The organism is Alkalihalobacterium sp. APHAB7 (genome assembly GCF_048323755.1).
Classification (GTDB): Bacteria; Bacillota; Bacilli; order Bacillales; family Bacillaceae_F; genus Alkalihalobacterium.
The window spans coordinates 1-56,581 of the sequence record NZ_JBLWFS010000007.1 but is presented as its reverse complement, the minus strand read 5'-3'; the positions used below and the strand labels follow the sequence as shown (position 1 = coordinate 56,581).

Here is a 56,581-nt window from a genome sequence, read left to right as displayed (position 1 = left end):
CATCGTCTGCAGCAGCGACAGCAACTATTTTTTTTGGGAAATCTGCAACCCTTGAAAGCATGTTTTGTAATAACATAACCTCTTTCCCTTCTTTCTCTCTTTCTCAATTTTTATTATTGCAAGATCCGTGCCAAAAGCGTTTAACGTGAAAGCGCTTTATTTTACAGTATTTCGAAAAAAGAAGTGCGCAATAATTTTCATAGTATGAAAATTATTGCATGAAATTTTTTTCAATTTTGTATTTCTCCATTTTATAATATAAATTCCTTACAGATAAACCAAGTGTTTTGGCCGCAGCCGTCTTGTTCCAGTCACAACTCTCTAATGTAGTCATTATGATTTCTTTTTCAAAGCTATCTACTTGTTCTGATAAAGTAGCATTCATTAACACACGAGAAGTCGTTTTTGACTGAACTGTACCTTTTTCAATCGTTGGCAAGTGCTGAAAATGCTTCGTTTCAATAACATGTTCATTTAATGTCATATAGATCATAGCTCGTCCTAGTACATTTTCAAGTTCTCTTACGTTACCCGGCCAATCATATTTTTTAATAAGTTTATGCGCTTCAACTGAGATGTTATATATAGCTCTTCCATAATCTTGATTTAGCTTATGTATTAAATGGATACAAAGTTTCGAAAGATCTTCTTTACGTTCTCTAAGTGGTGGTATAAAAATCGGCATTTTATTTAATCTATAATATAAATCCTCTCTAAAAGTATGGTCATTCATACCTTTTTCTAAATTAACATTTGTTGCAGCAATTACTCGTACATCAATTTGAATGGGTTTTGTCCCACCAACTCTTACAATTTCTTTTTCCTGTAATACTCTTAAAAGTTTGGCTTGCATGTTTCCTGACAACTCTCCGATTTCATCTAGAAAGATACTGCCTTTATTCGCCTCTTCAAAAAGACCTCGTTTACCACCGCGCTTAGCTCCGGAAAATGCACCTTCTTCATAGCCGAACAATTCACTTTCTAATAAACTTTCAGAAATAGCAGCGCAATTTACACGAATAAACTTATTATATTTTCGTTCACTTTCATTATGGATAGCGTGCGCGAATAATTCTTTACCCGTCCCTGACTCTCCACGCAATAAAATCGTTGCCGGTGTTGTTGCAGCCAATTTCGCCTGCTCAATAGCTATTTTCATTTCATCCGAATCACCAATAATATCGTCAAACGTGTACTTTGCTTCTAATGTTCGAATAATTTGCCTTGCACGCTGTAACTGATCCGTTAATGTTTTAATTTCAGAAGTATCGTGAATAACTCCAACACTTCCCTTTAAGACCCCATCCACAATGACCGGTGCTACATTAACTAAAACATCTTTTCGTTTTGGACCAACCCGCATTTGCACGCCTCTAACTGCCTTTCTCGTTTTAAGGACATGCATATGCATACTTTCACCTTCATAAATGTCAGCAGTTGCGGGCTTTCCAATAACATCTTCAGGCAGCAGTCCTGTTAATCTCGTATAAGCCGGGTTTATCATAATTCCTAAACCCTGCTCATCAACAACTGATATCGCGTCATCTGAAGAGTGAATGATCGCCTCTAGCATCGTTTGAATACTTTTTAAACTCGTAACTTCCTCAGCCATTTGAACAATCTCTGTAATATCTCTAAAAACAGCTAGCGCACCAATCATTTCATTTCCACAAATTAACGGTACGCGTGTCGTTAAGATCTTACGGCCATTATCTAACAACTGCTCTTGATTGGTTTCTTCCTTTTGTATGTGAAGAATTCGCGGTAGTTGACTAGTTGGCATAACCTTTTCAATCTTTCGTCCAATCGCTGAGTTGGCATCTATATCAGCCATTTTTCCCGCAGCATCATTAAATAATGTCACTTCACTATCCATATTAATAGCGATCATACCGTCATGAGTTGAATTTAAAATCGTTTCTTGAACCGTTCCGTGCTCTTTCATATAGGCTATTAACGATTCTTTTTCATCAATTAATTGAAAAATAAAGTTTGCAATGGTTCCTGAGATGACTGTCGTATCCTTGTGACATACTTCCTTTATTTCTTCAATCAGATTTTTATAACCTGTAGCTTCTATTACAATATCTATTTTTGAATTTATTAAGTCTTTCCAATTTATATGTGTTTGGATATTATTTTCTTTTGCAATTACCATACCTGGTGCTTTTGGATCAATATCAGAAACTCCGACCACTTCCATTTTCTTTGTTTCCATAAGGAGCTTCAATAAAGCCGTACCGCCTCTCCCCGCACCAATAATAACAACCGTCTTCATGTTACTTCCTCCTTTAAGGAACTTACCCCATACACAACTATTACTGAAACTTAGAAAACTTGCAACTGATTACTTGGACAACGTGGTATAATCAATTAAAATAATGATTGTAGTATCTTTTTATAAGGCTCTTTTCTAAAAGAATGTTGCTTTTAGCTATTGGACCGTAACCAAGCGAAAGCTTGGTTCTTCACGCTTTAGCGTGAAGCTTTTGAATATAAATCAGCCAGATGGATAAATAAATTTATCCATTAGGGCTGATTTATATTCAAAAAACGGTCCAATAGCAACAAAGTTTACGCAAACAGCCTTTTATAAAAGTGCAGCACTTTTATAATCCATATAATTTTAGAAACACCTCAAAAAGTAATAATGAAAGGATAATTTTCTATGCAACGATTTATTGCATTAATGATTTTAGTAATACCGGCAATTATCGCAGGTTATGGGATAAAGCTGATGCGGGATACCGTATTCCAAATTCTCCATACTCCATTTTTCTCACTATGGTTTCAATTTATTGCAGGTCTAATCCTCTGTATACTAGGGATTGCTTTTATTGGTGGGTTCATCTTTCACCGTGATCGTAAAAACAACAAAGTTTCTCCTCGTTTTCAAAAGAAACCAAAAAGAAGCTGAATTAAGCATATTCCCTCTTTATATCACGATATATAGTGACAACCGTTTACGTTGTTCTGCTATATATCGTTTTTTTAGGAATTCAATCTACTTAAATCAACCTCATCTATTTTATTGATAAACCCCATTGATCCACTCTTTTCATTATTGGGTGCTTTTCAATCCACTTTGAAAAAGAAATCCGCTCAGCAATAACGGTTAATAAAATTAATAAGATAATGACAATATATTGCTGTAAGATTGGAGCATATAATACAGTGACGATGGCTAAAATCCCACCTATTAGTGTCGCTCCATTGTCACCTAACATCGCAACGGCATGTCCATCTAAAACATAGAAAAGAAAAAAGAATGATAACAAAAATAAGTAATAGGCAAACGGAACATTCACTACAACATACGGTAAAAATATTGCAACATGAAGTAGCGATACTTTCCATACTCGAAGTGGTCTTGTATCAAATAAGTTCATGACATGCGGTGTTAAAATTAAAATGAGCGAGTATCGGATCCATTGCTCTACTGTTGCAGGTACCATTAAACTAATCCATATATATGCTAACATGAACGTGCCCGTTAGTTTCAGTAAAGCCGTACTGAAAGTTCCCTCTTGAATAAATTTCCGAATATGTCCTTTTAAACCTTTTGTTCTCTTATCTCCCATAACATCATCCACCAACCCAATCAACCATAACCCACATAAGTAAATCATACTAACACCACTAAATACATAGATTTCCCAAGGTGAAAAGATTGCAAAAGTCAAGTAGCTATATAGTACAAAAAAACCAATGCTATAGGGAATAGAACGTTTTAAAAAGTTTGTTGAAGTCCAGTTCATACGTGTAAAGAAAAGCATACTGGCAATAGCTACTAAAGGTAATGTAAAAGATAAAATAATCACTTTAACCACCTCTCAATGCTGCTTCAATATCTAACCACTGCTTTCCACGATGAAAAAAACCACGCAAGTTTTTTCCAGTATGTCTATGGGTTATATTGGTGTCCACTTCAACCAACTGGGCTCCTGCTTTAATCAAGTCGATTGTCATGCCCAATTCAATTCCAAATCCGTGATAATTTTTATCAAGCAATGTGGGCAACCATTTACGATGAAATGCACGTTGACCTGATAAAGGTGCAGTTATCCACTTACCAGTCTTTTTATAAATGACATTTTGAGCTTTTCGTTTAACAAGACCAAAACCTCTTTTCTTGGGTGGTGGAAGAGTACCTATTACTACATCAATAAACGGATACGTTAATGGTGTTAATAATTTTATACCTTCACTTGCTGTTGAACCGATATCAGCATCCAGACTAACAATATAAAGTCCATTTGCTTTTTCCCAACCAGCTTTTAGGGCTTGGCCTTTTCCAAGATTGGAATTAAAGTGGACCGTAACATCACTAAAGTTTTCGCAAATCTCGCCAGTTGCATCGCTACTGCCATCATTTACAGTAATAATCTCTTGGACCCATGGTTGTTCTTTTAACGTTTTTAGTGTATGTTCTATTCTTTCCTGTTCATTAAACGCAGGAATTACAACACTAGCTTGAATGTTCATGTGTATAAATTTCTCCTTTAAGTCGTAGTAACGTCAAGTAAAAATTCTGCACATCCATCTCATGCATAGGAATGGCTTCTAATGCCATATGGGGTCCTTCAAAATCATTATAAAGTTCATTTCCTAAAGTAATAAGTATGCCATTCCCTTCTAGTATCGGTTCTACTCCTTTTTCAATCAGTTTGACCTCAGCCCCAATTTCTTCAAGCAAAAAGGCTAAACTGCTATACGTTTCCTGTTCTGAGGCGATATAAAGTGGTATTGATCCTATTTCTTCTGCAACAAAAGATAACCATCCATCTCTTTCCGCTTTTAATAAACTATTCTCAGTTTGAAGTTGATTAAAATATAATAATTGTTGCTCATTTAACCAATCTTTATCGACAACGACACCAACAAAAACACCTAATAAAAAAGTAAGCATTAAAATGAAATTAGTCCGTGATCTCATTCGCTATTTTCACCCTCCTACTTTTATCCAATTCCACAAAATCATGAAGAGCAATTGAATTTTAGAACTAGAGCTCAAAATTAATATTGCCATAATACTACCCGCAACAGGATACATCGGCAGTGAAAATTTCTCTCTGTTTAACTGCAAACGGTGGATCCCTCTTAAATCAACAATCCGATGACCAGCTTGCATTCGAGTCAAAAGGGTCGCACCCATTCCATTTCTTCCTTTTTCTAAAAAATCATTCATCGAATTATGCCCGCCAACTAAATAAATGACTTTCGCGTTTGCCCAATAAGAGAAAATCACAGCAACGTCCTCACTCGTTCCTACAAATGGCAGCTTTTCACACGGTAAGCCTAACTTACAGACACGCTCATACCCTGGTGAATTTCCATTAAGATAACAATGGGCAATAAGCTTTGCACCTGACTGTAATAACCTTTCACTTACTGAATCCATGTCCCCAATAATATAATTTGGAAACACACCTAATTCAGCTAAGCCGTCTGCAGCCCCGTCGACTGCTACTATTGGTAGCTTCTTTCGCTTTATTTTTGGCATTAGCGTCAGAAAATCTTTCTTATATTTTGACCCTCTAACAACGATGACTACTTCTTTTCCATCTAGATCGTTAAATAGTTGTACCTTTTGATATTCACTTAAAAAATCTCCCAACTCTCTGTTCGCATAGGAAAGGGAATTATCTACAAATCCCTTATATGTATCAGTCGAATGAAAAAAGGCTACTTTTTTTAGATCGTTCACCCATTTAATTGTATATCGATATAATTTCGCCACGTTAAACCACTTATTTTCTTCATATAAAAAAAGCTCGTTATTTATTATTCTTGCTTTTGATAAATGTAAGGAGAAATTACGATCTACTATTTCAACAATGTCATACACAGGTATTTGAGCTTCTAACAATTCTAATACACCATTATGGTCGTACTTGCCTGTCATTGAACGCTTTACATTTATAACTGCCTTAACTTTTTTATCAATTAACGCATCTGCGGCCGTACTGTCAATATCTTCATGGTGCAGTACAACGATGCTTTTTGGCGGAATAACCTTCACTAAGTCTTTTGTAATTTGTCCTTCATAACATACTCCACGCATGAAACGATTCATACTAAATACCCCTCGTGTCTTTTTTGATAGTATGTTCCAATACGGCATATTTCAACCATATAGATAATCGGTATAAGGTAAAAGGGACAAGGAAAAAATAACAGAAATGCTGGAGGTGAAAAGATGTTTCAATTTTTACATGAACATAATGACCGGGAAGTTTATCAAGCGGAGTATTGTGATGAACGCTTTTTAATTACGTATAATTTGGAAACAGAAGAAATCGAACACATCACCCCTATGGTCGGAACTGATGTCATTGTCCGTTTATTTAAAAACTATATACACGAACAAAAATAAAGAGGCTAACTCTACAGTCAGCCTCTTTTATCTATTTTCGATCCTTTCAACTTACCTTATGTTCAATTCTTAATTTATCAGCAACCATTGCGATAAATTCACTATTCGTTGGTTTTGCTTTTGAGTGGCTCACTGTGTAACCAAATAGTGACGAAATGGAATCGATGTTCCCACGGCTCCATGCGACTTCAATCGCATGGCGAATCGCACGTTCTACACGACTTGCTGTCGTATTAAATTTCTTTGCAATGTCTGGATATAACACCTTTGTAATTGAGCCTAATAGTTCAATATCGTTATACACCATAGTAATCGCTTCTCTCAAATACATATACCCTTTAATATGAGCCGGAACTCCAATCTCATGGATAATATTTGTTATGCTCGCATCTAAATTAAATTCTTTTGTTGGAGACTTATATTGTGTTTGCTGTTGATAAGAAACTGTATTTTGAATAAATGTTTGCTTTTGGCCACTAATTTCGCGAATGTTTGAAATAAGTGTATCCATATCAAACGGTTTAAGGATGTAATAAGAGGCCCCTAAATCCACTGCCTTCTTTGTAACATCTTCTTGACCAAAAGCAGTCAACATAATGATGTTTGTTTTTTTCTTAAGCCCCAATTGATTCATCTTCTCTAATACCGCTAAGCCATCTAAATGAGGCATAATAATATCAAGAATAAGTACATCAGGCTGTTTTTCTTCTACAATCTTTAAACACTCCTGACCATTGTAAGCCACCCCTACAACTTCCATATCATCTTGAGCAGAAATATACTCATTTAATAAACCAACCAACTCTCGGTTATCATCAGCTATACATACCTTCACCTTTTGCACACGACGTCCTCCTCAACTTCTATAGTAATAAAATAAATGTCAAAGTATATGTTCCAAACAACAATTTCGACACCGTTATTAAAACTCCTTTAAAATTTCTAAATTTCTCTAAAAAAATATTGTTTTTTATGAAACAAATGCGTTATAATATAAAATTCGATCTTTTTCGATATTAAAAATGTAATATATTACACTTTTGTCGAAAATTCTTTATTTGTTGTTGTTTTTGCAATACATTTCAATTATATGTCTACATTGACTTATTATTAATCGTATCATAAATAAATTGTAAGATATAGACGGTTTTTGTTAAAGCTCCAAAAAGAAAAGTGAAAAGTGAAAGATATTTTTTAATCATCAAGCAATCTTGTCCTTTTTGGTGAGTGTTTCAGGAGGTAATGGACCTCGAGACCGATGAAATGTAAAGCTAAGCACACTTCTTAGCATAAAAAAAGACGAGCTTAGCTCGCCTTCGCACTGTCATCTTTCTTTTCATAAATATCAATACCAGCTTCTTGTAGCATCCATTCAATATGACACCCATAGCCAGATGTTGGATCATTAACAAATACATGTGTCACAGCTCCGACTACTTTTCCATCTTGTATGATCGGGCTACCGCTCATCCCTTGTACAATTCCGCCTGTAGCTTCGATTAAGTCTTTGTCAGTAACTTTTAGAACTAGCCCTTTTGTAGCAGGGTACTTTTGAGGGGTCGAACTAATAATTTCTATATCGTACTCTTGGACTTTTTCCCCTTCAACGACGGTTAAAATTTTCGCTGGTCCTTCTTTAACCTGCGAAGATAATGTAATTGGCATTTCTTTGTCGATCAAATCGTTCTTTACTTCTTCTGGTGAATTTAATTCACCAAAGATTCCAAATGAACTATTTTTAGTTATACTACCTAATACATGTCGTTGGTCGGAAAAACTTGCTAATTTTTCCCCTGGATCACCGTTGCTCCCTTTTTCTATCGAAGTAACCGAAGATCGTATGATTTGCCCATCATGGACAACAATTGGTTTTTTCGTATCAACATCAGAAATAACATGACCTAACGCACCGTATTTCTTTGACTTTGGATCATAGAAAGTTAATGTTCCTACTCCAGCAGCGGAATCTCGAATATATAGTCCTAATCGATACGAACTTTCTCCCTTAGCCTTTAATGGTAACAATTTTTTTTGCAACGTTTTCTTATCACGTTTAACTTGAATGTCCAGTTTCTCATCTTTTTCACCGGCTTCTTGAACAAACGCTGCCACTTGGCTCATTCTCGTTATCTTTTCACCATTAATTTCTGTAATCATGTCACCTACTTCAATTCCAGCAATCTCACCGGGTGATTCCTCTCCATCATCTGTTTGAATTAAATGATGTCCTACGACTAAAACTCCATCTGTGTTTAATTTAACTCCTATTGATTGGCCTCCAGGTATAACTTTAATTTCCGGCAAAACTTTGACATCTACTTTCTTTACAGGCAAAGACCCTGACTGAACTGTCACCTCACCATCCCCTTGCCCTTGGGCTATTACAGTTATAGCAGCCTGTTCTTCATCATGGTTAATCGTATTAAACCTGAGATGATCCTGGTCTGTCTGAGCTGTGAGGTTTCCTAATTCAGGTGCTGATTTAACTAATTGTTGTTCCACTCCTTCAAATACTACTACTTGAGAAGGAATGTTAATCCACTCATGTACAGGCTTATAAAAGCCAATACCGATGACAAAAACAAGGAGAATTGTTCCTATAATTTTTCTAATTTGTTCTGAATACAACTAATTCACTCTCCTCGCTCCTTACACACACCTCCATGTTTGCTGTATTACTAATGTTGCCTTGTTTTAAGTCATTTATAACCGCTGATCTAAATAAAAAGCCAGCCTTATTTGGCTGACTTTTCATGTATTGGTTTTTATTTGCTCTGCTAATAGTAGTAATTCATTAGCGTGTTCCTTCGTAAGTTCAGTCACTTCAACGCCCGAAATCATCCTTGCAATTTCATCAACCTTTTCTTCATTTGAAAGTTGCCTAACATTGGTTTTCGTTCTTTCCTCGATTTGCTGTTTGCATATATATAAATGTTGGTCTGCCATTGCTGCAACTTGTGGAAGATGAGTAATACACAATACTTGAGATTTTGTTGCGATTTGATGTATCTTCTCTGCGATAGCTTGTGCTACCCTGCCACTCACTCCAGTATCTACTTCATCAAAGATTAATGAAGTAACTCCTTGCCCTGAAGAAAAAATGGTTTTCATAGCTAACATTATTCTCGAAATTTCCCCGCCAGAGGCTACTTTTGACAACGGTTTTAATGGTTCACCTGGATTAGGTGATAAATAAAATTCAGCAGTATCCACGCCTTCTTCTGTAAATCGACCATTTGGTAATTTATTCATTTCAACTGAAAATTTTGTTTTTTCCATGTAGAGAGCTTGTAATTGTTCATGAACAGCATCACTTAATTGCATTGCCGTTTTTTTTCTAATTGCTGATAATGCATTTGCTTCAACTTCAAGATCTAATCGAAGCGCATCTAATTCAATTTGCAAACTTTGAATTCGATCTTCCTTATTCACGAGAGTATCGAGTTCATCTTCAACTTTTGCAGCATATTCTAAAATTTCATTAACAGATGTACCATATTTCTTTTTTAAAAAGCTAATTTCATTCAACCGAGTTTCAATCATTTCAAGACGTTTTGGATCAAATTCTAAATTCTCAAATTGATGGCTTAATGTAAAAGATGCTTCTTCAAGTAAGTAATAACAGTTAGAAACTGTTTCGACAAGCGATTGTAATTCAGGATCTATTCCTGCTGCTTCTTCCACATGACTTAAAGCATTATGTATCCAATCCAGCCCCTTCCCTTCACCGTAAAGGCTGTTGTAGCTATCATGAAGAGCTTTATAAAGCTTCTCGTTATTAGCTAACTTTAGTTTTTCTACTAATAAACCTTCATCTTCTTGCGGTCTTAAATCTGCTTTTTCAATTTCTTTTAATTGATACTGAATTAGGTCTAAGCGATGAGCTAATTCCTGTTCATTTTTATTCATTTGTTCTAATTGATTTTTGACGTTGCTAAACTTTTTAAATAGCGATTGATATTCACTTTTCGTTGGTTTTAAAGAACTCTTGGCAAAACTATCTAAAAAAGAAATATGACGCTCTTGTTGAAGTAAAGCTTGATGTTCATGCTGGCCATGAATATCAACTAACGTTTGTCCAATTTCTCGAATGATCCCTAAGGTCACCAACTTACCGTTTAATCGACATATACTCTTTCCGTGCGTCGTTAAATCCCGGCGAACAACGATCATTCCCTCTTCAACATCAATACCTAGTGACTTTGCTTTCTCAATTACAGGATGATCCTGTTCAATAGAAAATAATCCTTCAATTTCTGCACGATTGGCACCATACCGTATAAATTCAGTTGAACCTCTGCCACCGACTAACAAGCCGATAGCATCGATAATAATCGATTTTCCTGCACCTGTTTCACCTGTTAGTACAGTTAAACCTTTATTCAACGAAACTGTTAACTCGTCAATAATGGCAAAGTTTTTGATGGACAGTTCTACTAGCATAACATTCACCCTCTATAGCATTTCTAAAAAACGTTCAGTAATACTCGGACTATCCTCTTTATGTTTACAGATGATTAATATTGTATCATCTCCACAAATCGTGCCCATAATTTCATTCCAATCCAAATTATCAATCAGTGCACCGATCGAATTAGCATTCCCTGGTAATGTTTTCATAACGATCATATTTTCAGAACGATCTATACTTACAAAGCTATCCATTAGTGCTCTTTTTAACTTTTGCAATGGATTAAAACGTTGATCTGCCGGTAAGCTATATTTATACCTACCATCGATCATCGGTACTTTTACTAAATGTAACTCCTTAATGTCACGTGATACGGTTGCTTGTGTTACATTGTAACCTGAAGTTTTCAGTTGTTCGACTAAATCGTCTTGTGTTTCTATTTCTTGATTAGTGATAATTTCTCTTATTTTAATATGTCGCTGTCCTTTATTCATTTCATCCACCTACTCATTCATTTAATCAATATTCACTAATTGTATATTCATTATTTTACATGTATCTTCAATGAATTCAAGGTATTTACAAATATTTATAATAATTAATGTATAAATAATAAAGCCCCAAGTTTATTCGCTATTGCATAAAAAATCACAACTTACCCTAAAGTGCTGTTAAAAAAGTGAATTAACATTTCACACGATGAGACCAAAATCAAAGGATATCAATATAATTTAACACAGCTTACCCTAAAAAAAACAGAGGGGCTTATTGCCTCCTCTGTTTAATCTTTCTTCAATTGTTCATGTGCTTGACTTACAACTTCTTCTACAGTAAACGAAGGAGGAACGATATCTTCTTTGGTATTCCATCGTAGATGTAACAAGAATTCAATATTACCCTCGCCACCTTTTATTGGCGAGTAGTCAATACCTGCAATTTCATAACCTTCGTTTCTAGAAAAATCTGTAATGTCTTGTACAACTTTAATATGAGTTTTTGCCTCACGAACGATCCCCTTTTTACCTACTTCTTCTCTCCCTGCTTCAAATTGTGGTTTTATTAAAGCGATCACATGACTGTTTTCTAACAGCAATGTTTTTAAAACAGGAAGAATAAGTTTTAAAGAAATAAAAGAGACATCAATTGTTGCAAAGTTAGGAAGACCATGGATTAGATCTTCTGCCTTGACATAGCGGAAATTCGTTCGCTCCATAACACAGACTCGTTCATCTGTTCTTAACTTCCAAGCTAATTGGTTATACCCTACATCTAAGGCATACACTTTTTTTGCGCCATTTTGGAGAGCACAGTCGGTAAACCCTCCCGTCGAAGCCCCTATATCTAAGACGACAGCACCCTCTAACTGAAGATCGAACACCTTCATCGCTTTTTCAAGCTTTAAACCTCCACGGCTAACATAAGGTAATACATCTCCTTTAACGGTTAAAGGTGCATCTATACTGATTTTCATTCCAGGCTTGTCAATACGTTCACTTTCTACATAGACTAAACCCGCCATAACTGCCCGTTTAGCTTTTTCCCTTGTTTCAATTAAACCTTTATCTACTAATAAAACATCAATACGCTCTTTTTTGCTCATCTTTACGCCCGTTGTCTTTTTCGAGGGACCATTGCCGTAATTTTTTCTGCAACTTTCCCCGAGGTTAAACCAATTTCCTCAAGTAGTTGAGAGACACTACCATGTTCAATAAACTGATCTGGTATGCCCATTCGCTCGACAACAACATTGTGGAAATCATGGTCGTGGAAAAATTCTAGTACTGCACTTCCAAAGCTTCCTTGTACAGACGTTTCCTCTAATGTAAGGATCGGAATGTTAGCTTCCGCAAGTTCAGTTAACATCCGCTCATCTAGCGGTTTGACTGAACGAGCATTTACTATTTTAACTGATACTCCTTGTAAGGCAAGTTGACGAGCTGCTTCTTCAGCTACTGGGATCATTGTACCAAATGTCAGTATACAGGCATCATTACCGTCTTCAAGCACTTCCCACGTTCCAATTGGTATTTGCTTCAATTGTTCATCCATTTTAATTCCGTAACCATTTCCTCGAGGATAGCGGACAGCAATCGGACCATCGTCATATTGCACTGCCGTATAAATCATATGTTGAAGTTCATTTTCATCTTTTGGCATCAATATTACCATATTTGGGAGATGACGAAGGTAGGCTATATCAAATACACCTTGGTGTGTTTCGCCATCTGCACCTACAAGTCCAGCTCGGTCAATTGCAAACACAACATTTAAGTTTTGACGACAAATATCATGTACGACTTGATCATACCCTCTTTGTAAAAATGTTGAATAAACTGCAAATACAGGCTTTATTCCTTGTGTAGCTAATCCGCCAGCCATTGTTGTTGCATGCTGCTCAGCTATCCCGACATCAATCATTCGATCAGGAAATTCTGTTGCGAACTTATCCAACTTTGTTCCACCAGGCATCGCTGCTGTAATAGCTACTAATCGTTTATCTTCTCTAGCAATTTTTTTAAGTGTATCACTAAATACACCACTATAGCTTGGTGGTCCAGGTTTTTTCACTACTTCTCCAGACTCGATCTTATATGGCCCTAAGCCATGCCACGTTCCTTCTGCATCGTTTTCTGCAGGGCCGTAGCCTTTTCCTTTTTTCGTTAGAACATGAATGAGTACAGGTCCTTTTGTCTTCTTGGCATACTTCATATTTTCAAGTAAGTCATCAAAATCATGACCATCAACTGGTCCTAAATAAGTAAATCCTAATTCTTCAAAGAAGATACCTGAAACGAGTAAATATTTTAAGCTGTCTTTGACTCTTTCAGCTGTTGTAGCCAATTTCCCACCGAAAGCAGGGATTTTTCGAATTAGCATCTCTAATTCTTCTTTAGCTTTATGATACTTCCCAGCTGTTCTTAACCGGCCTAAAACATTGTGAAGGGCACCTACGTTCGGCGCAATAGACATTTCATTGTCATTTAGGATCACAATAATATCTTTTTGTTCATGACCAATATGGTTTAATGCTTCTAAAGCCATTCCCCCGGTTAACGCTCCATCACCAATAACAGCAACGACTGTTTCATCCGTTCCTTTTAAGTCACGTGCTGTTGCCATTCCCATCGCAGCCGATAAAGAAGTCGAACTGTGTCCAGTTTCCCACACATCGTGTTCACTTTCACTTCTTTTTGGAAAACCACATAAACCTTTGTATTGACGTAAGGTGTCAAACTGGTCAGCTCTGCCAGTAAGAATTTTATGGACGTAAGCTTGGTGTCCTACATCCCAGATAATTTTATCTTTCGGACTTTCTAAACAGTAATGTAGAACCATTGTAAGCTCAACAACACCCAAGTTAGGACCTAAGTGACCACCTGTAACCGATAACTTTTCTATTAGAAAGTGACGAATTTCAGATGCTAATTCTTCTAATTCTGATTTGGATAGTTGCTTTAACATACTAGGGTCTTTTATATTTTCAAGTTCCATTAAGAACCCTCACTTTCAATTATTCTTATCTCTTTTTTTTACTTTTTCCGTTCTTACCATTATTAACAAAAAGTGTTATTTTTAATTTTACCTCTAAAATATATAATATTCTACCGACTTGATAGATAATAGGAGTAGAATATTGGATAGCCATCGTTTTTCCTATAGACTTTCCCCCAACAGTTAATGCGGCCACTACACTTGTAAATAAAACAGAAATAAAGAATTGGTATAGCGTTTCCTCACCGTGTCCAAGCTGTAAAGCAAGCTGAAGTACTACATATGCTGAAGCAGTTCCACTCACAATTCCTGCTATATCACCAATTACATCATTACAAAAATTTGCAAAGCGATCTGCGTTTCTTGTTATTTTTACAGCATGTTTTGCTCCTGTTAGTTTCCTTGCAGCCATCGCATGGAAAGGAGCTTCATCAGCAGCGGTCGCGGCTACACCAATTGTATCAAAAAAGACACCTATTAATACAATAAAAAACACTATAAGCATACCTATGCTCCAAGTTACGCCACTTAAGAGAAACGTCGATATAACTGAAAAAATAGCCGCTAACACAAGTGTGATAACGGCAATTCCTAAACTCCAATTTATGGATTTAATAAATGAGTGTTTCATTTATATTATTTGTCACCTATCTTTTTAAATTAAAAGAGACACAGTCCAACATTACACATCACTTATAATATATATGTATAATGCTGAGTGGTCATTTAAAGAGTAAACGCTGTGGCTTAGGTCCAGTAGGATTTCCCAGATACGTACCGAAGCGTCGCCGCTCTGGCGGTTTCCCTTTAAACCTATCTTAGCGCCGTCACCAAACGCTAGACTGGATTACCACTTAGTCCACACTTCAATCCTCTTTAAATGTCTTGCGAACAGTCTAGGAGTTTTCCTCAACAGCTCCTTGCTACTCTTTTATCCTCTTTTGCAGAGCAGATTTCATATGGCAAAGAGTAAACGTTGTTGGCCGACAACCTTTACGCCCACTTCCATAATCCCCTCTAACTCCACTCAAGGCAGGCTACGCTGCTGGCAGAACTACCCAAGTTTGCCTTAGCAGGTTCATACCTAATGTTACCACCGTTTGTATGCACTGCATACAGCAGTAAAATAAGGCCTCCACGGTGTGAGGGTCAACGCCCACATGCCTTTGTGGATCGCCCTCACACCTTAACACCCAGCGCCGACCCAAAGCTGGGCGCCTCAAGCCGACACAAGGAGCTTCATCGATGTGCCCTTTAGCGGATTTTTAGCCCCGCCTTCAAGAATAGAGAGCCGACTAGAATACTGCACCACTCTCTTTGTAGAGTTATTATATCACTAGATAGAAAATCGCTCAATGAAAATGTCTGTCAGCCGTAAAACATGTTTCCATCCCTAACAGTTTAGTGATCTCTTTCCACAATATAGTCGGTAAGCTCCATTAACAATGAGTTTTCAAGCTTTACATTATATAAATATTCTTTTGCGCGATTTGTATGCTCGAATAATTTTTCTTTTGCACCGTCCATCGTTAATAGTGATGGATAAGTACTTTTTTCGCTATCGAAATCACTACCTATAGGCTTACCAATCATAGCTGCGTCCCCCTCAATATCAAGAATATCATCCTTGATTTGAAAAACGAGACCAAGTTCTTTTCCAAATAAGCGTAATTGGTCAATCTCTTCCTCATTTGCTTGAGCTAAAATAGCCCCAGCTAAAACGGCGTACGTTAAAAGGTCGCCTGTTTTATGATGGTGGATGTACTCTAATTCCTCTAAGGTAAGATTTTTCCCTTCACCTTCCATATCAGCAACTTGTCCCCCGACCATTCCCTCAGGACCTGCTGCTTTTGCAAGTTCTTGGATTAGCTTTACCTTCATTCCATCAGTTACATTTGAGCTGTTCATTTCACTAATTAATTGAAATGAATAAGTAAGCAGCGCATCTCCTGCAAGAATAGCCATTGCTTCACCAAAGACTTTATGGTTCGTTGGTTTTCCTCTTCGTAAATCATCATCATCCATTGCCGGTAAGTCATCATGTATTAAAGAATATGTATGCAACATTTCTATGGCGCACGCGATACTAGTTCCAATTTTTTCATCACGATTAAAAGCATGAAGAGTGGCTAATAATAACACTGGACGAACTCGTTTTCCACCAGCAGAGAGCGAGTAAAGCATCGCTTCTTTCAGAGTGGATGGAGCTTCTAAGTGACTAATACACTTTGGTAATTGTTGTTCAATCTCTATTTTGCTTTTTTGTAAAAATTGTTTTAGATCAATCACTCTGCTTGATCCTCCTGAAACGATACTTCTTCTATTTGACCATCTTCAGTTAAAATTTGTTCTAATTGCTTTTCAACTACTGTCAGCTTATCGTGACAAAGCTTCGATAAGTTCATACCTTGTTGAAACATTGAAATCGCTTCTTCTAATGGTACGTCACCTTGCTCAAGCTTTTCAACGACACTTTCAAGCTCATTTATTGCATCTTCAAAAGATAATTCCTCTCGGTTTTGCTCGCTCATCACTCATCCACCTTTAATAAAGTTTCCTTTTTCGTATCTACAACTTGACAATTCACAGTTCCATCCATGACTCTGATCTGAACTGCGTCATCTAGACTCACATCAGTTATTGATTTTACTAACTCGTTACGATCGTTAAAAGCTAAACTATACCCACGTTCCATCATTCGCAACGGACTTAGTACTTCTAGTGTCTGTACTCGATTTTGAAATTGGTTTTGTTTTTCCTTTAGCAGCCATTTCATATTCCTTAAAAGTTGGTCTCTTAAAAATAATGACTGTTGCTTAGCTTCCAACAGCTTTGCATTGGGATGATTTCTCATTATGTCTTTCGTTAACTGATTTATCTGTTCTGACCGCTTATCTATAAGTCGGCGCATTTCACGTTCAAGACGATCATACAAACGGTCAAGCTCTTGCTCTTTTTGATGAACTAATTGCTGTGGGTAGCGAAAGGCATAGGATTTTTGTAAACGGTTTAACCTCTGCTTTTCTCGCTCGACCTTCTCCATTAAAGCTCGTCGTAATCTAAGCTTTTGCAAATCAATAGCTTTAACTAATTCTTTTAGTTCTGGAACGGCTAATTCTGCTGCTGCTGTTGGTGTTGCAGCTCGAATATCTGCAACAAAGTCAGCAATTGTAAAGTCCGTTTCATGACCTACTGCAGATATAATAGGAACTGTCGATTCATAAATAGCACGCGCTACTGCTTCTTCATTAAAAGCCCAGAGTTCCTCAATAGACCCTCCACCGCGACCGATAATTAACACATCAAACATATTGACTGCATTTGCTTGTCTGATAGCTTTTACAATCGAAGGTGCGGCGCCTTCACCCTGCACCAATACGGGTAATAACGTAATAGTAGCAATTGGAAATCTTCTTTTTATTGTTGTAATAATATCCCGAATCGCTGCCCCTGTTGGTGAAGTGGCAATCGCAATTCTCATAGAATAGTTTGGAAGAGGCTTTTTCAAATGCGGAGAAAAAAGGCCCTCAATTTCTAACTTTTCCTTTAATTGTTCATAGGCCATATACAGACTTCCGACACCATCTGGTTGCATTTCTCTAGCATACATTTGGTACTGTCCATATGATTCATATACAGTGATTTCACCACGAATAAGCACTTTCATACCATCTTCTGGTTTAAACTTTAGAAATCGATTATTCCCTGCAAACATGACCGCTTGCATTCGTGCTTGTTCATCCTTAATGGTAAAGTACATATGCCCGCGGTTATGATGCTTAAAGTTAGAAAGTTCACCTCTAATCCAAACATTTTGCAGAACATCGTCAGCTTCGAATTGCCTTTTTATGTATCGAGTCACTTCCGTTACAGATAATATATTTTCCCTAGACATAAGAACGGCTCCTTATCTTAACCTCGCTTTGCCGAAATAATCGTGTTATACAATAGCATCGTAATTGTCATCGGTCCAACTCCACCAGGAACAGGTGTTAAGTACGATGCAACTTCTTTTACATCATCAAAAACAACATCCCCGCACAATTTCCCTGTTTCAAGGCGATTGACACCGACATCAATAACTGCTGCTCCTTCTTTTACATAACTTGCATCAACAAAGTTTGCTTTCCCTACAGCAACGATTAATATATCTGCTTGTTTTGTTATATCCTTCATATTTTCTGTACGTGAATGACAGTATGTAACAGTTGCATTCTCATTTAATAATAGTTGTCCAACTGGCTTTCCAACAATATTACTTCTCCCAATCACGACTACATGTTTACCCTCTAATTTAATACCTTTAGACTTCAGCATTTCAACAATGCCAAATGGAGTACAAGGAAGGAACGTTTCTTCCCCAATCATCATTTTTCCAATACTGATCGGATGGAAGCCATCGACATCTTTTTCTGGACTGATTTTTTCAATTACTGCTCTTTCTGAAATATGCTTTGGTAATGGAAGTTGAACAAGAATTCCGTGTACTTCCTTATCATTATTTAAACTATCAATTAAATTTAACAGTTCTTCTTCAGAAATATCTTCTGATTTCTTAATAAGTAATGAACGGATGCCCACTTCCTCACATGCCTTTACTTTTCCGGATACATAAGACTTAGAAGCGGGGTGATCTCCGATTAAAATCACAGCTAAACCTGGGACAATCCCCTCTTTACTAAGTTGTTCTACTTCTACTTTCATTTCTTGTCTTTTGCTAGCTGCTAACTCTTTCCCACTAATAATCGTTGCTGACATTTTCTACACTCCTATCCCATTGGAACTGTTTTAGTACATCCTTTAGTTTTCTTCTTTATCTTTATTTATCACTTGAACTACATTAGATAAGACTCCATTAACAAAGCGACCGGACTCTTCCCCACCAAAAGCCTTTGCAAGTTCAATTGCTTCATTGAACGTAACATTCATCGGAATGTCATCAATGTATTTCATTTCGTGCACAGCCATACGAAGGACGGCACGGTCGACATTCCCAACTCTATCTAACGACCAATTCGAGAGATTTTTTGATAACATACCATCAATCTCTTCTTGATGTGACAAAGTTCCTGAAACGATTTTTTCTAAAAATGGAGTTATCTCCTCACCATCTTCAAGTGAGTTTGACAATGCTTCTTTCCATTCCACTGCTGTTAAGTCAATTTGAAAAAGAGCTTGAACGGCTCTTAAACGTGCTAGACGTCTATTCATACGTGTTTTCTCCTTCTGTTGCCTAATTATATGTATGATAATAGCATATTCTACTAGCTGATAACAGAGATTGCCGATATTTATTGAACATACGACTTTTTTGTAGAATTCTCTGGTTGCAACTATCGTACAATTATCAATTAGAAAACAGCCAAAGGCACAATCCTTTGGCTGTTTGTTTGCAAATAGTATTCCCATCGTCAAACCAGTTAATAACTATTTTACTTTAAAATTTATTCTTCAATAATTTCTTGTGGCTCTGTTTGAGCCTCAAATTGAACACCGACAACATGAACATTTACGGCTTCAAGGTCAATACCTGTCATCGTCTGTAACGCTTGTTTCACATTGGATTGAATTTTCTTAGCTACATCAGGAATAGACACGCCGTATATAATAATTACAGAAACATCCACAACTATTCCATCTTCTTTTAACTCAACTTTTACACCTTTTCCGTGATTCTTTCTACCTAATCGCTCGGCAACTCCTGTTGCAAAATTTCCCCTCATTGTTGCAACACCATCTACTTCTGATGATGCTATTCCTGCAATTACTTCAATTACTTCTGGAGAAATTTCTACTTTACCTAGCTCATTTTTTTGTTCCTCTAGGTCTATGATATGATTTTCTGCCATCGTATCGCACCTCCATCATTCAGCCTTATATTCATTTTACCATATTACGGTTGGGTTAAATCATATTGTTCTAAAAATTTCGTGTTAAATTCACCTGAAATAAACTTTTCATGACTAAGCAATTTTAAGTGAAACGGAATCGTAGTATCAATGCCTTCGATTTCAAACTCTGCCAACGCTCGTTTCATCCTTGCAAGCGCCTCTTCCCGAGTTGCGCCGTAAGTTATTACCTTCGCAATCATCGAGTCATAAAACGGAGATATCGTATACCCTGGGTATGCCGCTGAATCAATGCGCACACCTAGACCACCAGGAGGTAAATATTTTGTGATTTTTCCAGGTGAAGGCATGAAATTTTTACTTGGATTTTCAGCATTGATCCGACATTCAATCGACCAACCATTAAGCATAACATCTTCCTGTGTTACTGAAAGCTCCTTCCCAGAAGCTACAAGAAGTTGTTCTTTGATCAAATCAATTCCAGTAACCATCTCTGTTACTGGATGCTCAACTTGGATCCTCGTATTCATTTCCATAAAGTAAAATTGCCGCTCACGGTAATCATAGATGAATTCAACTGTCCCTGCACCTGAGTAATTAACTGCCTTTGCTGCTGCGACAGCTGCTTCACCCATTTTATCTCTCATTTCTTGGTCAAGCGCTGGTGAAGGAGTTTCTTCTAATAGTTTTTGCAATCTTCTTTGTATACTACAATCTCTTTCACCTAAATGAATAACATTACCATAGTTATCTGCAAGTACTTGAATTTCAACGTGGCGGAAGTCTTCTATGTATTTTTCCAAGTATACACCCGGGTTACCAAATGCCGTACTTGCTTCTTGTTGGGTAATTTGAACACCTTTTTTTAACTCTGCTTCATTGCGGGCGACACGAATTCCTTTTCCGCCACCGCCAGCCGTTGCTTTAATAATGACAGGGTATCCAATCTCACTAGCTACTTTTAAACCTGCTTCAACATCTTCAATAATCCCTTTAGAACCAGGAACAATTGGTACATTGGCCTGCGCCATTGTTTCTCTTGCCACATCTTTAGTTCCCATTCTATTAATGGCATCTGGACTTGGTCCAACGAATGTTACATTACATGCTGAACAAATTTCTGCAAAGTCAGCATTCTCAGCTAGAAATCCATATCCAGGGTGGATCGCATCCACCTCAGTTAATGTAGCTACACTCATAATGTTTGTGAAGTTTAAATAGCTTTTAGCCGAAGGAGTCGGACCGATACAAAACGCTTGGTCTGCCAGCCTAACATGAAGTGCGTCTTTATCAGCTTCTGAATAAACTGCAACAGTTTCAATACCTAACTCTTTACACGCTCGAATAATTCGAACGGCTATTTCTCCTCGGTTAGCAATTAGAACCTTTTTTATCATCATAAACTCTCCCTACTCTGGTTGAACAACGAATAATGGTTGTCCATATTCTACTAATTCCCCATTTTGAACGAGTATTTCTACAATTTTACCGTTAACTTCGGCTTCAAGTTCATTCATTAGCTTCATTGCTTCTAAGATACAAACAATCGTACTTTCATTGACATGGTCACCTGGTTTCACATAAGATTCTGCATCCGGCGCTGGTGCTGCATAAAATGTTCCTACCATTGGAGATTTAATAGTGACATGTTCATCATTCACCTTCATCTCAGTTTGGCCTGACTTTTCCGCCTCTACTGATGTTTTGGCTGCAACTGCTTTTGGCTCTTGTGCTGTGATGATTGGTTGAACGTTTTCTTGAACGGCTGGAGTTCCAACGATTGTTGATGAACTTAATGGTGAGTTCGTGTTTCTTTTAATCGTTATTTTCGTTCCATCTTGTTCGATTTTTAGTTCATCAATCGTCGACTTATCAATTACTCTTATCAATTCTTTTATATCTTGAACTTTTAACATCATTTTTTGTCCCTTCATGTTCCAGCTAATATATTTATTCCGTCATTTCTTTTTCTTCTGTTTCTTTAACTACTGCATCGTTCTTGTATTGACGAAAAATAGGAAACTCAGATAAGTTATCTGGAATTTTACCGTTCTCTAATAAAATTAGTTTGACAATGTTTTTATTTCTAGCCATATGAAACTTTTCGCCATATTCATTTTCTTTCGTGTATCGTTTGATGCTATCATAGTCATCTTCTTGAATAGATACTGTATATGTATTTCCGCCTTCTGTTTCAAAATCCTGCACAAATCCAACTTCAAATTCAACAATTTGAATGTTATCATTTTTCAAGTTACGAGTTTGTTCAAATACTGCTTTTGCACCTTCTGTTAAGTCATTCCATTCCACTATAATCACCTCATAAAATCATACTTACAATCTTTAGTACTCCGATATTGACGTATTATACCATTTCATCGTTTCCTACGCATTATAGTATAGCATGTTCCAAAAGAATAAAGATATAAACATCAAACATCAAGGTTGTTTTCGTAAACTTTGTTGCTTTTGGACCGTTTTCGCTTCACGCCTAGCGTGAAGAGCCAACATCAAAAAGAGACTAATATGATATTAGCCTCTTTACATACTTGTTCAAAAGGAGGACATCCTCTAACTTTTTCTTATTTTGATGGCTGATGCCCAACAACAACTAATCTTTCGCCTAATTGTTCGTTTGCCATTAGAAGAATTTCATTCGCTTGCTCTTTTGATAATTCATCTGCTCTTACAATGATTTTCACTTGCTCTTCTTCAGTTAATACTAATACATCTTTATATCCTTTTGAACGAATTAAGGTTTCTAATAAATTCTCTTTTTGTTCTAACGCTAGTAAGTTATTTTGTTTTTCTAATGCTTCCACTTTTACTTGTGCGGGTACATCTGCTTCTGCAATGATATTTGTATACTCTTGAAGCATTTTGCTGCGTGATACTTCACGATCTAAACGGATTTCCGTAAAGAACTCGTCACTATTAATCGCTGAAATCATTCCGTCTTCAACTTCCCCTTCGCCTTCTTCGTTACCTTCAGTCATCATTTCTTCCATTTCATCTTCTTCAATATTTACAGAAACTTGCCCAGCATCTTCTTCACCCATCATTTCTTCAATACCTTCCATATCTTCGTCCATATAAGCTAAATCCGTTGTGTTTTGTGGTTGAGATGTCATGTAGTACACTGATAAAACTACGATTAAACTAAGCATTGTTAATAACCATACTGTTTGTTTTTTTAATACCATTTTTTATTCCTCCTTTAATTTCTTAGGCATTACTGAGACTCGGTGAGCTGGAACATCAAGGACACGACTGACAGCTTCAACAACCCTTGCTTTCACTTGCATATTGTCAGCTCCTGCTGCTACAACAAGGACCCCACGGATTTCAGGCTTTTGCTTTTTTACTAAAAGCGGTTCCTCACTGTCTCCTTTACGGACGATGACGACCTGTTCGTCTCTCGTTAAGTCATCTACTTGTCTTGTTCCCCCTTCACGGTCGGTCTCATCGGTTTTCTGATGTTTTGTATGAATGTTTCGTTCATACACTCTTTTTTCGGTTTCTGCTAAATTGATCATAATGGAAACATCAGAAACCCCTATCATTTGTTCTAAAACTTCTTTTAATTGATTTTCATAGCGGATTTCATAGTCTTCCATCGTCATAGGACCGGAAGAGCTACTCCGTCCTAAAGCTGGCTCTGCTTCTTGATTCTCTTCTTGGTTAAACACTGGTTCACTTGGTGGAGCACTCTGATCATCACCAATGAAATTACCTAATATCATTAGTCCAACACCTACACAAAGAACCATAATCACGTATTGGATCGTATTTTTTTTCTTTGGACTGCCAGCTTTTTGATCAAACAGCTTTTTTAGCCATTGCTTATCCCCTTTATCACCTTTTTCCATATCATTGCTCCCCTCCTTCCCAGGCTAAAGAAATTTTATCTTTAGGAATTTGCCACTCATCTGCTAAAAATGTTTGAATGGGAACTGCATCTACTCTTGTCTCTTCTTCAGCAGGTAGTTCTTTCCGTGTGTCGATATTTACAACAGAAACTGCTTGAACGAGTTCACCTTCATTTTCCTCTTCTGCCACTCTTTTAAGATGCACTGTTACTTTTACAATGGCATCTTCATCTGTAGTATCAAAGGCAAATTCATCGAGGGTAATTTGAACACTATCAACTTCTACATCAAACTTTGCCACCAACTCCTCTTCTACTTGTCTCTTCATTGGGACAGCCATCTGTTCTGATATATATGCACGTTGTCCTCTTTCTATTTCTATTTTCTTTCTTTCTATTGAATTTTCTAAAGATTTTTCTGAAATGTGTTTATCATTTGAAAAATTTGGTAGAATATCGTTGATATCTTTAGAAAAGATGGAAAGCAAAGGATTTAGAATAATAACTAGTAACAGTAGACCAACAACCATCTTGACATAACGTTGCATACTGGAATTGGGTAATAGGAGCTCCAAGATCGTAGCTAGTAAAATAAATATAATAATATTGGTTAGCCATTCTGTTAAAAAGCTCATTTTTCACACTCCCTACCGCATCATTAATGAAACATTTCCTGCTGCAATGATAATCGTTAGAGCTAGGAAGAACATTAAGCATACTGTTGCTAGCGCTGCAAATATGAAAATAACCGACTTACCAATAATAGATAAACAATCAATAATTGGACCACCACCAAGCGGTTGAAGGACTGCAGCTGCAACTGTATAAATAATGGCAAGCGACAATACTTTGATCGCTGGAAATGCGCATAGCATGAGAAGTATCGCTAGACCAGCTAGTCCAACCGTATTTTTCAGCAAGACACTAGCACCCATTACAGTATCAGCAGCATCGGTAAACATTCTGCCGACAACTGGAACAAAATTCCCTGCAATAAACTTTGCTGTCCTAATTGTTATTCCATCCGCTACAGCAGACGTTGCACCTTGGACAGAAATAACACCTAAGAAAACTGTTAAAAATACTCCTAATATTCCAACACTAAAATTCCGTAAAAAATTTGCTAACTTCGTAACTTTGTAGTGGTCACTGAGCGTACTAACAATACTTAATATCGCAGAGAGGAACAGTAGCGGCATGACCACATGTTGAATGAGCAGTCCACTCGTATTAACGAGAAAAACAATTAATGGATGGAACAACGCCACTGATGAAATACTTCCAACAGCAGCCATTAAGGCTAATAGTAAAGGTAATAAGGCAATCATGAAGTGAATCATATTATTTATGGCATCCGATGCATACGTGATCGCAATATGAAAACTATTTAGCGCTATCACAATTAACACCATATAGGTGATGGCATAGGCAACTTTACTAATCGTATGCTGCTCAAAAGCATTTTGTAAGGATTGTAATACCATCGCAAAAATGGTTAATAGTATGAGTGATCCAAGAAGTTTTCCATTGACTAATAATTCATGAAGAAAAAATTTTATAAGTCCACCAAACCACTCTTTAATAGAAAACTCTTTTTCCCCTTTTACAAATTCCATGAATGTGCCTTTTTGACTTTCTGGAAGAAACCCCCCATATTCTGTTGCAATCTTGTCCCAAAATTCCTTGACTTCATCTACTCCTAAATTATCTAATTGTTCTTCTACAAAAGTTTGTTCATCAATCGTTGTAGTCTCAGCTGATACTTGAAATGGTATGAAGAATAGTAAAGCAAAAAAACATACGGTTAAGATGCGCATCTCTTCACCCCCTCTATTCGTAATAGGAGATGCTTGTACCACTCGATTTTAGCCCGGAATTAACGATATAATCATCTCGATAATGGAAGTCAAAATCGGGATAGCCATAACTAGAATTAATATTTTCCCTGCTAACTCTATCTTGGAAGCGATTGCTGCTTGTCCAGCATCTTTTGCAATTTGTGCTCCAAATTCAGCAATATAGGCAATGCCAATAATTTTTAAGATCGTTTGAACATAGACCATATTAATATTGGCACTTTTTGCAATATCCTCGAGCATTGTAACCACTTTGACTATCTCATCTATGATAAATAAGAAAATTAGTATCCCAACGAATACAGTTAATAGAAAAGCAAAGGTCGGCTTTTGTTCTTTTACAACTAGAGCAAGGAAGGTGGTGATCAGACCTAGTCCAACGATTTGAATGATTTCAATGGTCACCACCCCCTAACCTTGAAATAAGAATACACCTTTTATTTTTTGGAATAAGTCATCAACGATTGATGCCACCATATAAAGGACTACGACAAAACCAATGAGTGTTACCCATTGTGCCCAATCGTCTTTTCCCATTTGTTTTAGAACGGTATGAATCATGGCAACAACAATCCCTATTCCTGCGATTTGAAAGATGGTATTTACATCATATGCCACCGTTAAACCCTCCCTTATTCCTCAGGATGCAAAAATAATTGCTTATAACATTAAAATAATGATGAGTAAACCCGTTAAGAAACCTAAACTTTTTATCATCTTTTCATATCGATTTTGGCGATCTTTTGCTTCGCTTTCTTCACGCTCAAGGTGATTAATAGTAAGTAAGATTTGTTTCTGCTGGTTCGTTCGATCATGTTGACCTAGTGTCGTACCAAATTGTTGCATTATTTCATACTCTGCGTCGCACAGGGCCGTAAGCTGCCATGTTTCTTTCAAGCTTTCTTCCCATGCAACCGGTACACTTTCTTCTTGATTTTTCAACCTTTGAGCAAATCGTGAAAAGAAATAGGACACTGGCTTAGGCATTTGTTTAGCTAAGTTACTACAAGCGTCCGCTAATGGTGTCATACCATACATAATTTCAGCTTCTAGGGACTGAAGCGCAATTTTTAATTGTCTAAGTTGGCGAGGACGTTCACTTAGCCTTCTTGCAATTTCAAAACCGACCCAAGTCGTAGCAATTAAAATGATGATTGCACCTATAAGCTTCAAATAACGCTCACCACATCTTTCCGAAGCTGATTACGAATTCTCCGAATGCCCCCTGCAGAATTCCTTCTCGTGAGTTCAATGCATCGATGAAACACATGAGCTTTCATTAAACCTGAAATGGTCGGACGGTGATCTAACTCTTCCATATCAAAACCATGTACTGTAGTAATAATTTTAACGCCAGCATGGATCGCTTCCATGATTGCTGTTGCATCCTCCTGCCGACCAATTTCATCTACAATTAACACATCAGGACTCATCGAACGGATCATCATCATCATCCCTTCCGCTTTCGGACAACCATCTAGTACATCAATTCGATGCCCCAATTCGTGTTGCGGTACACCTCTTACACTAGCAGCTATTTCAGAGCGTTCATCAACAATACCTACCTTACAAGGCGGTATATTTAATTCGGGTACTCCACTACTGACGATGCGGGCAATATCTCTTAATAACGTTGTCTTCCCGGTCTGTGGTGCTCCAACGATTAATGTATTTTGCCACCCTTTTTGATAAATGTGCGGAACTACCTTATTTGCAACACCTATCTTTTGTCTGGCAACCCTAATGTTGTATGAGCTAATATCTCTTAGTGCTTTCACTTGCCCTTGTTCAATAATCACCTTTCCAGCTAAACCAACTCGATGTCCGCCGCGGATTGTAATAAATCCCCGTTTCAATTCCTCTTCAAAAGCATATAATGAATATTGACTAAGTTGATTTAATAGCTGTTGACCATCTTCTGGTCTAACCTTATACATTTGTCTTCGAACTTCAGGATAGAAGGGTTTTCCACATGCGATGATTTCTAATGGTCGGTTCACACGAATACGGATTTCTTCTAACTCTTTTTTTATTGAGTCTGGACACTGAGTAATAAGCTTAGCAATTGGCTCTGGCAAAACATCTAGTACTTCCTCCATATTTCTCTCTCCTTCATCCTCAAAAGCTAGTCTCAACCAAATGTATGCACACACAGCTTGTTTATTCCTTATCTTTTAATCCCTATAAGAATTAACGTTACTCCTAGTCCAATGAGTATGAGCTTACTGGCTGACAGTTTGTCTGCTAATCCAATGAGCCCTATTGTCATCGTAGTAATTAAAACAAGCGGTCCAACAATAGCTAAAATTGCATTGATAGCTACAGCTTTTTCAATACTGTTGAACTTTAGCATAAGCCCAGCTGCAGATAGTTCGATCAACCCTGAAATGACTCGCAATAAAACCATTCCTAGTAACGCTGTTTCAATTCCTGTTAAGAAGCCTTTCATCTCATTCACCTCTAAGCGAAACTCTCTTTGTACAACCTATGATGCAAGTGAGCAGTTCAGAACAGCTTGTTTGAAAAATAAAAAAGAAGCCGATACATTGTTCAGCTTCTTTCAACACCGTATTGTTTCAGTTTCTTCAGTAGATTAAAAAAGAGCTTAATGCAAATGCATCAAGCTCTTCAGAATTAGGCACGCGACACGTAATCACCGTTACGAGTATCAATAATTAAAACATCACCTTGGTTAATAAAGAATGGCACTTGTACCGTTAACCCAGTTTCAAGAGTTGCCGGCTTTGTACCTCCACTTGCTGTGTCACCTTTAATTCCTGGCTCTGTTTCTGTCACTTCTAGTTCAACTGTATTTGGAACTTCTACCCCTAAAATTTCAGTTTGGTAAGTCATGATATGAACTTCCATATTTTCTTTTAGGAATTTTAATTCGCGTTCAATTTGTGATGCCGGTAGTTCAATTTGTTCATATGATTCGTTATCCATAAATGTATGTGTATCACCACTGGCATATAAGTATTGCATTTTGCGATTTTCAATGTGTGCTTTAGCTACTTTTTCACCAGCACGGAATGTTTTTTCTTGGATCCCGCCTGTACGAATGTTACGTAATTTCGTACGAACAAATGCAGCACCTTTACCTGGCTTTACATGCTGGAATTCAAGTACTTGCCAAATTCCGTTATCTACTTCAATCGTTAATCCAGTTCTTAAATCATTTACAGAAATCATGTTTTGTCCTCCATCTTCGTTCAATCAAAAGTTTAATTCACTATAAAAATATACCATACATTATCTGTTGGGTGCATAATTTATTCGCCGACGAAAAGTAGTTCCTTAGTGGATTTTGTAAACGAACGATTTCCATCTTCAGTAATGAGAGTATCATCCTCTATACGAGTTCCGCCTACACCAGAAATATAAATTCCTGGTTCAACCGTCACAATCATACCTGGCTCCAAAATCGTATCTGACTTTGTTGATAATGAAGGTCCTTCGTGAACCTCCATTCCTAGGCCGTGCCCAGTTGAATGACCAAAATACTCACCATACCCTTGCTCGGTAATATAATCACGAGTTAAAGCATCAGCCTGTTTCCCAGTTAGCCCTGGCTTAATTCCGTCCATTCCTCGTTTTTGTGCTTCTAAAACTGTATCATAAATCCTTCTTAACTCATCGCTAATTTGGCCAACGGCTAGCGTACGAGTAATATCTGAACAGTATCCTTGATAATAGGCACCAAAATCAAGTGTAACTAGCTCTCCTTTTTCAATGACCTTATCGCTGGCTACACCGTGAGGAAGAGCAGAACGTAATCCTGACGCTACAATAATATCAAATGATGATGAAGCTGCACCTTGTTTTCTCATGAAAAATTCGAGTTCATTAGCTACATCGAGTTCTGTTAAGCCTGGTCTTATGTATTTCGTAATATGATCAAACGCTGCATCAGCTATTTCTGCTGCTGCAGTAATGATTTTAATTTCACGTTCATCTTTTATTAATCGAAGCTTTTCAACTACCCCACTTACAGGAATAAGGTTTCCTTGTACTTGTTTTTTATAAATTTCAAACGTTTGATACGTCGTATGATCACTCTCAAATCCTAACTGACTAATTCCCATGTTTTGCGCTTGCTTCGCTACTTCTTCAAAAATAGGTCCTGTATGTTGTACAACCTCAAAACCAGCCGCCTGAGTTTGGGCTTGTTCCACATAACGAAAATCTGTAATAAATTTAGCTTCTTTTTCTGACACAAGCGCTACCCCAGCTGTACCAGTAAAATTCGTCATATACCGACGATTATAAGGGCTTGCGATTAATAATCCATCAATACCTTGCTCTTTAAATGTTGCACGTAAATTTTGTAAACGTTCCATTTAATTTCCCCCTTTGATAATTGCTTGAATTGCAAGCTCATATCCAACAAAACCTAATCCGACAATCTGCCCTCTTGTAACAGGTGAAATGACCGAGGTATGTCGAAAAGTTTCTCTGGCATGCACATTTGAAATATGTACCTCAATAACAGGTAATGAAATACTAGCAATTGCATCTCTAATTGCATAACTATAATGAGTAAACGCTCCTGGATTGATAACAATACCTACTACGAAGCCAGTATTTTGTGCTTCGTGAATCCAATCGATAATTTGTCCTTCAGAATTGGATTGTTTACATATCACATCATAACCAAGACCTTTACCATGTTCTACAAGCCTACTCTCTAAGTCAGCTAGTGTTTCATGACCATAAATATCAGGTTCTCGCATTCCAAGTCGATTAAGATTTGGTCCATTAATTACAAGAATCGAGTTCATTGATTCTTTCTCCTCTTTTTGAAATAGACTCTTAGAGCAGGCTTGTGATCAACGGTTGATTTGGGCTCTTCGTGCTTAATTAAAAGCTGTTTTCTTAAACTGTGTTGCTATTGGACCGTAAACCAAGCGTAGCTTGGTTTACGGTCCAATAGCTTAAAGCAACAATCTTGTAGAAAAGAGACTAAGTAAAATATCGCACTGTTCAGTTTTCTTTACCGTCAATGAGCCCAAGCCACCAATTAGTATCACTTTAATTAATACTCTATAGAGCCAGTAAGTATTTTTCTTTATGGTTTATTCTACCATAGTTTTTTCTTCTTTTGCCAATGAACACGTTTAACATTAAGATGATTGTACTCTTTTCAACTCTTGATATTCAAAGGAAATTGAGTACCCAATAAACACACCATATAGCAGGTACAAACATAAAGTAGTTATTATAGTGTTCGAATCTAGGTTTGCCACACTTTTTAGTCCAGGGAAAATTGGATTCAATAAGTAAAACACAATTAACCACAAAATAATTCCGTATACCGCTCCTGCCCACATACTATTTACCTTTTCAAGTAATAGCTTATAAATAAATGCAACTAGGATTGATAACAATGCAATAACAACAATTCCAACGATTTGTCCAATATAGCCATTCTTCCAATTACCTAAAGCCCACGGCATCAATACAAGAGCAGGGCCAATTCGTGCAAAATTAAAAAAGAAGGCAATATAACCTAGCGTACTCCATAATAACCCCCCGACTACTCCAATGGTTGCAACTTTGGCATTATATGACATCGGGTCATCTTTTTGGTTTTGTTCTAATGATTGTTGATTTTCCAATGTACACCACCTCCAATTGTAGTATGTCCCATCTTTTTCTATAGTTTTCATTAAATTTCATTTCCATTCATTTGGCCGTTAAATGGATATCTTTAGAAATTTTCTAGAAATATGTGTAATTTAAATAATAAAGGGGAAATCTATGAACAGGAAGATATCAATAGAGGAATTATGGACATTGTTGTAGAATATAAATTAAAAAATAATAATTTATGTTTAGATTCCTTAACTTATGCAACTATGATAATCGAGGCCATGCAGTCTCAGACACATAAATCAAAAATAAAGTGTAATAAATTCTTTGTAGATCTTCTATAAATCAACTTTTGCTAATTCTGTGGAGGTGAGCCAAATGTCTCGTAAAATGTACAATCCTCTTGTTTTAATTCTTATTGGGTTAGCTGTGTTCGGCTTTTTTTATCGACTAATTACAGAGCCGTTACAATTATTGACCCAGTTCATTATTTTTGGGGCTATTGCTGCAATCCTATTTTTCTTGTACAAACGCTTCCTTGCGAAGCAATTTGGAGTGGAAGGGACCTCTCACCGTCCGAAACAACAGGTCAAAAATAAAATAAAGAAAACGACCAACGTCATCCCGCATCGTAAGAAGGCTGGACAAAAGAAAGCATCCAATCGTACGCTAAATAAACGAAGTTCAGCACCAACTTTAACAGTGATTGAAGGAAAAAAAGGAAAGAAAAAAAATCGTGCACTGTTTTAAGTTGCGCGATTTTTTCTTTATCCATGAAATAGGAGATATTTTCACATATAATAAAGGAGAGTCTTTTAGTTATTTTCTTTTATGAAAGGAGGTCAAACATGTTTGAGTCCAACTTCCTCACTTGGTTACTGTCGTTAGAACATCCGATCCTTGATTTTTTCATGTCTCTTTTTCAACTGATTAGTCATGAATATATTTATTTTATATTCATTCCTATTATTTACTGGGCCATTCACAAACAGACCGGTTTTCAGCTTTTATCTTTATTTTTATTTTCCATGTATGTTAACAGCTTTATTAAAGATGTCTTTATGATTGAACGGCCAGAAATTACAAAACTTGATCATGGATATTCATTCCCGAGCAATCATACACAAGCAGCGACTACGTTTTGGGGCTATCTCATTCCTGCTGTAACTAAACAATGGTTTACTATATTTGCTTGCTTTATTATTGCTTTAGTCGCGTTTGCTCAATTATACTCAGGATCTCATTGGCCATTCGATGTCCTAGGAGCTATTATTATCGGGTCGTTTCTAGTTTACGCTAGTTACCGATCACTAGACTGGACGGGTGGGATGCCTGAGCGAATCAAACTATCACTCTGGATCATTATTCCTGTTGCACTTTTTGTTCTTTCCCCGGATCAAGCTTTATATAGTGGTTTATTACTTGGTGCCGGTATCGGCTATCACCTAGAACAAACCAAGAACCGTATGGATATTAAAGTTCCGTTTATCAAAAGAGTAATAGCTATAATTATAGGTCTAATGGGAATTATTGCCCTTCAAACGGTTGGATTGTATTTACCAGATCAATCAGCTATTGAATTCATTTATGCAATTGGTATCGGATTATGGATTACCTATATTGCACCGATTTTATTTGTCAGTTTAAAGATTTATGGACAACAAGGAAATAAAATAGGGGTGTAACCATTGTTAGTACACCCACTTCTTTAAAAACTTGTGTGTACGCTCTCTTCCTAAAAGAATGAGAGCTTCTTTTTTTTCCTCAGTTAAATCAAAATCGGTGGCTTTGACATCTGTTACAGGGATAAATACAATATTTTTGGCATGTTCTTTCACGATATAACGGACATCGTGAGCTTTACGCATCGTTTCAAACAAGGACTGGAACATATCGATCCCATTCTTAATTTCATACGGTGGAATTTCATCTAAGTCTGGGGTCAACCTAAACCCTAATACAGGCCTTACAATCTTTTGATTTATGTCTTTCATAAAAAGCCATAAAGGAAAATTACTCAGAACCCCGCCGTCCACTATATATGATTTTTTACCTGAGGGATTATATACTTTGACTGGTTCAAAGAAATACGGAATAGCACTGCTCATTCTTACTGCTCTGGCAACAGAGAATTTTTCTGGAATAATACCATAGGCCGGTAAATCATCAGGAAGGACAACGATTTGTCCTCTACTTAAATCAGAAGCAATAATTTTAAGTGTTCCTTTTGGTATATCAGCAAATGTTTTGACTCCTTTCTTTGCCAACTTCTCAGCAATCCACTGTTCTAATGCATCTCCCTTATACATCCCCAAGTTAAAATACAATTGCACCCACTTCATCCATTTAAAGGGGATGACTGTTTTTCTGCCGTCCATAAATTCAGCCACATTAAGTTCATTCAACATGTCATTAAGTTCATGACTCGTATATCCCGCTTTCAATAGTGCTGAAAATAATGCGCCTGCACTTGTCCCCGCCAATCTCTCGAAAGTATAACCCTTTTCCTCGAGAACTTGCGTTGCCCCGATAAACGCAAATGCACGGACGCCACCTCCAGCAAAAACACCATCTATTTTCATAACCTTCTCCTCCTCCTCATAATAAAATATGTGTCAATTGTCTAAGGAGGTACAATAGTTGAAAAAAATTTTTTTGGCGGTGGTTATACTGTTTTAGGTGGACAATGCGTATAAAGTGAGGAAACGGAATTAGTTATGAACATTAAAAGAACCAACAAAAAAAGCTGACTCAACTGGCCACTAAATGTGCCCTTTTGAGTCAGCCTCTTCTTCATTTCGTTTTTGAACATTACGCAATTCATTAATACGCTGTTCGTCTTCCTGAAAATATTGAACGAGGTCACCAATGCGATCTATTGCGTCCCAACTTAAATGATGTTCAATTCCCTCTACATCCACATAGATGTTTTCATTTGTTACGCCGATAATTTTCATAAAGTCTTCTAACAAATCATGGCGGTATACTAAACGCTTACCGATTTTTTTACCTTTTGGAGTTAAAACCAATCCACGGTATTTCTCATATATTAAGTATTCGCTTTTATCAAGTTTTTGAACCATTTTTGTGACGGAAGACGGATGAACTTCCAATGCCTCTGCAATATCCGAAACCCTGGCATACCCTTTATCTTCAATAAGCATATATATCCGTTCTAAATAATCTTCCATACTAGGTGTTGGCATCGGTACTCCTCCACTCCATTCGTCTCTTGTCCAATTAAGTCTAAACTATATTTTACTATAACTGACGATGGACAACAATGTTTTTCCTCTAAATTAAAGAGTCCGGCATCTTTACTCGCGTTTATAGTGGACATACATAGAACGCACTATATCGCGAAAGAGCCAGACTCTTTTTATTCAACTACACTTATTTTATCGTTTATTCCTTATAGACCACACTTTAATTGAGCACCACAACTTGTGCACGTGTTACAACCGCCCAGGTCTTCAACTGTCCCTTCACGACATACTGGGCAAGTATCTCCAACTTCAGAACCGAATGTGACTTTAGTTGAACGAAGATCTGCAATCGTATCTACTAATACAACAGTTTGCTTTTTGGTGGAACTTTCCGGTGCCTCATTATTAAATGTATTTTCTTCAGCACTTAACGTTAACACTTGAGCATCACGACTTCCATCAACATAAACCGTTCCGCCCTTAGCACCGCCTTTGTAGAGACGTTCGTAAACCTTTTGTACTTGTTCTACTGTGTAGCCTCTAGGAGCATTTACAGTTTTTGATAATGAGCTGTCTACCCAACGTTGGATCACACACTGTACATCTGCATGCGCTTCAGGAGATAACTCCATCGAAGAAACGAACCATTCAGGTAAGTTGTCTTTGTTTACTTCTGGATTAACACTCAAATATTCTTGAACAATTTCCGCATTTACTTCAATAAACTTCCCTAAGCGGCCACTACGGTAGTACGAGAATGAGAAGTATGGTTCCAGACCTGTAGATACGCCAACCATCGTCCCCGTAGATCCAGTAGGAGCTACTGTTAATAGATGAGAGTTACGGATCCCATGTTCAAGAATTCCTTGACGAATATCCTCAGGCATTTTCTTCATGTATCCTGTATTAATAAATGCTTCTCTTAATGCAACCGTGTCTTCGTACGTTTCCCCTACTAAGAAAGGAAAACTTCCTTTTTCTTTCGCAAGGTCAATACTTGTTCGATAAGCTGTAGTGGCAATGGTTTCGAAAATACGATCAACCATTTGGTCTCCTTCTTCAGAACCGTAAACTGTTTCACAATAGATGAGTAAGTCATGTAACCCCATAACTCCTAGACCGACACGACGTTCACCTTTTGCTTGTTTTGTATTTTGTTCTAAGAAGTAAGGAGTAGCATCAATTACATTATCTTGCATACGCACTCCAACTTCAACGGTTTGCTTTAACTTTTCAAAGTCAACAACTTTATTTTCTTTATCTGCCATTTCAGCTAAGTTAATCGCTGCAAGGTTACAAACTGAATATGGCGCAAGTGGTTGTTCTCCACACGGATTCGTTGCAACTACCTTTTGACCGTATGCTTTAGCATTTGTCATGTCGTTTGCATTATCAATAAAGAAAATTCCAGGTTCAGCTGAATACGTCGCGCAAATATTGATTAAGTTCCATAATTCTTTCGCTTTAATCGTACGGTACGTTCTGACTTTAAAACCGCGTTTCTCCCACTCACGTACATCGCCGTAATCATGCCATTCTTTATTATATATTCCCATTTCTTCTTCCGTATAGTTCTCAACATCTGGAAAGCGTAATGGGTATTTTGCGTCTTTTTCAACGGCTTCCATAAATTCTTTCGTTAAACATACTGAGATATTCGCACCTGTTAAGAACTCAGAGTTATTAACCGTATATGTTCCTCCAACCGCTAACTTCTCTTCTGCTTCTTTAATTATTTTATCGTCAAATCCACCTTGACCTTCGACATTTTTAAAGTTAACTATGCCTTGATACATTGCTTGTTCTACGTTTGAAAGTGGATTGAACTTTAATTTATCTTTTACTAGCTTTTTAATTTGATCGTCTTTAGTCGTCTCTAGTAAGAAACGTAAGATCCGAGGGTTTTGCATTTTAGAAATTATGAATTCTAAAATATCCGGATGCCAATCTGATAGCATAATCATTTGAGCACCACGTCTTGAACCGCCTTGCTCAACTAGATGTGTTAACTTTGCAATATCATCTAACCAAGATACTGATCCAGACGATTTACCGTTTACTCCTCTTGCTAGAGTGTTTCGAGGTCGTAATGTTGAACCGTTTGTTCCAACTCCGCCACCTCGACTCATAATCTCCATTACTTGTTTACGGTGTTCTGAAATACCTTCTCTTGAGTCTTTTACATACGGCATCACGTAGCAGTTAAAGTAGGTAACGTCCGTTCCTGCACCTGCACCATATAAAACTCGTCCAGCCGGTATAAAATTCATATGAACTAGTTCATGATAGAAATTTTCAAATGTTTCTTGGCGTTTTTTCTCATCTACTTCAGCAGATGCTAGGCCCGTAGCAACACGCTTAGCTATTTGCTCATAATAAATCTCTAATGGCTTTTCTATTGTATCTAGTGAGCGTTCGACGATGCCTGTTTGCATTTCGTTCGGTTCATCTAAAACACCATGAAATTCTTCATCAACGAGTACTTTCGCTTTATTAGCTTCTCGATTGATTTCAAGAATAAAACCAAAGCCTCTCGCTGGGAACTTAGGGTCATCTTTCACAGTAAGAACGACGAAATCCCCTTCTTCCAGTGTTTTCTTTTCTGTGTCTTTAAATGTGTAACGATCGAGCATTACGAGGCGAGAAACACCTTTTTTTGTAATGTTCATGTCTCCTGTTATTGGATGAACTTGAGGAAACACCTTAATATCATCATTGAGTTTTTCTTTGTTGATCGTCATCACCTTTGACATCATCATCGTCATACAAATAAGCTCCTCTCTTTTGTATCTTATCTATTTTTCTTCTGCTGAACATGTTGTATGTAGCAAAGAGGTTTAATGTTTAAAAGTTACCAACAATTTCTTAATACGGGTAACTTGGACAAGCGTAACATAAAACAATTCCCAAATCAATATATTGTGTATCAAAGAATTAAATATATACTATATGTTGTGAATTTGTCGTCCGCACATCTTATTTGTCAATGTTAAAAGAAATGAAAAAAACAGAGATATTTCGAGAATAGAGTAAATTTACTACTTAAATTCGACGTAATCAAACAATTTTCTTTGTTGCATTTTAGTAATAGTCAAAAAGGTTGATTTGTAGCGTTTCTAACATTTCCTTAACAACTTTTAGGTAATAATACCTAGAGAATCTCTAAAGCGAAAATGATAAATTGAAGTACAAGACATTTAAGGAGGAAAAAATATTGGACTACGTTCTTTACCAAAATCGTATTATACCAAAAAATGAACTACATATAGATATGGATGATAGAGGATATAATTTTGGAGATGGAATATATGAAGTTGTACGTGTTTATAACGGTATTCCATTTGCTATGGAGGAACATTTAGACCGTTTAAAACAAAGTGCAACAGCTCTTGATATGTCTGTTCCTTATACTATGGATACAATAGAGGAACTCATAAATAGCTTAATTGAAAAAAATAAGATTATTAGTGGAATGATATACTTTCAGCTAACAAGGGGTATTCAACCACGTAATCATTTATACTCACGAGATATAGAGCCTGTTCTTAGCGGTTTCTCAAAGCCACTTGAAACTAATGTCGAATGGCAGCAGAACGGCCTTGATACGTGGATGACAAAAGATATCCGTTGGCTTCGCTGTGACATAAAAACCATTAACTTATTAGGAAATATCATGGCGAAAAGAGAAGCAAGTGATAATAATTGTCATGAAGCGCTTCAACATCGTGAAGGGCTGGTAACTGAAGGTTCATCTTCAAATCTTTTTATTGTTAAAGATGATGTTATTTATACACATCCATCTACCAATTTAATTCTTAATGGCATCACGAGAAGAATTACCATCCGTTTAGCTTATCAAATAGAAGCAACAATTAAAGAGGAACCATTTACGTTGGAAGAATTAAAACAAGCTGATGAAGTTTTTATTACGAGTACAACAATGGAAGTTACTCCCGTTCGTTCAATTAAAGGAGATCTAACCGCTTCGTATAGTATTGGACCGTGGACAAGGAAATTACAACATGCTTTTACAGACTACAGAAAGAAGCAGCAGTAGACACTGCTGCTTCATTTTTTATAATTCCAACTATCATTTGCATATCTTTCATTCGCAATATTTTGAACTATTTCTTTTTCTTCTTCCGTTAGTGTGTAAGGTTCTAATTTAATATCAAGCCCACGTTCAAATCCTAGCTTAAATGCTTCCTTCGCCTCTTCATAACTAACAGGTCGCTCTCTTAATTCATTAATTGCAACAGCCTTATTTTTAAAATTCTTTTGCAGTCTCTCACGCACCCGATCACTCGGATATTTAAATAGATCAAATAATTGGTCCTCGTCTAGATCTAAAATGATAGACCCATGTTGCAAAATAACCCCTTTTTGCCTTGTTTGTGCACTTCCCGCAACTTTTCTACCTTCAACGACTAATTCATACCAAGAAGGGGCATCGAAACAAACAGCTGATCGTGGATTTTTTAAAGCATCTTTTTCTTGCTGCGATTTGGGGATAGCAAAATATGTGTCTAGTCCTAGTTCTTTAAATCCTTCTAGCAGCCCCTGTGAAATAACGCGATACGCCTCAGTAACTGTTTTAGGCATTTCCGGATGCGCTTCAGAAACTATCACGCTATATGTTAATTCTTTATCGTGAAGGACCCCTCTACCTCCTGTCGGCCTGCGAACAAAACCTAAGCCATACTTTTTCACGGCATCCATATTTATTTCTTTTTCTACTTTTTGAAAATAACCAATGGATAATGTAGGGGGATTCCAGCCATAAAAACGGATCGTCGGTGGAATAACACCCTCACTGTGCCAATTTAATAAAGCTTCGTCTAACGCCATATTATAAGCTGGTGAACTGAAGCCAGAATCAATAAACCGCCATGTCTCTTTCATCATACATTTCCTCTTTTCTACTACTAAAATACAAACCTAAGTGTATCAAAAGTCGAATTAAAACAAAAGAAACAAACTTTTGTTTATACATTCTCAATAAACTCCTTAAATAAGCAATTACTTAGTAGACAAACCATAAACTACTACCAACAATTACTTTGCGAAAAATGCCTTCCATGTTTATAATAAATGAGGGAACTATTGATTGTTGTAAATAAAGGAGTGTTTTTGTCAAAAATGGAATGGATTTTATGGGGTTTACTTTTTGGATTATTAGTATTTTTTATTGTGAAACGTTTTATTAAGCCTAAATATTTAACAGAGTTAACGCAAGATGATTTCATTAAGGGCTACCGAAAAGCTCAACTCATTGACGTCAGAGAACCGAAAGAATTTAACGGCGGCCATATTCTAGGAGCGCGTAACATTCCAATGTCTCAATTAAGACAACGAATGAACGAAGTTCGTCCTGACCAAGCAGTTTATTTATACTGTCAGTCAGGTGCAAGAAGTCGTCAAGCTGCTGAAATCTTAAAGAAAAAACGCGGCTGTGAAGACCTTAATCACCTTAAAGGTGGATTTAAAAAGTGGACAGGAAAAATTAAAAAGAAATAAATGTAGTTGAGGATGTTTTCTCATACGAATTTTAAGCAAATAAATCGAAAGAAGAGGACTAGATATTTTTCTAGTCTTTTTCTTATGGATTTTGATGTGCTATTTTTTATTAACTGAGTTGCTTTACCTAGTTAGCTTCAATATATTCTTATAAGCCGTATTTCTATAAAAAAACTAGACAGCAATTAACTGTCTAGTTCTTTACCATGTTTACATTTCTTTTTCGTAACGTAGTACTGGCTTTCTTGCAGCTGTCGTTTCATCTAGGCGGCCAATAACCGTATGATGCGGAGCTTCTTGAACGATTTCTGGATTGTCATCTACTTCTTTTGCAATTTGGATCATTACATCGATAAACTCATCAAGCGTTTCTTTTGACTCCGTTTCAGTAGGTTCAATCATCATACACTCTTCAACGTTTAACGGGAAGTAAATCGTTGGTGGATGATAACCAAAATCAAGAAGACGTTTAGCCATATCCAACGTACGAACCCCTAATTTTTTTTGACGCTTACCAGAAATAACAAATTCATGTTTACAATGCTGTTGATATGGTAAATCAAAGTAAGGCTCTAAACGTCTCATCATATAGTTAGCATTTAACACTGCATACTCAGACACTAGGCGTAATCCAACAGGTCCCATTGTTCGGATATACGTGTAAGCACGAACATTAATACCAAAGTTGCCATAGTAAGGTTTAACACGGCCAATCGACTCAGGTCGATTATAATCAAGACGATAGGTCTCTCCATCTTTTACGATTAATGGTTTCGGTAAATAAGGAATTAAGTCTTTTTTAACCCCAACTGGGCCAGAACCTGGGCCACCACCGCCATGCGGACCAGTAAATGTTTTGTGTAAGTTCAGATGCACTACATCAAATCCCATGTCTCCAGGTCTAGCAATTCCAAGAATAGCATTTGAATTGGCTCCGTCATAGTAAAGCTTACCGCCAGCATTATGAATAATCGTTGCCATTTCAACAATATGCTCTTCAAATAATCCTAAAGTATTTGGATTCGTTAACATCAGGGCAGCTGTATCTTCTCCAACTACCTCTTTAAGATGCTCTAGGTCAACTAAACCATTATCATCTGTACGAACCGTGATCGAATCAAAACCTGCTACTGTCGCCGATGCTGGATTTGTTCCATGTGCAGAGTCAGGAACGATAACCTTTGTACGCTTTGTATCTCCATTTGCTTCATGATAAGCACGGATCAACATTAACCCCGTCCACTCACCGTGCGCCCCTGCAGCGGGTTGAAGAGTTACTTCGTCCATTCCTGTGATTTCAGCTAATGACTCTTGTAACTCAAATAATAATTCTAATGCCCCTTGAACTTGCTCTTCTTCTTGATACGGATGAATATGAGCAAACCCTTCATAACGAGCTACATTCTCATTAATTTTTGGGTTGTACTTCATCGTACATGATCCCAGTGGATAAAAACCTGAGTCAACACCATGATTACGTTTAGATAGAGCCGTGTAATGACGCATTAACTGAAGTTCTGATACTTCTGGAAGCTCAGGCTCGTTCGTACGAACAAATTCTTCAGGAAGTAATTCAGCAAGATCTACTTCTGGTACATCACATTCAGGAAGGCTATGACTAATACGTCCTGGCTTACTCATTTCAAAAATTAGTGGTTGATTTTTACTCATTGATAGCCGCCCCCAATACACCAGCAAACTGGTCAATTTCTGTCTTTGTCCGAATTTCTGTAATCGTTACTAACATATGTCCTTCTAGTTCTGGGTACGTTTTACCCAAATCATATCCGCCGATAATGCCTTGAGCAAACAACGCTTGATTTACTTCTTTGACAGGTTTGTTTAATTTAATGACAAATTCATTGAATGTTGGATGAGAAGAAACAACCTCTACACCTGCTTCTTGCAGTTTCTTTTTGCCATATGCTGCTTTTTGAACGTTCTGGATCGCCATTTCCTTTACTCCAGACTTTCCAATTGCCGACATAGCCACTGATGCAGCTAAAGCGTTCAATGCTTGGTTCGAACAAATATTAGAAGTCGCTTTTTCACGACGAATATGCTGTTCACGTGCTTGTAACGTTAGAACGAAACCACGTTGACCTTGATCATCTGTTGTCTGCCCTACTAGACGGCCTGGAATTTTACGCATCAGCTTTTTCGTTGTTGCAAAATAACCGCAGTGTGGACCGCCATATTGTGTTGGAATACCAAATGGTTGCGCATCTCCAATAACAATATCTGCACCAAACTCCCCAGGTGGCTTTAGTGCTCCTAATGCAAGTGGGTTACTTGATACAACAAACATCCCTTTTTCAGAATGCGTAACTTCCTCAATCGCAGATAAGTTTTCAATTGCACCAAAGAAGTTAGGGTATTGCACAATTACACACGCAGTTTCACTATCGTACTTCGCTTTTAAATCATCTATATCCGTAACACCATCACGAATGTCAATCTCCACCACTGTTAAGTTTTGACCTTTTGCATTCGTTTTTAAGACGTCACGTGCTTCTGGATGAACAGCTTTAGAAACAAGGATTTGCTTTTTCTTTGTTTGTCCTGCACTCATCATCGCAGCTTCTGCAAGCGCTGTTGGTCCATCATACATAGAAGAGTTCGCAATATCCATACCTGTTAATTCACAAATCATCGTTTGGTATTCAAAGATGGCTTGAAGCTCACCCTGAGAGATTTCAGGTTGGTAAGGTGTATACGCTGTATAAAACTCAGATCGGGAAATCACATGATCCACAACTGATGGAATATAATGCTCATATACGCCTGCCCCTAAAAATGACGGCATTTGTTTAATATTTGTATTCTTTTTTGCAAGACCTTGAAGGTATTTTACTAGATCTGGTTCTGTTAATGCTTCTTTAATATTTAAGTTCCCTTTAAAGCGAATGTCCTCTGGAATATCATTAAAAAGATCTTCTATTGACTGTACACCAACAGTCTCAAGCATCTCTTGCTTATCAGACTCGGTCATCGGTAAGTATCGAAAACTCATCGTTTTTCCCCCTATTTTTGCCTTTTATAAAATGGTGTTTGAATTACTTTAGCTTTTAAACGTTTTTTCCTAACTTGAACCTCAACTTCTGTATCAATTGCGGTAAACTCTTTATCAATAATGGCTAAGCCAATATTCTTCTTTAATGTTGGAGATTGTGTACCTGTTGTTATAACTCCAACTTGGTTGTCATCAACAAAAACTTCATACCCCGTACGAGGAATTCCTTTGTCAAGCATTTCAAGGCCAACAAGTTTTCTTGTCGTTCCTTCCGCTTTTTGTTTCTGTAGTGCCGCTTTCCCAATGAAATCAGCTTCTTTATCAACTTTTACAGCAAAGCCCAAACCAGCTTCAAGAGGAGAAATTTCTTTTGAAAGTTCTTGACCGTATAATGGTAGTTTAGCTTCAAAACGTAACGTATCTCTAGCCCCTAACCCGCACGGGAAAACCTCGCCATTCTTACCCTCTTCTAAAATAGCTGCCCATAATTTCGCTGCGTCTTTTTCTTCACAATAAATTTCAAAACCATCTTCACCCGTATAGCCAGAACGAGAAACGAGAGCTTTAACCCCAGCAACATCTGCATTATCTTTGAAACGGAAAAAGCCAATTTTTGATAAATTTTCGTTCGTTAATCGTTGTAGTACAGCTTCTGCTAATGGACCTTGTATCGCAAGTTGAGCAACATGATCTGAAACATTGACTAATTCAACTCCATCAATGATGTGGCTTTCTAACCAACTAGCATCTTTTTCTGTATTGGCAGCATTGACGACAAGTAGATAGTCTTCCTCATCACGTTTATAAACGAGTAAGTCATCTATCGTTCCTCCGTCTTCATAACACATCAAGGTGTATTTTGCTTGCCCAGCTTCCATATTTGCTAGATCATTTGTCATGACTAGCTGCAAGAACTCTAATGCCTTTTCACCCTTCACTTCAATTTCACCCATATGGGAAACATCGAAAAGCCCGGCTTTAGTTCTAACTGCTTCATGTTCCTCTTTAATGCTTGAAAATTGAACCGGTAAATCCCATCCACCAAAATCAATTGTTTTAGCGCCATGTTCTTTATACAAGTCAAATAATGGTGTTCTTTTTAAAGTTGACATGTCAATCCTCCTTAAATATTTAGCAAGAATACAAGATAGAAGGTAAAAATAAATTGCCGCTAGATTAATGCAATTAACTGAGATTAAGCATAATTCAATATATCTGACCTTAATCTAGACAGGACTAAAGTATTTATTCTGTTTATAAAAAAAGACAGAGAAGTACATACTAAATCTATGTACTTCTCTGTCCTGATACCAGAAAGTTTCTTCCTTACTATATGAAGAAGCAAGGAATGTCTTCGTGGGTGGTTCTTAGACTACTAGTCATAGAACACTCTCCAGAGTCGCGTCGAGCAAGAGTCTGTTTGCCTGAGAGATTCACTTTCGCTTGCTCCTTCGGCGCCGCCAATTTGTTCTAAATCCGAACAATATACGAGCTCTCCCCTTGCTTTCATTCGCCATTATAAAGTTTTCAGGTGGAAATTTTATGTTTTAAACAAAATATTATATTAATATCCTATCAATTGATGAGTAGAAAGGCAATATAAAATTTTCAGGAAAGGGTGATATTTCTTGAATTTAGACGTTTTATTTGAAAGAACTTGGCAAGAAGATTTTTGCAAAAGGTTAGATGAAGATGGTCCTTGGTCGAACTGGGAGCTGTTTCAATTAGCTTATGAAGCTGAGCAACATTTATCCATTCCAGAGTTTCATGGTCTTCAAGCACCTAAGCATCTGCCTCATTTAGAGCCGTACCCTCATCAAATTGAAGTTGCAAATACTGTAATCGAAAAAATGAACGGAAAAGCAATTTTAGCTGATGAAGTTGGATTGGGTAAGACCATCGAAGCAGGACTCATTTTAAAAGAATATATGATTCGCGGGCTTGCAAAAAAGGTATTAATATTAGTTCCTGCTTCGCTTGTCTCTCAATGGGCATACGAGTTAAATCAAAAATTCCACATTCCAGCAGTCGCACAGAAAAAAGCATATGTCTGGGAACAATGTGATGTAGTGGTTGCTTCAATTGATACAGCTAAACGAAATCCACATTTTGACATTGTCATGAATCAAGATTATGACTTAATCATTATTGATGAGGCTCATAAATTAAAAAATCCTAAAACCAAAAACTATGAGTTCGTAAAAAACTTAAAGAAAAAGTTTTGCTTACTTCTCACAGCAACACCTGTACAAAATCGGTTAGAAGAAATCTTTAATCTTGTATCTCTCTTAAAACCGGGACACCTTGGAGATTTATCAACGTTCGAAAAGAACTACCGATCTAATCAACGAGCTCCTAAAAATGATGAACAGTTGCGTGAGTTAGTTAATAAAGTAATGGTACGAAATAGACGTGAGGAAACAGGAATAGAATGGACCAAGCGGATTGTACAAACAGTTCCTATTACATTTAGTAAGGAAGAAAGAGAGTTATATGATGCCATTTCTTCTTTAAAACATGACCCGAATGTATTGACTAGTAGCTTTGGTATGCTAACACTGCAACGAGAAGTTTGTTCAAGTCGTGAAGCAGCATTCATGACACTAAAGAATATGATGGATAGAGCTAAAGAAGAAGGTCGTACTTTAAATAATGGCGATCGGTTTATTAAGATGATTGAAAATATTAAACAAAACTCAAAAGCAGAAAAAGCACTTGAAATTATTAAAGGCATAGATGGGAAAGTAATTATTTTTACGGAATACCGAGCAACACAACTATATCTTCAGTGGTTTTTAAAGCAACACGGTATTTCTTCGGTCCCATTTCGAGGTGGGTTTAAACGAGGCAAAAAAGATTGGATGAGACAACTCTTCCAAAACCACGCTCAAGTATTGATTGCAACAGAAGCTGGGGGCGAAGGAATTAACCTTCAATTTTGCAGCCATATTATCAACTATGATTTACCGTGGAACCCAATGCGGATTGAACAACGAATTGGACGAATTCATCGTTTAGGTCAAAAAAATGATGTTCATATCTACAACTTTGCCGTAGAAGATACGGTAGAACAACACATTCTTAAATTATTATATGAAAAGATTAACTTATTTGAACGAGTTGTTGGGGAACTTGACGACATATTAGCCAAATTAGAGCTACCTTCACTCGAAGAACACGTTTCTGAGATTTTACTTCACTCCGACTCAGAAGGAGAAGTCCGTGTGAAAATGGACCATTTATCCGCGATCATTAATGATATTTCGACTGAATCGGGTCATGACGAGGAGGGCGATACACATGCAACAGCAACACATCCATAATTACTTAGAGCGTTATTTTACAGCCAATCAAAGCCCTATCCTACATAGTGGCGATGGCTATCTTCAAGTTCAATTATCCATTGACCTTGACAAAACATTAATGAATCGACCTTTTTACTGGCATTACCTAGAAAAAACAGGCGGGACACCGCAACCGATGCAGATGACCTTAATTACTGATCATGCAGCAGCACCGGAAGAAATTAAAGGTGAACAAATTCACTTTGGATCTCCTAGATTACATCAAATCTTTCAAACAACGAAAGAGCTCGGCGGATTTATTCGAATGTATGAAAATATTCAACTGGTTCCACATGGATCTATTCCTCTTCAACCTTGGCTTTGTACAAATGTGAAAATCTCGTTTCAGTGTGACCGGAAAAAAGACGTTATTTTATCCTTAGGGTTAAATTTAATTCACGGCCAAATAGTCGATAATTTTTTTGACAGGATAAGAGAAAAAGAATTGACTCCGAAAATTCCTGATTTTTGCTTTACCTTATCTCCACTAATAACACCGAAAAGCGGATTACTGAGGGTAGAGCGAACGATCGAAAATTTTATTAATGAACAAGATAAAAATTGGGCAATAGAAGCAAGAAAGCGGTGGGATGAAGATTTACAGCTATTAAACCGTTTTTATGAAGAAGTTGATGAAAAGCCTGAAAGCTATGAAACCGAAAAAGAAGCACTTCGCAGTCAATATGAACCAAAAATTCACGTACAATTTATCAACGGTGGAATGTTCTACTTAAGACAACAGTTCTTTTCTTAAAATGAAAAAGAGGCTGACTATAATAATGTCAGCCTCTTCTTTAATTAGTGAGCAACTGGTGCACCAGAGATTAGTGTCATAACTCCAAACCAGCCAAACACTGCTAACGAAATTGCTGCAAATCCTACAGCAAAAAAGTTCTTTTTGCGCACTTCACGAACTAGTCCCCATGCACAGAAAATTGCAACTAAAGTCATGTTAATTCCAAGAAACACGATGCCTTCCCCCCTTATGTATAACGCTTAAACTACATGCATTTTCACTTATATTATAATAACTTATGAGGGATGTTTCATTATAAACTTGAAAATGTCACAGAATATCCCTCTATAGCTTGACTCATTCTACCTCATTTTACTCTTTTTTTTTGAAATTGTCGAGCTTGGAAAAAAGATTCCTAAGCTCTTATAAAAATGGCCAAGATGTCAGCCGTATTTTCTTTTATAGAGTCTTGGACCAAAGTTCTCCTTCTATTTAATAACCTCATTTTCTATAAGAACTCTACATGAATTTCATATGCATTTGCATATCCCTCAATTAACTCTTTCACGTTACGATCAACATAATAGGTTTGCTTGGTATTATCATATGCAATTAAATCTTCTTCCATTTGTAAAGCAGCCATTTTTATTTGCACTTCTTCACCAGCTAAAATCTTAAACGGTGCCACTAATTCACGATACATATAATAGCGTTTGCCTTTCCAACCATAATCAGGAAACTTTTCATATACCTTCAACTCTTCAAAAAGTAAAAGTTCATGAACTTCCTCAATCAGATCTAAATCTGAAAATTGATCAGCTAAGGTATCGACAGCATTTTGTTCAGTAAAAACATACATCGTTTCAGTTTCATCGAAAAGTTCTTGCTGATAAATTTGAAAATAGCAGTTTTCTAATGTACTTATATCAACATTATGGTTATTTTTTAACTCTAAGGCAAACCCACTGATCACAATATCCAACCCCATTCTTTGAACAACGTATGTATTCAGTGTAAAATAGGATTATATAAACTGCAATGGAGGAGATTTTATGAACTGGAAACAAGTACCTCTAGGTCCACTTCAAACCAACTGTTATTTACTTATAAACGAACAAAAAGAAGCGGTCATCTTTGACCCAGGCGGTGACGGGCCACAATTAAATGCCTACCTAAAAAAAGAAGGAATTACACCATTAGCTGTCCTGCTCACTCACGCTCACTTCGATCATATTGGAGCAGTTGATGATGTAAGAAATGAGTGGAATATTAAAGTTTATTTACATAAAAATGAAACAGATTGGCTTGGTGATTCAACAAAGAATGGTTCTGCTTTTTTCTTAGGAAATCAGGAGATTATCATTAAAAACGCAGATCATATCATTCACGATGAAGGAACATTAACGATTGGTTCTTTTGAATTCAGTATTTATGAAACACCTGGTCATTCTCCGGGAAGTGTTTCTTTCTATTTTGAACCACTCGGTATTGTTTTTTCAGGAGATGCTCTATTTGCTGGCAGTATAGGTAGAACAGATCTACCTGGAGGTAATCATCAACAATTATTAGACAGTATTCATGATAATTTACTCGAACTGCCCGAGGATACCATCGTAGCTTCCGGTCATGGACCGACGACAACAATCGGTCAAGAAATGGACTCAAACCCATTTTTAAGCGGTTTCTAGTAAAATTCTTTTAGAAAAGCATAAAAAAATAGACCTCCTATCTTGGAGGTCACAAGGGGAGTAAATCGTATTGATAAATGAACTATGAGGGGGAGGGGGACTCCCAAAATCATTGTATTCACCAATGTAATAAAATTATATTATAGGCTTTACACTGTGTCAACAGTATTAACACAATTTTCTCTCGGTCTACTAAGAATATTCTAATATAATAATTTTGAGCATTTAAGGGGAGTTTATGACACATCCAATCATTTCTTACATAAGAAATCAAACAAATCAAAAAATAAATTATGCAGAATATATGGCAAAAGTACTTTATGATCCACAATATGGATATTATATGAAACAAAAAGAAAAAGTTGGAAAAAAAGGTGACTTTATCACAACAAGTAATATTCATTCTATTTTCGCCAAAGTATTTTGTTCTATTTTTCACGAGGTCATTACGAAAAATAATCTACCATTCGTCATCTGTGAAATTGGTGGAGGAACAGGTCGCTTTTCTTATGACTTATTAAAAGAATGGAAAGCAAAATATCCAGAATCATATGAAGCACTCTCGTATTACTTAATTGAGGAAAGTCCTTATCACATTACGATGCAAAAAGAGTTACTAGGAGAATTTAACAACGTTCACTACTCTCCCTCTATTGAACATATGAATATAGACGTTTTTGAAGGAATTGTATTTTCGAATGAATTAATTGACGCATTTCCCGTACATGTTATAGAAAAACAAAATAATGTTATTTACGAAGTTTTTATTACAGTAAATGATTTAGAGGAATTAATGGAAGTGAAGGCACCACTTGAAAATAAAGAAATTCAAATGTGGATAGAAACATATGGACCAAAGCTAAATAACAATCAACGAATCGAAATTCCGTTAGCGATGCAGCAATGGATTGAAAAAATTAGTCGATCTCTAGTTAAAGGGGCCATCTTCACAATTGATTATGGCTATTGGAACGAAGAGTGGCAACACCCTGAACGTGGGGATGGTAGTTTAAGGGGCTACTATCAGCATCAAATGATTGACGACCCCTTACTCTATCCGAGTGATATGGATTTAACGACTCATATCCAGTTGGACCCTTTTATTAAGATTGGTAAAGAGCATGGGCTGGAGACACAGCTCGTTGCAACTCAAGATCAGTTTTTACTCCAAGCAGGAATTCTTAACTATTTACAAGAAAACTACGATCCTAATCCATTTTCAGAAATAAGTAAACAAAATCGAGCGATACGTTCTCTTATTACGGATGGAATGAGTAAAGCGTTTCATGTTATTTTTCAAGCAAAATCACTTACAGTGACCGAAAGCCTGTCTTTCTTAAAAGCTGAAAAAGAGGCTGACTCATAAGTGTCAGCCTCTTCAGTATGTAAACTGAAGTTACATATTAGTGATTTCCAAAGCCTGGTACAAGTAGGAAATGCGAATACCACGTAAAACCTACAAAGAAAACAGTTAAGTATGCACCAAAAAGGTAAATGTACACTCGCTCTGATAAATTTAAATAGCTTAATGCAACGAAAGCTCCTGTTTGTGCAAAAAACAATAACGCCATGTTATACATACTTCCAACGAAGAAAAGTATTGCAAAAATACCTGTCCAGAAGCCTAAAACACGAAACATACGATCCATTCCTGTCCCCTCCTTCTCTATGTCTTAATCCATTGATCAACAATAGCACATGTCTATGCTAATCATATCATAAAAAAATACAGCACACTACAATTATATATGACAACTAATTTGCTTGTAAATGACTTATCCTTGTCTATATCGTGTCTTTCTATAATTACTTTTATATTGCGTGTTCAAAACGGAGGACAAAAAGATCCAAGAAGTTCGAGGCGGTGCAGTTGCGAGTACCGCAGCGTATGCTATTAATACGTGAGGAACGCAGCAACAAACCAACGAGCTTCCACAGGATGTGGTGACTTCGACATTCCCACAGGACTGGAGGGCTTAGTCGATGATCATCTACTAACAGAGATTTTTCCCGGACTTTTTGAACATCCTCTTATAGAATAATTGTTGTATAGGAACAAGCAATGCATCCTTCATTTTTCATGGATTGCTCTTCTTTGAGTATAACTTTCCCAAAGAAAAACTCAAATATACCGAGTAATAGAGAATAGTGCATAGAACATAATGGAACTGAGTGTTCCCTAATCGCCTCTTTAAAAGTACAATTATAAATGCTAAAATTTACTTGCTTTTCTTCCTGATTGTAAGTTATTTCAGGATTTAGTCCTTGATTTGAAGCTATTTGCTCAATAAGCTTAATTTTTTCTTCATCGCTAATATCTTCAATACTACGATTGACGCGAGCTATAAATGTTTTCGCCGATTCCATCCCAAACTTATAACCAATATTCTTTAATGCTTCTACTCCCTCGTCTCCAAAGCTAGCTAATGTCTCTAGACACATCTCAGCTAGACGCTGATAGTCTCGATATGGAAACTGAAGGCTAATGACTTCATCTGATAATCTGTAAAAACGACTTGGTCTACCACCTTTGCCTGTCTTCTTTGTCTCTGAAACTACCATATTTACATCTTCTAATTTAGTTAAATGTAAACGAGCCACATTGGCATGAATGTTAAACTGGTCCGCTATTTCCTGAACTGTAACATCACCGTGTCGTTTCGTAACATATTGATATATAGAAAACCGAGTTGGATCAGATAAAACGCTGGTTATCTTAAGTGTTTGTTGCTCCAAATTACGTCACTCCCTCTTCATGTCTTGTACCATTATAATACAATTCAATAAACATTCAAATCAATTTTCATAATTTGTAGTTTTTTGTCAAAAAAACATGAAAAAGATGACCCAATTATTGCTTACACTCAACCTGCTAATTTTGATTACAAGATAAAATATCGGTTGAGAGTCAAACACAATGGATTGAGCCATCATCGTTAAACGCTATTATTTTTTCCGATTTCGATTTTTTTTTAATATCATTGATAAAGCTAAAGGTAACATACCGAACATTTGATATTGTATAGGTGGCCTGGCTTCTTTCCTCTGCCTTCTCAATGCGATTCGCTCTTCTTTCGGGCGATCGACATAAGAAACAAATTGTTGAGTAACAAATTTTACATAATCATTAAATGAAGACATTTGATCCCACTCCCGAACATACATTTAATATTATTATTGTCACTTTGAGAGAGAATCATTCATGATCAAAAGAATCTTATCTACAATTTCAGTAATAGATAAAAGGGTAGTATCAATTTTATAATCAGCGTCTTCGTAAAAAGGCATTCTTTGCAAAAACAACTCACTTACCTGTTCTTTTGATTTATTTTGCAATAGTGGTCTTGTAGTATCTCCTTTTGTTCTTTCTAGAACTTCCTCTATGTCACAATGCAAATAAAAAATACTCCCTTTTTCTCGCATAATCTTTCGGTTTACTTCGTTGACAACGATACCACCCCCTGTTGTTACAACCGTATTTTCAATTGGTAACTTTTCTAACACATCAGTTTCATATGAACGAAAGGCCCCTTCGCCTTCTTCCTGGAATATCATTGCAATACTTTTACGTTGTATGGCTTCAATCTTTTCATCTGTATCTAGTAGTTTATAATTTAATTTTTTAGCCAATACTTTTCCAATTGTTGATTTTCCTGCCCCCATAAATCCGGTTAAAAAGATAATGTTTACCCCATCGTATACTCTATCCATTCCTTCACCCTCATTTTTTCTTTGTCTAGTAGAAGTCGAACGACTCTTTGCTTTTCCTTTTCTGTCCTAACTTTAAGTTGTATGTTTAATGTATCATGGGTCTCTTCTAAAATCCAATATACGGCTGCACCTTTTTCATAATTAAAAGCACCTGAATCAGAAAGTCGATTGGTTGTTAAATCATCAACTATATCAACCGCAGCCATCTGCAGTAAGGACTCTAGGAGAAAAATCTCTTCTTGTTCCGCATAGAACTTTTTTTCCGTCAGGTACACATCCAATACATGCATGAGAGCTAAAGATAAAAGTAAACAGAGAATTAAAGTCATAGGAAGAATAAAACCCTTTTGCCCATTTTTCTTCAACTATTAACCTCCAAACAACATACGAAAGAAAACCTTCGCTTATACTTTTTTCCATTTGTATCAACTATTGATACTACGACACCATGAGGAACTAATTGATAAGACACAGAAGATACATGACGTAAAAATACATCGTGTCCTTGATAATTAACTCTCCTTCGAATCAGTTTTCCATACTTTTCAATCGAAATAACTGCACCATCTGGTTTACGAAGCCTAAGTGTATCACCCGTGACTTCAATTTCACTTGCTTCTCTTATTTCCATACTAAATTGGTTGAAAAATAATTCAACTTGTAGCTTATGAGGTTGTTCAGTTGGAGTAGGGAGGATAGGAATACTTTTGATAACGAGAGGGAAAATAGAGGCAATGATTAATAAAATGGTAAAAGCGATGATAACTTCAATTAATGTAAATCCTCTTTGATTTGTTTTTTGGCATATCCGCATTTTTCATAATCACGTCCATTTTTACTCGACCAGGAAAGACACACTTTTAGCTTTCTTTCAGTCACTTGAAGCACTGACCAATGATACATGGTCTCCCCTTTTTCAAACACTCCATTTGGTAATTGATTTTCAAATAACCAACGTTGAATAGTTTCATTTATCATTTCATTAGCGAAACTTTCTTGACGAATTGTTATTCGTTCATCATAAACTTTTATAAAAGCAGGAAAAACTGAAAGAGACAGGATCGAAAATATGAAAATAGAAGCAATAACTTCTAGTAATGAAAAGCCTTTATCTCTCTTCAATATAAAATCGCCCCTTCCCTATATGAAAAACAATCATATACCGTTGGCTTCCTACATACATAAATAAAGTTCCAGCTTTACTTATATTTCCGTTAGAAAGGAACCTGACATCAGTGATTCCTAAAGAACCACGTTCAAAGGAAACATCGACATTAATTGTTTGTTCATAAACAATTTGATTATTTTGTCTGATACCATAGCAGTTACGTTCAGAATTGAAGTAAAAAACAGCATGGACACCATTAGATATCGCAAGTTGCTGGGCATAATACAAATCGTTTTCGAGTTGAGAGAGCAGAACTTTTCTTTCATATGAGGAATAAGTGGAGTTAAGAGAGATCAGTGTAATAGAACTGACAACGGAAATGATTGTTAGTACAAGAAGGAGTTCAATTAGCGTGTAGCCTTGTTGTTCATTTAATTTCATTCTCTTACTACTTTACCATTTTCGAGCTTTAGCTTAGATTTGTCCGGACAAGATATATTACTAGCATAATCTTTTAAGTCATCAATACTTGCAGGAGGGCTTCCTACCTCAATCGTATAAGCACCAACCTGTGCTTGAAGCAGGTCAATTGTTGCATCACACCCTTTCTTATTAGCAACATCAGTATTTTTCGTCATATTCGGTACAGCGATTAGCAGTAGGATAGAAATGATCATTAAAACAATAAGCATTTCGATTAAGGTAAAACCTTTTTGTAATTTAAGCCACTTTTTCATAGACAACGCACTCCTAAACTAAGTTATTAGTAACATGCAAATGAACTAATGATAAGGGATGGTAAGTTAAATGTCTTAATCCAGGGGAATTTTGATAAAAGGGAAAGCATAGAGGCAGGTACTGACTGGTCTTCAATTCTGTAGCCGACATCACTCCTTATAAATTTCTAAATTGATAATACAATAAGTTGATTTAAAAGTCCCTATAATTACATAAAATTAACATATCTTTAAAAAACAAAAAAATCTCAAGTTTAAACTTGAGATCTAAGAATTTTCCTATGTAGTGGTGCGGGTGAAGGGACTCGAACCCCCACGTCAAAGACACTAGATCCTAAGTCTAGCGCGTCTGCCAATTCCGCCACACCCGCAAATAAATGGTGAGCCATGAAGGACTCGAACCTTCGACCCTCTGATTAAAAGTCAGATGCTCTACCAACTGAGCTAATGGCTCCTGAAGTTTATTTCATTTAGCATTTTGTTGTTAGAGGTTAGTTGGGTTTGAAATTTTCCCCTAGTCACTAACTACTAACTTCTAAAAATGGTGACCCGTACGGGATTCGAACCCGTGTTACCGCCGTGAAAGGGCGGTGTCTTAACCGCTTGACCAACGGGCCAGATGACAATGGCGGAGAAGGAGGGATTTGAACCCTCGCGCCGGTTACCCGACCTATACCCTTAGCAGGGGCACCTCTTCAGCCACTTGAGTACTTCTCCTTACTTATGGTGGGCCTAAGTGGACTCGAACCACCGACCTCACGCTTATCAGGCGTGCGCTCTAACCAGCTGAGCTATAGGCCCATAAAATAAATGGAGCGGGTGATGGGAATCGAACCCACGACATCAGCTTGGAAGGCTGAGGTTTTACCATTAAACTACACCCGCAGAATATTTGCTTTATATGAGATGGTCGGGAAGACAGGATTTGAACCTGCGACCCCCTGGTCCCAAACCAGGTGCTCTACCAAGCTGAGCCACTTCCCGGAAATAACATTTCGTTATGGAGCGGAAGACGGGACTCGAACCCGCGACCCTCACCTTGGCAAGGTGATGTTCTACCACTGAACTACTTCCGCAATATGGCTGGGCTAGCAGGATTCGAACCTACGCATGACGGAGTCAAAGTCCGTTGCCTTACCGCTTGGCTATAGCCCAATAAAAATTTTATTATTAAAAAATGGGGCGGCTGATGGGAATTGAACCCACGAATGCCGGAATCACAATCCGGTGCGTTAACCACTTCGCCACAACCGCCATGTAAAGTTAAAAATGGTGGAGGGGGACGGATTCGAACCGCCGAACCCTCAGGGAGCGGATTTACAGTCCGCCGCGTTTAGCCACTTCGCTACCCCTCCAACTTATGGCGGTCCCGACGGGAATCGAACCCGCGATCTCCTGCGTGACAGGCAGGCATGTTAACCGCTACACCACGGGACCACTTTTGGTTGCACTCTTCAAGCACTATTTATATAATTTTCTAGTAGTAATTTGAAGTAGATGCGATAATTTTTTTGGTTGCGGGGATAGGATTTGAACCTATGACCTTCGGGTTATGAGCCCGACGAGCTACCAGACTGCTCCACCCCGCGATAATATGAAAGTATACGGATGATGTTTTGCTTCGTAGTTGTCTTGACTGTTCCTTCCTCTTCTCGTATTTCAAAGAGGTAAAATGCGTCGGAACAACTTGTTGCTAATTCACGAAGCTTTGCTTGTTGCTCCCCCCCGCGGCAATATGAAATATTGAAAAGATATGGCGGAGGAAGAGGGATTCGAACCCCCGCGCGGTTTAACCCGCCTGTCGGTTTTCAAGACCGATCCCTTCAGCCGGACTTGGGTATTCCTCCGCAAAATTAATGGTGGAGCCTAGCGGGATCGAACCGCTGACCTCCTGCGTGCAAGGCAGGCGCTCTCCCAGCTGAGCTAAGGCCCCATTAAAATATAAATAAAATAAGCCTAGCGACGTCCTACTCTCACAGGGGGAAGCCCCCAACTACCATCGGCGCTGAAGAGCTTAACTTCCGTGTTCGGCATGGGAACGGGTGTGGCCTCTTCGCTATCGCCACTAGACTTTTAA

General features: G+C 37.2%; 63 protein-coding genes, 15 tRNA genes, 1 rRNA gene and 1 riboswitch (1 of these 80 cut by a window edge). Of the genes, 10 read left to right on the top strand and 69 right to left on the bottom strand.

The window, feature by feature from the left end; genetic code table 11:
- Nucleotides 1-76, bottom strand: partial view of a phosphate butyryltransferase gene (gene yqiS, locus ACNSTQ_RS09255; RefSeq protein ID WP_418199558.1) — the 5' portion only. 848 nt of this gene lie to the left of the window's left edge; the window shows 76 of its 924 coding nt (coding positions 1-76); the start codon lies at nt 74-76; the stop codon falls past the left edge of the window.
- A gap of 135 nt (nt 77-211) precedes the next feature.
- Nucleotides 212-2,278 (bottom strand): sigma 54-interacting transcriptional regulator, encoded by a 2,067-nt coding sequence (locus ACNSTQ_RS09250; protein WP_418199557.1) that lies wholly within the window; start codon nt 2,276-2,278, stop codon nt 212-214.
- 390 nt (nt 2,279-2,668) lie between these two features.
- Between ACNSTQ_RS09250 and ACNSTQ_RS09245 the strand changes: the two genes are divergently transcribed.
- On the top strand, nt 2,669-2,917 hold the full coding sequence (locus tag ACNSTQ_RS09245; RefSeq protein WP_418199556.1) for a DUF2627 domain-containing protein: 249 nt from the start codon (nt 2,669-2,671) through the stop codon (nt 2,915-2,917).
- Between the two features lie 106 nt (nt 2,918-3,023).
- Here the strand turns inward: ACNSTQ_RS09245 and ACNSTQ_RS09240 are convergent, their stop codons facing one another.
- From ACNSTQ_RS09240 to steA, 4 genes are read right to left on the bottom strand one after another with little or no spacing between them, the layout of a single operon-like run.
- Complete coding sequence (locus ACNSTQ_RS09240; protein WP_418199555.1) at nt 3,024-3,821, bottom strand: hypothetical protein; 798 nt, start codon at nt 3,819-3,821, stop codon at nt 3,024-3,026.
- A gap of 1 nt (nt 3,822) precedes the next feature.
- Nucleotides 3,823-4,485: a glycosyltransferase family 2 protein gene (locus tag ACNSTQ_RS09235; protein WP_418199554.1), complete on the bottom strand. Its 663-nt coding sequence runs from the start codon at nt 4,483-4,485 to the stop codon at nt 3,823-3,825.
- Nucleotides 4,469-4,936: a hypothetical protein gene (locus tag ACNSTQ_RS09230; protein WP_418199553.1), complete on the bottom strand. Its 468-nt coding sequence runs from the start codon at nt 4,934-4,936 to the stop codon at nt 4,469-4,471. The genes ACNSTQ_RS09235 and ACNSTQ_RS09230 overlap by 17 nt, the downstream gene beginning before the upstream one ends.
- 9 nt (nt 4,937-4,945) lie before the next feature.
- The gene (gene steA, locus ACNSTQ_RS09225; RefSeq protein WP_418199552.1) at nt 4,946-6,076 is read right to left on the bottom strand and encodes a putative cytokinetic ring protein SteA; all 1,131 of its coding nucleotides are present in this window, start codon (nt 6,074-6,076) and stop codon (nt 4,946-4,948) included.
- 123 nt (nt 6,077-6,199) lie between these two features.
- On the opposite strand from steA, the gene ACNSTQ_RS09220 reads away from it, so the two are divergent.
- Nucleotides 6,200-6,376 carry a hypothetical protein gene (locus ACNSTQ_RS09220; RefSeq protein WP_418199551.1) on the top strand — a complete coding sequence of 59 codons (177 nt, stop codon included), beginning with the start codon at nt 6,200-6,202 and terminating at the stop codon, nt 6,374-6,376.
- 46 nt (nt 6,377-6,422) lie between these two features.
- Here ACNSTQ_RS09220 and spo0A read toward each other — a convergent pair whose 3' ends face one another.
- The 29 genes from spo0A to ACNSTQ_RS09075 form a co-directional block, all read right to left on the bottom strand.
- A complete protein-coding gene (gene spo0A, locus ACNSTQ_RS09215) occupies nt 6,423-7,220 on the bottom strand; it encodes a sporulation transcription factor Spo0A (RefSeq protein WP_418199550.1) in 798 nt (265 codons plus the stop codon).
- Nucleotides 7,221-7,681: 461 nt separating this feature from the next.
- Nucleotides 7,682-9,004 carry a SpoIVB peptidase gene (gene spoIVB / locus ACNSTQ_RS09210; protein ID WP_418199549.1) on the bottom strand — a complete coding sequence of 441 codons (1,323 nt, stop codon included), beginning with the start codon at nt 9,002-9,004 and terminating at the stop codon, nt 7,682-7,684.
- Nucleotides 9,005-9,127: 123 nt separating this feature from the next.
- A complete protein-coding gene (gene recN / locus ACNSTQ_RS09205; protein ID WP_418199548.1) occupies nt 9,128-10,819 on the bottom strand; it encodes a DNA repair protein RecN in 1,692 nt (563 codons plus the stop codon).
- Between the two features lie 12 nt (nt 10,820-10,831).
- Entirely contained in the window at nt 10,832-11,281 is a 450-nt protein-coding gene (gene ahrC, locus ACNSTQ_RS09200; RefSeq protein ID WP_418199547.1) for a transcriptional regulator AhrC/ArgR, read from the bottom strand.
- A gap of 287 nt (nt 11,282-11,568) precedes the next feature.
- Entirely contained in the window at nt 11,569-12,387 is an 819-nt protein-coding gene (locus ACNSTQ_RS09195) for a TlyA family RNA methyltransferase (protein ID WP_418199546.1), read from the bottom strand.
- Between the two features lie 2 nt (nt 12,388-12,389).
- Nucleotides 12,390-14,279, bottom strand: coding sequence for a 1-deoxy-D-xylulose-5-phosphate synthase (gene dxs / locus ACNSTQ_RS09190; protein ID WP_418199545.1), 1,890 nt, complete (start codon nt 14,277-14,279; stop codon nt 12,390-12,392).
- A 25-nt stretch (nt 14,280-14,304) separates the two neighbouring features.
- On the bottom strand, nt 14,305-14,910 hold the full coding sequence (locus tag ACNSTQ_RS09185; RefSeq protein WP_418199544.1) for a hypothetical protein: 606 nt from the start codon (nt 14,908-14,910) through the stop codon (nt 14,305-14,307).
- Nucleotides 14,911-15,680: 770 nt separating this feature from the next.
- Nucleotides 15,681-16,565 (bottom strand): polyprenyl synthetase family protein, encoded by an 885-nt coding sequence (locus tag ACNSTQ_RS09180; protein WP_418199688.1) that lies wholly within the window; start codon nt 16,563-16,565, stop codon nt 15,681-15,683.
- Entirely contained in the window at nt 16,565-16,810 is a 246-nt protein-coding gene (locus ACNSTQ_RS09175; RefSeq protein WP_418199543.1) for an exodeoxyribonuclease VII small subunit, read from the bottom strand. The genes ACNSTQ_RS09180 and ACNSTQ_RS09175 overlap by 1 nt, the downstream gene beginning before the upstream one ends.
- Nucleotides 16,810-18,174, bottom strand: a complete 1,365-nt coding sequence (gene xseA / locus ACNSTQ_RS09170; RefSeq protein WP_418199542.1) for an exodeoxyribonuclease VII large subunit — start codon at nt 18,172-18,174, stop codon at nt 16,810-16,812. The genes ACNSTQ_RS09175 and xseA overlap by 1 nt, the downstream gene beginning before the upstream one ends.
- Before the next feature lie 17 nt (nt 18,175-18,191).
- On the bottom strand, nt 18,192-19,037 hold the full coding sequence (gene folD, locus ACNSTQ_RS09165) for a bifunctional methylenetetrahydrofolate dehydrogenase/methenyltetrahydrofolate cyclohydrolase FolD (RefSeq protein WP_418199541.1): 846 nt from the start codon (nt 19,035-19,037) through the stop codon (nt 18,192-18,194).
- 42 nt (nt 19,038-19,079) lie between these two features.
- Nucleotides 19,080-19,490 carry a transcription antitermination factor NusB gene (gene nusB, locus ACNSTQ_RS09160; RefSeq protein WP_418199540.1) on the bottom strand — a complete coding sequence of 137 codons (411 nt, stop codon included), beginning with the start codon at nt 19,488-19,490 and terminating at the stop codon, nt 19,080-19,082.
- A gap of 233 nt (nt 19,491-19,723) precedes the next feature.
- Nucleotides 19,724-20,128, bottom strand: coding sequence for an Asp23/Gls24 family envelope stress response protein (locus ACNSTQ_RS09155; protein ID WP_418199539.1), 405 nt, complete (start codon nt 20,126-20,128; stop codon nt 19,724-19,726).
- Nucleotides 20,129-20,172: 44 nt separating this feature from the next.
- Complete coding sequence (gene accC, locus ACNSTQ_RS09150; RefSeq protein WP_418199687.1) at nt 20,173-21,525, bottom strand: acetyl-CoA carboxylase biotin carboxylase subunit; 1,353 nt, start codon at nt 21,523-21,525, stop codon at nt 20,173-20,175.
- Between the two features lie 12 nt (nt 21,526-21,537).
- Nucleotides 21,538-22,044: an acetyl-CoA carboxylase biotin carboxyl carrier protein gene (gene accB / locus ACNSTQ_RS09145; protein ID WP_418199686.1), complete on the bottom strand. Its 507-nt coding sequence runs from the start codon at nt 22,042-22,044 to the stop codon at nt 21,538-21,540.
- A 34-nt stretch (nt 22,045-22,078) separates the two neighbouring features.
- A complete protein-coding gene (locus tag ACNSTQ_RS09140) occupies nt 22,079-22,438 on the bottom strand; it encodes a hypothetical protein (RefSeq protein WP_418199538.1) in 360 nt (119 codons plus the stop codon).
- Nucleotides 22,439-22,710: 272 nt separating this feature from the next.
- A complete protein-coding gene (locus ACNSTQ_RS09135; RefSeq protein ID WP_418199537.1) occupies nt 22,711-23,331 on the bottom strand; it encodes a SpoIIIAH-like family protein in 621 nt (206 codons plus the stop codon).
- A 3-nt stretch (nt 23,332-23,334) separates the two neighbouring features.
- The gene (gene spoIIIAG / locus ACNSTQ_RS09130; RefSeq protein ID WP_418199536.1) at nt 23,335-23,997 is read right to left on the bottom strand and encodes a stage III sporulation protein AG; all 663 of its coding nucleotides are present in this window, start codon (nt 23,995-23,997) and stop codon (nt 23,335-23,337) included.
- Between the two features lies 1 nt (nt 23,998).
- Nucleotides 23,999-24,631, bottom strand: a complete 633-nt coding sequence (gene spoIIIAF / locus ACNSTQ_RS09125) for a stage III sporulation protein AF (RefSeq protein ID WP_418199535.1) — start codon at nt 24,629-24,631, stop codon at nt 23,999-24,001.
- Between the two features lie 12 nt (nt 24,632-24,643).
- Nucleotides 24,644-25,813: a stage III sporulation protein AE gene (spoIIIAE, locus tag ACNSTQ_RS09120; RefSeq protein WP_418199534.1), complete on the bottom strand. Its 1,170-nt coding sequence runs from the start codon at nt 25,811-25,813 to the stop codon at nt 24,644-24,646.
- A 48-nt stretch (nt 25,814-25,861) separates the two neighbouring features.
- A complete protein-coding gene (gene spoIIIAD, locus ACNSTQ_RS09115) occupies nt 25,862-26,257 on the bottom strand; it encodes a stage III sporulation protein AD (protein ID WP_418199533.1) in 396 nt (131 codons plus the stop codon).
- Nucleotides 26,258-26,263: 6 nt separating this feature from the next.
- Entirely contained in the window at nt 26,264-26,470 is a 207-nt protein-coding gene (spoIIIAC, locus tag ACNSTQ_RS09110; RefSeq protein ID WP_216829433.1) for a stage III sporulation protein AC, read from the bottom strand.
- A 42-nt stretch (nt 26,471-26,512) separates the two neighbouring features.
- On the bottom strand, nt 26,513-27,025 hold the full coding sequence (spoIIIAB, locus tag ACNSTQ_RS09105) for a stage III sporulation protein SpoIIIAB (RefSeq protein WP_418199532.1): 513 nt from the start codon (nt 27,023-27,025) through the stop codon (nt 26,513-26,515).
- Nucleotides 27,022-27,951, bottom strand: coding sequence for a stage III sporulation protein AA (gene spoIIIAA, locus ACNSTQ_RS09100; protein ID WP_418199531.1), 930 nt, complete (start codon nt 27,949-27,951; stop codon nt 27,022-27,024). Before spoIIIAA ends, spoIIIAB begins: the two co-directional genes overlap by 4 nt.
- Before the next feature lie 68 nt (nt 27,952-28,019).
- Nucleotides 28,020-28,301 (bottom strand): YqhV family protein, encoded by a 282-nt coding sequence (locus tag ACNSTQ_RS09095; protein ID WP_418199530.1) that lies wholly within the window; start codon nt 28,299-28,301, stop codon nt 28,020-28,022.
- A gap of 185 nt (nt 28,302-28,486) precedes the next feature.
- A complete protein-coding gene (efp, locus tag ACNSTQ_RS09090) occupies nt 28,487-29,044 on the bottom strand; it encodes an elongation factor P (protein ID WP_418199529.1) in 558 nt (185 codons plus the stop codon).
- An 80-nt stretch (nt 29,045-29,124) separates the two neighbouring features.
- Nucleotides 29,125-30,192 (bottom strand): M24 family metallopeptidase, encoded by a 1,068-nt coding sequence (locus ACNSTQ_RS09085; RefSeq protein ID WP_418199528.1) that lies wholly within the window; start codon nt 30,190-30,192, stop codon nt 29,125-29,127.
- Nucleotides 30,193-30,633, bottom strand: coding sequence for a type II 3-dehydroquinate dehydratase (aroQ, locus tag ACNSTQ_RS09080; protein ID WP_418199527.1), 441 nt, complete (start codon nt 30,631-30,633; stop codon nt 30,193-30,195). It lies immediately after the preceding gene.
- Between the two features lie 342 nt (nt 30,634-30,975).
- Complete coding sequence (locus tag ACNSTQ_RS09075) at nt 30,976-31,521, bottom strand: YqhR family membrane protein (protein ID WP_418199526.1); 546 nt, start codon at nt 31,519-31,521, stop codon at nt 30,976-30,978.
- Nucleotides 31,522-31,822: 301 nt separating this feature from the next.
- On the opposite strand from ACNSTQ_RS09075, the gene ACNSTQ_RS09070 reads away from it, so the two are divergent.
- A complete protein-coding gene (locus tag ACNSTQ_RS09070; RefSeq protein WP_418199525.1) occupies nt 31,823-32,194 on the top strand; it encodes an SA1362 family protein in 372 nt (123 codons plus the stop codon).
- 98 nt (nt 32,195-32,292) lie between these two features.
- Nucleotides 32,293-33,129: a phosphatase PAP2 family protein gene (locus ACNSTQ_RS09065; protein ID WP_418199524.1), complete on the top strand. Its 837-nt coding sequence runs from the start codon at nt 32,293-32,295 to the stop codon at nt 33,127-33,129.
- Between the two features lie 6 nt (nt 33,130-33,135).
- Here ACNSTQ_RS09065 and ACNSTQ_RS09060 read toward each other — a convergent pair whose 3' ends face one another.
- The 3 genes from ACNSTQ_RS09060 to ACNSTQ_RS09050 all read right to left on the bottom strand — a co-directional run bounded on the left by ACNSTQ_RS09060 (nt 33,136) and on the right by ACNSTQ_RS09050 (nt 37,415).
- Nucleotides 33,136-34,026 (bottom strand): patatin-like phospholipase family protein, encoded by an 891-nt coding sequence (locus tag ACNSTQ_RS09060; RefSeq protein WP_418199523.1) that lies wholly within the window; start codon nt 34,024-34,026, stop codon nt 33,136-33,138.
- A 180-nt stretch (nt 34,027-34,206) separates the two neighbouring features.
- Nucleotides 34,207-34,650, bottom strand: coding sequence for a transcriptional regulator MntR (gene mntR, locus ACNSTQ_RS09055; RefSeq protein ID WP_418199522.1), 444 nt, complete (start codon nt 34,648-34,650; stop codon nt 34,207-34,209).
- A 206-nt stretch (nt 34,651-34,856) separates the two neighbouring features.
- A complete protein-coding gene (locus ACNSTQ_RS09050) occupies nt 34,857-37,415 on the bottom strand; it encodes a vitamin B12-dependent ribonucleotide reductase (RefSeq protein ID WP_418199521.1) in 2,559 nt (852 codons plus the stop codon).
- A gap of 449 nt (nt 37,416-37,864) precedes the next feature.
- Here ACNSTQ_RS09050 and dat point away from each other — a divergent pair, with 449 nt between their 5' ends.
- Complete coding sequence (dat, locus tag ACNSTQ_RS09045) at nt 37,865-38,707, top strand: D-amino-acid transaminase (protein WP_418199520.1); 843 nt, start codon at nt 37,865-37,867, stop codon at nt 38,705-38,707.
- 11 nt (nt 38,708-38,718) lie between these two features.
- Here the strand turns inward: dat and ACNSTQ_RS09040 are convergent, their stop codons facing one another.
- Entirely contained in the window at nt 38,719-39,555 is an 837-nt protein-coding gene (locus ACNSTQ_RS09040; RefSeq protein WP_275116884.1) for a lipoate--protein ligase family protein, read from the bottom strand.
- Between the two features lie 234 nt (nt 39,556-39,789).
- On the opposite strand from ACNSTQ_RS09040, the gene ACNSTQ_RS09035 reads away from it, so the two are divergent.
- Nucleotides 39,790-40,167, top strand: a complete 378-nt coding sequence (locus ACNSTQ_RS09035) for a rhodanese-like domain-containing protein (RefSeq protein WP_275116926.1) — start codon at nt 39,790-39,792, stop codon at nt 40,165-40,167.
- Between the two features lie 210 nt (nt 40,168-40,377).
- Here the strand turns inward: ACNSTQ_RS09035 and gcvPB are convergent, their stop codons facing one another.
- The 3 genes from gcvPB to gcvT are packed head-to-tail and all read right to left on the bottom strand — an operon-like array spanning nt 40,378 to nt 44,292.
- Nucleotides 40,378-41,838: an aminomethyl-transferring glycine dehydrogenase subunit GcvPB gene (gene gcvPB / locus ACNSTQ_RS09030; protein WP_275116885.1), complete on the bottom strand. Its 1,461-nt coding sequence runs from the start codon at nt 41,836-41,838 to the stop codon at nt 40,378-40,380.
- Complete coding sequence (gene gcvPA / locus ACNSTQ_RS09025) at nt 41,831-43,180, bottom strand: aminomethyl-transferring glycine dehydrogenase subunit GcvPA (RefSeq protein ID WP_418199519.1); 1,350 nt, start codon at nt 43,178-43,180, stop codon at nt 41,831-41,833. The genes gcvPB and gcvPA overlap by 8 nt, the downstream gene beginning before the upstream one ends.
- A gap of 11 nt (nt 43,181-43,191) precedes the next feature.
- Nucleotides 43,192-44,292, bottom strand: coding sequence for a glycine cleavage system aminomethyltransferase GcvT (gcvT, locus tag ACNSTQ_RS09020; RefSeq protein ID WP_418199518.1), 1,101 nt, complete (start codon nt 44,290-44,292; stop codon nt 43,192-43,194).
- Nucleotides 44,293-44,582: 290 nt separating this feature from the next.
- A riboswitch (glycine riboswitch) is annotated at nt 44,583-44,690 on the bottom strand.
- Nucleotides 44,691-44,808: 118 nt separating this feature from the next.
- Here gcvT and ACNSTQ_RS09015 point away from each other — a divergent pair.
- Both ACNSTQ_RS09015 and ACNSTQ_RS09010 read left to right on the top strand, forming a co-directional pair.
- Nucleotides 44,809-46,503, top strand: coding sequence for a DEAD/DEAH box helicase (locus tag ACNSTQ_RS09015; protein WP_418199517.1), 1,695 nt, complete (start codon nt 44,809-44,811; stop codon nt 46,501-46,503).
- Entirely contained in the window at nt 46,481-47,278 is a 798-nt protein-coding gene (locus ACNSTQ_RS09010; protein WP_418199516.1) for a YqhG family protein, read from the top strand. Before ACNSTQ_RS09015 ends, ACNSTQ_RS09010 begins: the two co-directional genes overlap by 23 nt.
- Before the next feature lie 44 nt (nt 47,279-47,322).
- Here ACNSTQ_RS09010 and ACNSTQ_RS09005 read toward each other — a convergent pair whose 3' ends face one another.
- Complete coding sequence (locus ACNSTQ_RS09005) at nt 47,323-47,493, bottom strand: DUF2759 domain-containing protein (protein ID WP_418199515.1); 171 nt, start codon at nt 47,491-47,493, stop codon at nt 47,323-47,325.
- Between the two features lie 275 nt (nt 47,494-47,768).
- Nucleotides 47,769-48,233 carry a hypothetical protein gene (locus ACNSTQ_RS09000; RefSeq protein ID WP_418199514.1) on the bottom strand — a complete coding sequence of 155 codons (465 nt, stop codon included), beginning with the start codon at nt 48,231-48,233 and terminating at the stop codon, nt 47,769-47,771.
- 79 nt (nt 48,234-48,312) lie between these two features.
- On the opposite strand from ACNSTQ_RS09000, the gene ACNSTQ_RS08995 reads away from it, so the two are divergent.
- Complete coding sequence (locus ACNSTQ_RS08995) at nt 48,313-48,948, top strand: MBL fold metallo-hydrolase (RefSeq protein WP_418199513.1); 636 nt, start codon at nt 48,313-48,315, stop codon at nt 48,946-48,948.
- Between the two features lie 238 nt (nt 48,949-49,186).
- The gene (locus tag ACNSTQ_RS08990) at nt 49,187-50,314 is read left to right on the top strand and encodes a class I SAM-dependent methyltransferase (RefSeq protein WP_418199512.1); all 1,128 of its coding nucleotides are present in this window, start codon (nt 49,187-49,189) and stop codon (nt 50,312-50,314) included.
- Between the two features lie 37 nt (nt 50,315-50,351).
- Here ACNSTQ_RS08990 and ACNSTQ_RS08985 read toward each other — a convergent pair whose 3' ends face one another.
- The 25 genes from ACNSTQ_RS08985 to rrf all read right to left on the bottom strand — a co-directional run bounded on the left by ACNSTQ_RS08985 (nt 50,352) and on the right by rrf (nt 56,574).
- Complete coding sequence (locus ACNSTQ_RS08985; RefSeq protein ID WP_418199511.1) at nt 50,352-50,597, bottom strand: DUF2626 domain-containing protein; 246 nt, start codon at nt 50,595-50,597, stop codon at nt 50,352-50,354.
- Nucleotides 50,598-50,979: 382 nt separating this feature from the next.
- A complete protein-coding gene (locus ACNSTQ_RS08980) occupies nt 50,980-51,684 on the bottom strand; it encodes a helix-turn-helix transcriptional regulator (protein ID WP_418199510.1) in 705 nt (234 codons plus the stop codon).
- Between the two features lie 210 nt (nt 51,685-51,894).
- Nucleotides 51,895-52,089, bottom strand: coding sequence for a YqzE family protein (locus ACNSTQ_RS08975; protein ID WP_418199509.1), 195 nt, complete (start codon nt 52,087-52,089; stop codon nt 51,895-51,897).
- A gap of 39 nt (nt 52,090-52,128) precedes the next feature.
- Nucleotides 52,129-52,659 carry a shikimate kinase gene (locus ACNSTQ_RS08970; RefSeq protein WP_418199508.1) on the bottom strand — a complete coding sequence of 177 codons (531 nt, stop codon included), beginning with the start codon at nt 52,657-52,659 and terminating at the stop codon, nt 52,129-52,131.
- A complete protein-coding gene (comGG, locus tag ACNSTQ_RS08965; protein WP_418199507.1) occupies nt 52,635-53,024 on the bottom strand; it encodes a competence type IV pilus minor pilin ComGG in 390 nt (129 codons plus the stop codon). Before comGG ends, ACNSTQ_RS08970 begins: the two co-directional genes overlap by 25 nt.
- Nucleotides 53,021-53,473, bottom strand: a complete 453-nt coding sequence (comGF, locus tag ACNSTQ_RS08960) for a competence type IV pilus minor pilin ComGF (protein ID WP_418199506.1) — start codon at nt 53,471-53,473, stop codon at nt 53,021-53,023. The genes comGG and comGF overlap by 4 nt, the downstream gene beginning before the upstream one ends.
- Nucleotides 53,431-53,781: a type II secretion system protein gene (locus ACNSTQ_RS08955; RefSeq protein WP_418199505.1), complete on the bottom strand. Its 351-nt coding sequence runs from the start codon at nt 53,779-53,781 to the stop codon at nt 53,431-53,433. The genes comGF and ACNSTQ_RS08955 overlap by 43 nt, the downstream gene beginning before the upstream one ends.
- A complete protein-coding gene (gene comGD, locus ACNSTQ_RS08950; RefSeq protein WP_418199504.1) occupies nt 53,768-54,208 on the bottom strand; it encodes a competence type IV pilus minor pilin ComGD in 441 nt (146 codons plus the stop codon). The genes ACNSTQ_RS08955 and comGD overlap by 14 nt, the downstream gene beginning before the upstream one ends.
- Nucleotides 54,205-54,504, bottom strand: coding sequence for a competence type IV pilus major pilin ComGC (gene comGC / locus ACNSTQ_RS08945; RefSeq protein ID WP_418199503.1), 300 nt, complete (start codon nt 54,502-54,504; stop codon nt 54,205-54,207). The genes comGD and comGC overlap by 4 nt, the downstream gene beginning before the upstream one ends.
- Before the next feature lie 287 nt (nt 54,505-54,791).
- A tRNA-Leu gene (locus ACNSTQ_RS08940) sits at nt 54,792-54,875 on the bottom strand.
- 7 nt (nt 54,876-54,882) lie between these two features.
- Nucleotides 54,883-54,958, bottom strand: a tRNA-Lys gene (locus ACNSTQ_RS08935).
- Between the two features lie 88 nt (nt 54,959-55,046).
- Nucleotides 55,047-55,121 (bottom strand) — tRNA-Glu (locus ACNSTQ_RS08930).
- 9 nt (nt 55,122-55,130) lie between these two features.
- Nucleotides 55,131-55,221 (bottom strand) — tRNA-Ser (locus tag ACNSTQ_RS08925).
- A gap of 7 nt (nt 55,222-55,228) precedes the next feature.
- Nucleotides 55,229-55,305, bottom strand: a tRNA-Ile gene (locus tag ACNSTQ_RS08920).
- A gap of 10 nt (nt 55,306-55,315) precedes the next feature.
- Nucleotides 55,316-55,389, bottom strand: a tRNA-Gly gene (locus ACNSTQ_RS08915).
- 22 nt (nt 55,390-55,411) lie between these two features.
- Nucleotides 55,412-55,488 (bottom strand) — tRNA-Pro (locus ACNSTQ_RS08910).
- A gap of 17 nt (nt 55,489-55,505) precedes the next feature.
- Nucleotides 55,506-55,580: transfer RNA gene (locus ACNSTQ_RS08905), tRNA-Gly, on the bottom strand.
- A 4-nt stretch (nt 55,581-55,584) separates the two neighbouring features.
- Nucleotides 55,585-55,659: transfer RNA gene (locus ACNSTQ_RS08900), tRNA-Gln, on the bottom strand.
- 23 nt (nt 55,660-55,682) lie between these two features.
- A tRNA-His gene (locus tag ACNSTQ_RS08895) sits at nt 55,683-55,758 on the bottom strand.
- A 16-nt stretch (nt 55,759-55,774) separates the two neighbouring features.
- Nucleotides 55,775-55,859: transfer RNA gene (locus tag ACNSTQ_RS08890), tRNA-Tyr, on the bottom strand.
- 6 nt (nt 55,860-55,865) lie between these two features.
- Nucleotides 55,866-55,941, bottom strand: a tRNA-Asp gene (locus tag ACNSTQ_RS08885).
- Nucleotides 55,942-56,016: 75 nt separating this feature from the next.
- Nucleotides 56,017-56,093, bottom strand: a tRNA-Met gene (locus ACNSTQ_RS08880).
- A gap of 165 nt (nt 56,094-56,258) precedes the next feature.
- Nucleotides 56,259-56,351, bottom strand: a tRNA-Ser gene (locus ACNSTQ_RS08875).
- 10 nt (nt 56,352-56,361) lie between these two features.
- Nucleotides 56,362-56,437: transfer RNA gene (locus ACNSTQ_RS08870), tRNA-Ala, on the bottom strand.
- Between the two features lie 21 nt (nt 56,438-56,458).
- A 5S ribosomal RNA gene (gene rrf / locus ACNSTQ_RS08865) occupies nt 56,459-56,574 on the bottom strand.
- Between the last annotated feature and the right edge of the window lie 7 nt (nt 56,575-56,581).

Bases quoted from the DNA above. Each gene is read 5' to 3' on its own strand.
- ACNSTQ_RS09250 (WP_418199557.1), bottom strand. From the start codon at position 2,278: ATGAAGACGGTTGTTATTATTGGTGCGGGGAGAGGCGGTACGGCTTTA.
- ACNSTQ_RS09245 (WP_418199556.1), top strand. From the start codon at position 2,669: ATGCAACGATTTATTGCATTAATGATTTTAGTAATACCGGCAATTATC.
- ACNSTQ_RS09235 (WP_418199554.1), bottom strand. From the start codon at position 4,485: ATGAACATTCAAGCTAGTGTTGTAATTCCTGCGTTTAATGAACAGGAA.
- ACNSTQ_RS09230 (WP_418199553.1), bottom strand. From the start codon at position 4,936: ATGAGATCACGGACTAATTTCATTTTAATGCTTACTTTTTTATTAGGT.
- steA (WP_418199552.1), bottom strand. From the start codon at position 6,076: ATGAATCGTTTCATGCGTGGAGTATGTTATGAAGGACAAATTACAAAA.
- ACNSTQ_RS09220 (WP_418199551.1), top strand. From the start codon at position 6,200: ATGTTTCAATTTTTACATGAACATAATGACCGGGAAGTTTATCAAGCG.
- recN (WP_418199548.1), bottom strand. From the start codon at position 10,819: ATGCTAGTAGAACTGTCCATCAAAAACTTTGCCATTATTGACGAGTTA.
- ahrC (WP_418199547.1), bottom strand. From the start codon at position 11,281: ATGAATAAAGGACAGCGACATATTAAAATAAGAGAAATTATCACTAAT.
- ACNSTQ_RS09195 (WP_418199546.1), bottom strand. From the start codon at position 12,387: ATGAGCAAAAAAGAGCGTATTGATGTTTTATTAGTAGATAAAGGTTTA.
- dxs (WP_418199545.1), bottom strand. From the start codon at position 14,279: ATGGAACTTGAAAATATAAAAGACCCTAGTATGTTAAAGCAACTATCC.
- ACNSTQ_RS09185 (WP_418199544.1), bottom strand. From the start codon at position 14,910: ATGAAACACTCATTTATTAAATCCATAAATTGGAGTTTAGGAATTGCC.
- ACNSTQ_RS09175 (WP_418199543.1), bottom strand. From the start codon at position 16,810: ATGAGCGAGCAAAACCGAGAGGAATTATCTTTTGAAGATGCAATAAAT.
- xseA (WP_418199542.1), bottom strand. From the start codon at position 18,174: ATGTCTAGGGAAAATATATTATCTGTAACGGAAGTGACTCGATACATA.
- folD (WP_418199541.1), bottom strand. From the start codon at position 19,037: ATGTCAGCAACGATTATTAGTGGGAAAGAGTTAGCAGCTAGCAAAAGA.
- nusB (WP_418199540.1), bottom strand. From the start codon at position 19,490: ATGAATAGACGTCTAGCACGTTTAAGAGCCGTTCAAGCTCTTTTTCAA.
- ACNSTQ_RS09155 (WP_418199539.1), bottom strand. From the start codon at position 20,128: ATGGCAGAAAATCATATCATAGACCTAGAGGAACAAAAAAATGAGCTA.
- accC (WP_418199687.1), bottom strand. From the start codon at position 21,525: ATGATAAAAAAGGTTCTAATTGCTAACCGAGGAGAAATAGCCGTTCGA.
- accB (WP_418199686.1), bottom strand. From the start codon at position 22,044: ATGTTAAAAGTTCAAGATATAAAAGAATTGATAAGAGTAATTGATAAG.
- ACNSTQ_RS09135 (WP_418199537.1), bottom strand. From the start codon at position 23,331: ATGGTATTAAAAAAACAAACAGTATGGTTATTAACAATGCTTAGTTTA.
- spoIIIAG (WP_418199536.1), bottom strand. From the start codon at position 23,997: ATGGAAAAAGGTGATAAAGGGGATAAGCAATGGCTAAAAAAGCTGTTT.
- spoIIIAF (WP_418199535.1), bottom strand. From the start codon at position 24,631: ATGAGCTTTTTAACAGAATGGCTAACCAATATTATTATATTTATTTTA.
- spoIIIAE (WP_418199534.1), bottom strand. From the start codon at position 25,813: ATGCGCATCTTAACCGTATGTTTTTTTGCTTTACTATTCTTCATACCA.
- spoIIIAA (WP_418199531.1), bottom strand. From the start codon at position 27,951: ATGGAGGAAGTACTAGATGTTTTGCCAGAGCCAATTGCTAAGCTTATT.
- ACNSTQ_RS09095 (WP_418199530.1), bottom strand. From the start codon at position 28,301: ATGAAAGGCTTCTTAACAGGAATTGAAACAGCGTTACTAGGAATGGTT.
- efp (WP_418199529.1), bottom strand. From the start codon at position 29,044: ATGATTTCTGTAAATGATTTAAGAACTGGATTAACGATTGAAGTAGAT.
- ACNSTQ_RS09085 (WP_418199528.1), bottom strand. From the start codon at position 30,192: ATGGAACGTTTACAAAATTTACGTGCAACATTTAAAGAGCAAGGTATT.
- aroQ (WP_418199527.1), bottom strand. From the start codon at position 30,633: ATGAACTCGATTCTTGTAATTAATGGACCAAATCTTAATCGACTTGGA.
- ACNSTQ_RS09075 (WP_418199526.1), bottom strand. From the start codon at position 31,521: ATGAAAACTATAGAAAAAGATGGGACATACTACAATTGGAGGTGGTGT.
- ACNSTQ_RS09070 (WP_418199525.1), top strand. From the start codon at position 31,823: ATGTCTCGTAAAATGTACAATCCTCTTGTTTTAATTCTTATTGGGTTA.
- ACNSTQ_RS09065 (WP_418199524.1), top strand. From the start codon at position 32,293: ATGTTTGAGTCCAACTTCCTCACTTGGTTACTGTCGTTAGAACATCCG.
- ACNSTQ_RS09060 (WP_418199523.1), bottom strand. From the start codon at position 34,026: ATGAAAATAGATGGTGTTTTTGCTGGAGGTGGCGTCCGTGCATTTGCG.
- mntR (WP_418199522.1), bottom strand. From the start codon at position 34,650: ATGCCAACACCTAGTATGGAAGATTATTTAGAACGGATATATATGCTT.
- ACNSTQ_RS09050 (WP_418199521.1), bottom strand. From the start codon at position 37,415: ATGACGATGATGATGTCAAAGGTGATGACGATCAACAAAGAAAAACTC.
- ACNSTQ_RS09040 (WP_275116884.1), bottom strand. From the start codon at position 39,555: ATGATGAAAGAGACATGGCGGTTTATTGATTCTGGCTTCAGTTCACCA.
- ACNSTQ_RS09035 (WP_275116926.1), top strand. From the start codon at position 39,790: ATGGAATGGATTTTATGGGGTTTACTTTTTGGATTATTAGTATTTTTT.
- gcvPB (WP_275116885.1), bottom strand. From the start codon at position 41,838: ATGAGTAAAAATCAACCACTAATTTTTGAAATGAGTAAGCCAGGACGT.
- gcvPA (WP_418199519.1), bottom strand. From the start codon at position 43,180: ATGAGTTTTCGATACTTACCGATGACCGAGTCTGATAAGCAAGAGATG.
- gcvT (WP_418199518.1), bottom strand. From the start codon at position 44,292: ATGTCAACTTTAAAAAGAACACCATTATTTGACTTGTATAAAGAACAT.
- ACNSTQ_RS09010 (WP_418199516.1), top strand. From the start codon at position 46,481: ATGCAACAGCAACACATCCATAATTACTTAGAGCGTTATTTTACAGCC.
- ACNSTQ_RS08995 (WP_418199513.1), top strand. From the start codon at position 48,313: ATGAACTGGAAACAAGTACCTCTAGGTCCACTTCAAACCAACTGTTAT.
- ACNSTQ_RS08990 (WP_418199512.1), top strand. From the start codon at position 49,187: ATGACACATCCAATCATTTCTTACATAAGAAATCAAACAAATCAAAAA.
- ACNSTQ_RS08985 (WP_418199511.1), bottom strand. From the start codon at position 50,597: ATGGATCGTATGTTTCGTGTTTTAGGCTTCTGGACAGGTATTTTTGCA.
- ACNSTQ_RS08975 (WP_418199509.1), bottom strand. From the start codon at position 52,089: ATGTCTTCATTTAATGATTATGTAAAATTTGTTACTCAACAATTTGTT.
- ACNSTQ_RS08970 (WP_418199508.1), bottom strand. From the start codon at position 52,659: ATGGATAGAGTATACGATGGGGTAAACATTATCTTTTTAACCGGATTT.
- comGF (WP_418199506.1), bottom strand. From the start codon at position 53,473: ATGCGGATATGCCAAAAAACAAATCAAAGAGGATTTACATTAATTGAA.
- comGD (WP_418199504.1), bottom strand. From the start codon at position 54,208: ATGAAATTAAATGAACAACAAGGCTACACGCTAATTGAACTCCTTCTT.
- comGC (WP_418199503.1), bottom strand. From the start codon at position 54,504: ATGAAAAAGTGGCTTAAATTACAAAAAGGTTTTACCTTAATCGAAATG.